The following is a 44,822-nucleotide window of genomic DNA, read 5'->3' as shown; positions in this document are numbered from 1 at the left end:
AATGGTACTAGTGGTTGCTTAGAGTCCCGGGACATTTCACCCTGATAACTCAGGTCATTGATTCTTGAGGGTTAAAGTAAAATAATTGTTAACTATTTTAGCTTATAAATGACTACAAATTAAGTGAAGTTTTACAATACTACCGATCGAATTCCTACTGATACTTGGAATCATCAGACGGGGTGCGATACGCATAAGGGTACGCTACGCGAACGCTAATCCTCTATGGGGAATCAGATATCACTTAGCTATGGCAACTAGTCCCAGTGGGCAAGTCTCTCCAAGCGTTCAGGTACTTAATGAAGAGTGCCTTAAAAACTGTTTCTCTCTTTCCCCATGTTCCGGCGTGCCCCGCCGTACATTGTTTCTAGCCTTACGGCTAACGCATTGCTGCACTTTACTGGTATCGGCACTCGAAGAGAGTCCATGAGTTTTTAAAGAAGTTGTTCGCGCCTCACGTACTAGCATCGCTTAACGTCGTAGGGTTTATGGCAGTACCGACGTATTCCTGCCTGTGCTAGACTACATTTACAGTGTAGCACAAATAATGCCACGATGCCAAGAGAGAAAACTTTGAGAGTGAGACTTTCTGAAGAAGAATTTGAGAAGCTAAAGGCTTATGCAGATAGCACAAACCGAATGGTATCTGAGGTTATTCGAGACTATATCAAGCGTCTACCAAAGCCGTCCTAAAGGGACGGGGCTTGTATCCCATTTTTTTGGTCAAAAAAACATGAATAATAACTTAAAACACTTAGGCATTATTTCCCTGTTATTACTGAGTACCCACAATCCCCTGTCGGCACAAGTAATTCCCGATGCTACATTACCCAATAATACTGTTGTGATTCCCAATGGGAATACTATCCGCATTGAGGGTGGTACGACTAGCGGTAGCAATCTTTTCCACAGTTTCCAAGAATTTTCCCTGCCTACTGGAGGCGAAGCATTTTTTAATAACTCCGTCGATATTCAAAATATTTTTAGTCGCGTCACTGGGAAAAATATCTCTAATATAGATGGCTTAATTCGTGCTAATGGCAGAGCTAACTTATTTTTGATTAATCCCAATGGGATTATTTTCGGCCCAAATGCTCAATTAAATATCGGTGGTTCATTTATTGCCAGTACAGCAAATAGCATTAAGTTTAACGATGGTAATATTTTTAGCGCTGTCGATCCAAATGCGAAACCTTTGCTAACTGTGAATGTGCCGATCGGTTTGCAATTTGGGCCAAATATACCTGGACAAATTGCAGTACAAGGCTCTAATTTAGCTGTCCAAACTGGGCAAACTTTGGCGCTAGTAGGAGGAGATATCACAATTTCTGGTAGCACCAATCCCCTGGCAACTGGTCTGACTGCTGGCGGAATTCCCATTGTATTAAATCAAGGAAATTTTGTCCCTACTACACCCGGGGGAAGAATTGAATTAGGAAGTGTCACTCAAGGCGATGTTAGCTTCACAACTAGCGATAAAGGTTTGGCTTTTAATTATCTAAACGCCCAAAATTTTGGCGATATTCAACTATTAGGTAATGCCAGAGTTGATACCAGCGGAACGGGGGGAGGTGAAATCCAAATTCAAGCCAGAAATTTACGCCTGGGCGAAGGTTCCCGTCTCTCTTCTTTTACTTTGGGTGATTTACCGGGAGGAACGATCGCAGTAAATACTTCTGAGTCAGTAGAAATTGTTGGTACGGGCGGTTATGAACAAAATGTCTTCAAGTTTTCTACCGGAACTGTTGCTAACAGTGACCTAATCAATGGCTTTTTTACTTTAACTTTTGCGTCAGGAAAGGCTGGAGATATCATAATTAATACTCCTAACTTTCTGGCTCGCAATGGCGCTTACGTAGCTGCTTCTACATTTGGAGGTGAGGGTGGTAACATTACCATAAATACATCAGATTTATTACAGCTAAGTGCCGCCTTTATTGCTACAGGAGCAGGAGTAAACGCGGTGGGAAATTCAGGAGAAATAACGATAAATACCAGGAGATTTATAGCCCAAGATAATGGTCTGATCACAACTTCTAGTTTTGGCGTAGGAAAAGGCGGAAATTTAACTTTAAATGCTGCTGATTCGCTGGCAATAAGTAGCGGAAATCCCATTCCTATTTCACCAACTGCTTACGCTTTTGGCGGCATTTTTACCAGCGGTTTAGGTTTGGGAGATGCGGGAGAATTGCGGATTAATACCAGACAATTAACTCTTCTGAGTGGTGCAGCTTTAGCAGCTAGTTCCTTTGGTCAAGGACAAGGAGGAGATATCATTATTAAAGCATCTGAATTTGTTAAATTACAAGGAAATTCTCCCGATGGTCAACGGTTAAGTGCGATTACTTCGGTGACAGAACCAGGATCTCTAGGTAGAGGGGGAAATTTAACCATACAAACCGATCGCTTAATCTTAAGAGATGGGGGAAGAGTGAGTATTCGATCGCGAGGCACGGGAAATGCTGGTAACTTAATTGTCGAAGCTAACTCGGTTTTAATGAATAATAACAGCGGTTTAGAGGGAACTTCCGTATCGGGTGAAGGAGGAAATTTCACCGTGCGATCGCGCATCTTACAAATGCGTAACAATAGTTTTATTTCTGCTACCGCTGGTACAGAAGGCGGCCCCGGAAATGGCGGTAATATTAATATCAATACCAATACTTTAGTTGCTTTGGGAAATAGCGACATTACTGCTAATTCCGTCGCTAGTCAAGGCGGCAAAGTTACTATTAATGCTCAAGGTATTTTTGGCATTCAATATCGTTTAGCAACTACTCCCAATAGCGATATTACTGCTACAGGCGGTACACCAGATTTAAGCGGTACTGTGCAAATTAATTCGCCAGAAGTTGATACTAGTACTGGTTTAGTTCAATTACCAGAAAACTTTACCGATCTTAGTAATCAAATTGTCGCAGGTTGTGCCTCTTCTAGAAACAACAGCTTCGTAATTACCGGAAGAGGCGGTTTACCCGAAGATCCTCATCAAACTCTCAGAAGTGCCACAGTTTGGCGTGATTTACGCGCTTTTGCACAGGATATGGGCACAGGAGATGGGGAGATGGGGAGATGGGGAGATGGGGAGAATCATTCTATAACTGGTTCCATCCCCCTACCTCCCCACCCCCCCACCTCTATTATTGAGGCTACTGGTTGGGTGAAGAATGCTGATGGTAAAGTAGAATTGATTACTCAATCTACTACGGAAAATATTTCGTACAAACTTCCACAATGCAGTGGGTTTTAAAGTAATGATTAGAATTCGAGCGCTATTAAAATCTATTCATAAAAGTGTTTGGCTGGGTTTATTAACTCTGTTTTTAATTACAATGGTTTTCCCGGCAACAGCACAGATTAACGATAATTTTCCTTTAGGAAAACGGGAAGTTAAACGGGAAATTATTGCTCTTAATCAGCAAAATAATCTTAATTCGAGTTTGTTGGAACAAGGGCGAATGCTGTTTGCTAATGGCAGATTTGCAGAAGCGGTGAGTGTTTGGCAACAGGCGGTGAAAGGGTTGCAAGGAGAGAGCGATCGCACTCAACTTGCTTTAACTTTAAATTACCTAGCTAATGCTTATCAAGAATTAGGACAATGGCAACAAGCTAAAAATGCTATTACCCAAAGTTTAACTCTCTTACAAGCTCAATCTAGCCCAAATATTCTGGCTCAAGCTTTAAATACTCAAGGCAATATCCAATTCGCAACCGGACAAACAGAAGCCGCTTTAAGTAGTTGGCAACAAGCCGAAAAAGCCTATTCCCAAGCTGGAGATGAAACCGGATTTATCGGTAGCAAAATTAATCAAGCACAAGCTTTACAAACTTTGGGACTTTACCGACGAGCTAAACTAAATTTAGAAGAATTAAATACCAAATTGCAAAGTTTACCTAATCCTGCTTTAAAAGCAATGGGATTGCGTAGTTTAGGTGTAGCTTTGCAAGTTGTAGGAGATTTAACCAGATCTCAAGAAGTGTTAAATCAAAGTTTGGCAATTTCTCAGCAGCTAAATTCTGACTCGGAAACTAGTGCTACTTTATTGAGTTTGGCAAATACCCTCAGAGCTTTAAAAAAACCTCAAGAAGCTTTGGTGAATTATCAAAAAGCTGCCGAAACAGCGAGTAATCCTTTGACAAAAATGGAAGCGAAACTCAACGAATTAAGCCTTTTAGTTGAAACTAAAAACCTCGAATCAGCTAAAAAATTATTGCCGGAAATAGAACTTCAAATAGAAAAGATTCCGCTAAATCGAGAAAGTATTTACGCTCAGGTGAATTTTGCCAATACTTTAATTAAAATGGGGTATAATCCGCCAGCCATTGCCCAAGTCTTAGCAACAGCGATTAAAAACTCGCGCCAACTTCAAGATTTACGATCCGAATCTTTTGCCCTTGGACAATTAGGAAAACTATATCAACAAACACAACAAACACAAGAAGCCCAAAATTTAACTAAGCAAGCTTTAACTATTGCTCAACAGTTAAATGCTGCTGATATTGTGGCTCGGTTACAATCCCAAATGGGCGAAATTTTGCAGCAAAGAGGTGATGTTGCAGGTGCGATTTCTGCTTATACTGAATCGGTTAATATCCTAAAATCTCTGCGGACTGATTTAGTCGCGATTAATCCCGATATTCAATTCTCTTTTCAAGAAACTGTTGAACCTGTCTATCGTCAGTTAGTTAGTTTACTCCTTAAATCTAATCCCGATCAAAACAAGCTGAAACAAGCTCGTGAAGTAATTGAATCCTTACAAATCGCAGAGTTAGATAACTTTTTCCGGGAAGCTTGTTTAGATGCTAAACCGCAGCAAATCGATCGATTAGATCCCCAAGCGGCGGTAATTTATCCAATTATTTTACCCGATCGTTTAGAAGTAATTTTTTCCCAACCGGGAAAAGCTTTACGGCAATACACAACTAATTTGCCGCAAGCTGAAGTAGAAAAAACGCTGGTGCAGTTATTAGAATCTCTCAATCCCTTCTTTTCTAGTGACGAAAGGTTGCGCGTTTCGCAACAAGTTTATGATTGGTTAATTAAACCTGCTTCAGCAGAATTAGCCGCTAATGGAGTGAAAACTTTAGTATTTGTGCAAGATGGCTTATTACGCAATTTACCAATGTCAGCCCTTTATGATGGCAAAAGTTATTTATTGGAAAAATACAATATTGCTGTAGCTCCTGGTTTATCTTTGGTGGCACCTCAATCACTTACGAATAAGAAAATCAAAGTTTTAACAGGTGGAATCACCGAATCTCGCCAAGGCTTTTCTGCACTTCCGGGAGTAGAAGTTGAAGTAAATAAAATTGCCCAAAAAGTTCCGAGTAAAGTATTTTTAAACCAACAATTTACCGAAGAAAATTTACAATCTGAAATTGCAGGAACAGCTTTTCCCATAGTTCATTTAGCTACTCATGGTCAGTTTAGCTCTAATCCAGAAGAGACTTTTATTTTAACTTGGGATGAGAAAGTTAAAGTTAAAGAATTCGAGACTTTATTGCGGTATCGGGAACAAGGTAATGTTAGTCCGATCGAATTGCTGGTTTTAAGTGCTTGTCAAACTGCGGCTGGTGATAAACGGGCTGCATTAGGTTTAGCAGGTGTAGCAGTGCGATCGGGTGCGCGTAGTACTTTGGCAACTCTTTGGTCAGTAAAAGATGAATCTACTGCGGAATTAATGACCGAATTCTATCAATTATTGTCTCAGGGTAATAGTAAAGCGGAAGCGCTGCGTACATCACAGTTAAAGCTACTTAACCAATCTCAGTATAATCACCCATTTTACTGGGCTCCTTTCATTATTGTTGGTAACTGGTTATAAACATTAAGATGACTTTAAATACTTGATAAAGTTACTCTTTGTTCCTTTACATAAAGGGGTAAATGCGCTTTGATATAAATGGGTGAGTATCTACTAAACATATATTTAATGTTGAGGTAATATGAACAGAAAACCTTTGGCTTTATTTGCGATCGCACTCTCTTTACAAATCATAATTCCTAGCCTTGTTTCCAGCGTCAAGGCTCAACCCACTTCCGCAAATGGGTCACAATCTATACAAAGCCGTTTAGCAGCGGATGTAACATTTGAGCCACCAGGAAGCGATAAACCAGATGACACTGCTGGCGGCGCATCTCGTGGCAGTGGATGTCCGCAAGAAGTAATAATTACAGGTGGATGTGTAGTTCCATTAATGCCTGGTAATAGAGATGGGTTAACAGTAACAGGTCGTCCCACATTCTTTATTTACGTGCCGCAAAATTCGGCAAAAGAAGTATTTTTTAGCCTGGAAGATCAGAACAACAAAAATATTTACCAGACTAGAATTGCCCTGACTGGTAAATCAGGAATTCTTCAGTTTACACTTCCAGAAAATGCGCCATCTTTGGAAGTTGGCAAGAATTATCGCTGGGCTTTTGTGGTGGTTGGGGAACAAGGACTCAGACCGGATAGCCCCGGTATTCAAGGGAGAATTAAGCGCATTGAACCAGACGCAGCATTACTAAGTCAGCTACAAAATGTCACGCCGATCGAACGTGCAGCTTTGTATGGCAAAAAGGGGATATGGCACGAAACTTTAGCTAGTTTAGCCCAAGCGAGAAAATTACAACCAACAGATGCTAATTTGGTTAGTCAGTGGGAACAACTGTTAAAATCAGTAGGGCTAGAAGCGATCGCCTCCCAGCCATTGTTAAACTAGCCTTTATTGTTCCCGGGTGCAGAAAAATCAATGTGGCTAAAACTTAAAAAGCGAATTGCCAAAAGGGGCGGTTTACTAATTACTGCCCCCAGTATAGCTGGATTAGTGATAGCCGCCAATTCTCTAGGGGTCTTTCAACTGTTAGAATGGGCTACTTTCGATCAATTTTTTGCCATTCGCCCCCCGGCACCAGTTGATCCGCGTATTGTGGTTATTACTATTGATGAATCAGATATTAATAAAGCCGGACAATGGCCGATTTCTGATGCAGTTTTAGCGAAATTAATTACCAAAGTCAAAGCGCAAAAACCAGAAGCTATAGGTTTAGATATTTATCGCGATTTGCCAGTACCACCTGGACATTTAACGTTAGTAAAATTATTTCAATCTACACCTAACTTAATCGGAGTAGAAAAAGTAGTCGGAAATGCTGTGCCTGCCTCGCCAACTTTAAGTAAATTAAAACAGGTAGGAATGGCGGATTTAGTATTAGATGCTGATGGAAAAGTGCGCCGAGCCTTGCTATCTGTAAGAAGCGGTGGGGAAGTACATCTCAGCTTGGGAACTAAGTTGGCTTTGATGTATTTAGAAAAAAAAGGAGTTAAACTCCAATTAATAGATAAAAATAAAAAGTATTTACAATTAGGTGAAGCTGTAGTTGTTCCTTTTACCGGAAATGAAGGGCCTTATGCCGGGGCTAATGCGGGTGGTTATCAAATTATTCTTAACTATCGAGGCTCAACAGATAGCTTTAATACTGTCTCCATGACAGAAGTTTTAAATAACCAAATTTCGCCGGATAAATTTCGCGATCGCCTAGTTTTAATTGGTAATATTGGCACTAGCTTTAATGACTTATTCTTCACTCCTTACAGCAGTAGTTTATTTACTAGTCCCCAACGAATGCCAGGGGTATTAGTTCACGCTAATATAACCAGCCAAATTATCAGCGCCGCTTGGGGCGAGGCTCCTTTTTTCCGGGTTTCATCCCCACAAATAGAAGCTTTGTGGGTTTTATTCTGGTCTTTAATTGGTGGCGGAACTACTAGGAGGTTATTAAGAGTAAGTAAGCAGAAAAAACCAGCTATTTTGCCACAATGGTTAATTAATGTTAGTAGTATTGTATTGTGGGGAACAATTTTAATTATTGGCAGTTATTTAGCTTTCTTAAGTGGCTGGATATTGCCTGTTATTTCTCCCATAGCAGCCTTGATACTTTCCGCAATTTCTAGCATGATTTCCCGCTATTTAGAATTGCAACATTTGGTAAATTTGGATGGCCTGACCGGGGTAGCAAATCGTCGTTGCTTTGATGAATTTTTGCACCAAAAATGGGGCTTAATGGCGGAAAAAATGAACTTTATTTCGCTGATACTTTGTGATGTTGATTATTTTAAAAAATACAATGATACATACGGGCATCAAGCAGGTGATGAATCTTTGCGACAAGTGGCTAAAGCGATCGCCAAAGTAATTCGTTCTACTGATTTGGTGGCGCGTTATGGCGGAGAAGAATTTGCTGTAATTATGCCAAATACTAATCCTGAAGTCGCTTTAAAAGTCGCGAAGAGAATTACAGCAAATGTCAAAAGTTTACAAATTGTACATGAAAATTCTCTGATTAGCGATCGCGTCACTCTCAGTTGTGGTGTAGCGAGTATGGTTCCCAATCTCACCAATTCTATCAGTGAATTAATTAATATAGCTGACCAAGCCCTTTATGAAGCAAAACGACAAGGACGCGATCGGATTATTGTCGCTATAATAATGCAAGAGAAAAAAACATTAACTTAGGGTGATTCCAATGCGGCTCGGTTAAGGATTTTTTTCCTGCCCGGGGGGTGCTTCATTAGAATTTTGTTAACAGCGACAATTGCATTCACTTTTTAATGCGAAAAATCTATGAAGTCAAAACTTAACAAAATAATTCGCCAATGGCGCAGCTTACTAATTCTTGCCCCCACTGTTGCTGGATTAGTAATAATAGGGAATTACTTAGGTTTATTCCAACTTTTAGAATGGGCGACTTTAGATCAGTTTTTTCGCTTACGTCCCCGGGAATCTGTGGATTCTCGAATTGTTATTGTTACGGTTAATGAATCAGATATTACGTATACTAATCAATGGCCGATTTCCGATGCAGTTTTAACTAAATTAATTAATAAATTGAAAGCCCAACAGCCAAAAGCTATTGGTTTAGATATATATCGGGATTTGCCAGTACCGCCCGGTAATGCGGAATTAGTCAAATTGTTTGCAGAAACACCTAACTTAATTGGGGTAGAAAAAGTAGTTGGAAATACTGTAGCACCACCGCCAACTTTAAGCAAATTAGGACAAGTAGGAATTTCAGATTTAGTATTAGATTCTGACGGCAAAGTGCGGCGAGGTTTGCTATCTGTAAGAACTGACCAAGGAAAAACAAAATTAAGTTTGGGAACAAAATTAGCCTTAATGTATCTGGAAAGTCGCGGCATAAAACTCCAGATGATCGATGCGAAAAATAAAATTTTAGGATTAGGAAAAGCTAAATTTGTGCCTTTTACTGGGAATGAAGGTGGATATATTAGGGCTAACTCTGGTGGTTATCAAATTTTATTGAACTATCGAGGCAGTTTAAATAATTTCCAAACTATATCATTAGAGGATGTTTTGTCAGACCGTATTCCACCAGATATGATGCGCGAGCGCATTGTTTTAATCGGTGTTACTGGTTCTAGCTTCAACGATTTATTCTTTACTCCTTACAGTGCTAATCCCTTCGGTAGCCCCAAATTAACACCAGGAGTAGTTATTCATGCTAACTTAACTAGCCAAATTTTAAGTGCCGCATTAGATGGCAGACCTTTTATTAAATATTGGTCGGAACCAAGCGAAATTTTCTGGGTTTTAGTTTGGTCTTTTATCGGCGCTACAGGAAGTAGGAAATTACTGTTAGCGCAACAATTCATTAATAAATTTACTTGGAAATGGGTAACTTTTACTATCTTTATTCTAGTAGCCGGAGGTAGTCTGGTTGGGGGCAGTTATTTAGCTTTTTTAGCTAGTTGGTGGCTACCTGTAATTTCCCCATTAACTGCATTAATTACTTCGGCAATAGCGATCGCCGGATACCACGCCCTAGAATTACAACGGCAAAAAACCGACTTAGAAATTTTATTAGAAACGGCTACTGCACACTACGATACAGTTACCGCCGAATTAGAATATAAAGCCGAAGAAACAGCAAGGGAAGGTGAGAGAAAATTAGCTCAATTTTTAGAAGCAGTACCAATAGGAGTTGCAGTTGTTGATGGCAATGGCAAAATTTATTACCTGAATGATGCTGCACAACAACTACTTGGTAAAGGAGTGATTCCTGATAGTACAATAGAGGAATTTACAGAACTTTACCAACTGTACCTGGCTGGAACTAGTCAATTATACCCTTATGAAAAATTACCTATTGTCCGTGCTCTAAAAGGTGAATCTTTCTCGGTGGATGATCTGGAAATTCATCTAGAAAATAAGATTATTCCCCTAGAAAGTTGGGCAACTCCTATTTATAATAAATCCGAGCAAATTACTTATGCGCTGCTAGTTTTTCGGGATATCACTGAACGGAAAAAAGCTGAAGCAGAACGGATAAAATTAACCGAACAGTTACTTGCACTTAACTTATCTTACTCGCGTTTCGTTCCCCATCAATTTCTCGAATTATTAAACAAAGAAAGTATTATTGATGTGCAATTAGGCGACCAAGTGCAAAAAGAAATGTCCGTATTATTTTCTGATATTCGGGATTTTACCACTTTATCGGAAAGTATGACTCCGGCTGAGAATTTCAAATTTATTAATGATTATCTCAGCCGCATGGAACCTGAAATTATTGACAATCAAGGGTTTATTGATAAATACATTGGTGATGCAATTATGGCACTATTTAGCGGCGAAGCAGATAATGCCGTTAAAGCAGGAATTGCCATGCTAAACGCCCTTAATGAGTTTAATCAAGAGCGCCAAAGTATGGGTAATTTGCCGATTAAAATTGGCATTGGAATCAATACAGGGACAATGATGCTAGGTGTTGTTGGTGGGCGATCGCGCATGGACACTACAGTAGTTAGTGATGCTGTTAACTTGGCCTCTCGACTTGAAGGGTTGACTAAAAATTATGAAGTACCTTTATTGATTTCTCACAACACTTTTTTGGCTTTAAATGATGCTAATGCTTATGACATCCGACTGATTGATAAAGTAAAAGTTAAAGGCAAATCAGAAATGGTCACTGTTTATGAAGTATTTGATGCCGATCCACTCGAAATTAAACAAGCAAAACTGTTAACTAAAACTGGATTTGAACAAGCAGTCTTACTTTATAATTTAGGCAGATTTGAACAGGCCGCAGCAATTTTTGCGAAATGTCTTTCTGTTAATCCTCACGATAAAGTTGCTCACATTTATTTGCAACGCTGTCTGGAACAGAGGCAGCGGAGCAGGGGGGCAGGGGTGCAAGGGTGCAGGGGTGTAGAGGTGTCCAGGTGCATGGGGGTAGAGGGGTTCCAAGGGCCGAGGAGACAAGGGGAAGTTGATTAACTCAAAACTCTCTCTATCAAATCTTTCCTAGACCGCAGTTCCCAGTCCTTTATATAATGCCCAGAGTAGTTCTTTTGTGGTGAATGGTTTAGATAAAAAGCCTTGAAAACCTAACTTTTGGACTTGAGAAACTACTTCTGTAGAATTTAGTCCACTCATGGCTAATACGTATACATTTGGATTCAGTCGGCGTAAGAGGGGAATAATAGTTGTACCGTCCATTGTCGGCATCATAATATCCATTAATACGCCAGCAATTTCGTCTTTATATTCAGCATAAAGAGCGATCGCTTCAATCCCATCACTCGCTGTCAAAACTCGATAATTATAAGTTTCTAATGTAGTTTTAGTAATTTCCGTAATCGCCGCTTCATCATCAACAACTAAAATTAATTCTTGTTCACCAGTCAATAATTCTAAATCATCATCTGTTTCCTGCGTAGGTGATTCGATCGCAGGCAAAAACACCTTAAACACACTGCCTTTATTCACCTCACTTTGCACATCAATAAATCCGCCGTGACTTTTAACAATTCCCAGCACTGCCGAAAGTCCTAATCCCGTACCTTTACCAACTTCTTTTGTAGTAAAAAATGGATCGAAAACTCGATGAATAATTTCTGGGGGAATGCCCATTCCCGTGTCGGCAACAGTCACCACCACATAAGCCCCTACTTTAGCATCTATGTGCATTCTGGCATACTGTTCATCCACCATGAAATTTTGAGCAATGATCTGCAAATTACCACCTTCAGGCATAGCATCACGGGCATTAACGCAGAGATTCATAAACACTTGATGCAGTTGCGTGGTATCACCAGAAATTGTCCAGAGATTAGCGGGAATGTTGCTGTGAATATCAATAGATTTTGGCAAAGTTTGGTGAATTATTTGCTCAATTTCAAATAATAAATGATGAATTTGTAAATTAACTCGTTTCCCCTCTACCCCACGAGCAAAAGAGAGTATTTGTTTAATTAAATCTGCTCCTCGTTGGGCGCTAGATTCTAAAGTTTTCAGTAATTGTTGAGTGTTATTATTTAAGTTGGGCAGTTTCAGCGGTAATAGTTGCACCACTGCCAAAATGGGAGTCAAAATATTATTTAAGTCGTGAGCAATACCACTAGCAAGTGTTCCCAAACTTTCCAAACGTTGGGCGCGTAAAAATTGCGCTTCTAGCTGTTTCTTTTCGGTAATATCCATGTGGATACCAATCATCCGCACAGGTTTTCCTATTTGGTCACAAAATAAGCTACTCTTAACAGCAATCCAGCGAATTTCTCCGGGAACACAACAGCTAGAAGTTAGCGGACAAGAGGCTTCATCTAATAGGTAATATTCTTCTTCCCTTCTGGTATCGGAAGGACAGACAATGCGAAATTCTGTATCTAATCCTTGCCCGTTTTTGACTGCTTGCCAGAGTTCTTGTTCAACTTTGGGGCGATCGTCTGGATGTATACTTTGCATCCAACCTTCATATTGTCCGTCAAAACTGCCCGGTGCTAAACCATAAAGAGCTTCTAATTCTGCTGTCCAAACAATATCATTAGTTGGAATCAGCCATTCAAAAGAAGCAATTTTTCCGGCTTGTTGGGCTAGTTCTAATCGTGATTGAATTCTTTGTCGCCATTCAATTTCTTGGCGCAATAATTCGTTAGCCATTTCTAAGGCAGCGGTGCGTTCTTGTACTCGCTTTTCGAGAATTTCATTGGCTTCTCTTAGGGCTTCGGCGGCTTGTTTCCGTTCGATCGCATAGCGCAAAGAACGCACCAAAATCTCTTGATTGATCTGCCGTTTCATCAAGTAATCTTGCGCCCCATGACGCACTGATTCGATCGCCAATTCGTCATCATTAGTATTAGTTAAAACGACAATTGGCAAGCTAGGGGCGTGCTGAATTAGTGAATCTAAAGAAGCTAACCCCTCACTATCTGGTAAAGTTAAATCGAGCAGCACTACATCAAAACTTTCGGTTTCTAAGGAAGCAATTGCTTCCCCCAAACGTTTCACATGGGCTAAGTTAAACCGACTCAGAATTGCTCCTTTCAATACTTCTTTTAATAGCCTTGCTTCCGCCAGGTTATCCTCAACCAACAAAATATTCACACAAGATTTTTCTACTTTCCTTCCGAAGGTAGTGTTGCAGTTTCCAACCAAAATTCCTCAATCCCCCGAACAATTTTAAATAATTCACTGAGATTTCGCGATTTGGAGATATAGCAATTAACGTGCAAATCGTAACTTTTAGAAATATCCTCCTCATTGCGCGAAGTAGATAAAACGATTACGGGAATGTGCTTCAGTGCAGGATCGGATTTAATTTCTGCTAACACTTCCCGTCCATCTTTTTTCGGCAAATTTAGATCCAACAGGATGAGATCGGGAAGAGTTGCTTGTGCAAATTCCCCATCCTGTCGGAGATAAGCCATTGCTTCCATGCCATCCCTAGCTACAATCACTTCACACTGAGCAGCAGTGCTCTTTAATGCTTCTTGGATCAGCCGGATATCACCACGATTATCTTCGATCAAAAAGATTCTTTTGTAACCTGTTTCCGTTGGCATGATTGCGCTCACGAAGGATTGCTTTAGCAGAGTCACGTCCTCCTACTGGAATTGTAAAGCAGAAGGTTGCACCTTTGCCTAGTTCGGATTCGACCCAGATCCGTCCCCGATGGCATTCTACTATTTTTTTACAAATTGCTAATCCCATGCCGGAGCCGGGATATTCATCGCGGGTGTGCAGACGTTGGAAAATGACAAAAATGCGATCGCTAAATTGCGGATCGATGCCAATTCCATTATCTTTAACTCTAAACAACCAATCATCTTCTTGCCGTTGCACCCCAATATGAATTTGTGGCGGTTCGTCTTTCTTTTGGAACTTAATTGCATTGCCAATTAAGTTTTGGAATAATTGCATTAATTGAGTTCCATCTGCCACAATCGTTGGCATTTGATCGAAAGTAATTGTAGCATTAGTTTCGCCAATTCTGCCGCGCAAATTACTTAATGCTCGATCCAGTGCTGATTCTAAATCAGTTAATTCCCATTCAATGCCTTTTAGATCTACCTTGGAGTAAGCTAACACATCATCAATTAAAGTTTGCATTAAGCTGACACCTTCCACAGCAAAGTCGATGAATTCTTTGCCATCTTGATCTAATTCTTCGTTATACCGCATTTCCAACAACTGCACATAATTTGCCACTTGATTTAGTGGTTCTTGCAAGTCGTGAGAAGCGACATAAGCAAATTTCTTTAATTCGGCGTTGGAACGTTCCAAATCTTGCGCGAGTAAGGCTAATTCTTCCGCTTGTCTGAGTACGATATTGACGATCGCTTTTCGTAATTCCAGTGCTGCTTTCACTTCCACTTGTTTCCAAGGCAAAGATTTCAACCGCACCGTTTCTTTCCACAATTCAAAAGACTTTCTCGGACATAACCTGAGATTATTTTCTGTTTCTTTAACTTCGTAAGCGTGATTTGGATCTCCTCCCCAATTCACGGTTTGCAAAACTTCAGGACGGAACCATAATACAAAACTCCGCTTAGAAATTGGAATCGCTAACAACCCGCTAGCAATATCTTTGAATCGTTCCGCATCAGAATAAATCAAAGGCAAAGAATCAGTATAAAAAACTTCTTCTTCAACCGTTTTTCCTAACCATTGCACCAAGTAATTTAACTCGGTTTCCGGTGGAGTGCGTCCAATGGTTGTCCAATGTCCATTAAAACAAATTGCCGCACCTTTAGCATCTGCTAAATCTAGCAAGTTTGTTTGATGATTGACTAAACCAGAAATGAAGTTATCTGACTGCGACATATATTCAATCAACATTGATTGAACTTGCGACAATTTCATCCGGTAATTGTAATCTGCTTCTTCTTCACGGGTGGAAATTTCGGCAAAAATCACTCTTCCCAAAAATTCGCAAGCTTTCCGCAATTCGTAAGGAATATATTTCGGGGTGCGATGGTGACAAGCAATCAATCCCCAAAGTTTCTGATCTTTCATTAAGGAGATTGTCAGGGATGCGCCAACTCCCATATTGTGCAAATATTCCAAGTGACAGGAATAAGGACTGCGGAGAATGGAAAGAGTCAGATCGATCGGTTGATTTGTAATTGGGTTATTGCTGGGATAAAGTTGTACTGGTTCAGCATGAGAATTAGGAATTACCCGAATCCAATTAGAGAGAAACATTTTTCTCGCTGGTTGGGGAATATCCGATTCTGGATAGTGTAAACCCAGATATGGCTCCATTTCCCGCTGTTTTACTTCAGCAACAACTTCGCCATGTCCGTCTTCATCAAATTTGTACAACATCACGCGATCGCATCCCGTGACATTCCGCACTTCCCGCACAATAATCTGACAGAAATCTTGCAAGTTTGTCGTAGCTTCCAACTGTCCAATTGAAGCCTTGGCGAGATGGTAAAAACTCAAAAATGGGATATTTTCCTGAGTTAATGCTGGTTCTAATTCTAAAACCAAAAATCCATCCGCACTGCGATGAAATATCGCATCAAAAACTAAGTAATCATCCCCTTTCCTTCTCACCCAAACCTTTGTCGGATTGATTACATCAAGGTTTTCTTGAGCTAATCCTTCCTTAAACTGTTCCAGTTGGAAAGTATCTAAAATATCTTCCAAACTCTTACCCAAAACCTGTTCTGCTGGCATTCCAAATGCCGCCGAACAGTTAGTGCTAACTTGCAAAATTGTTAAGTCTGGTTCTTGCAAAACCAACAAGACTCCGTGCGGTTGAATTTGAGTCAATGTATGGATTTGCGGCTGTTTTAAACTTGTTAAATTAATCTCTTGCGTCTCTAAATTCATAGCTGCCATAATTATCCTCCACAAACCAGAGTAGAAAATTTATTTTCCGTCTTATGCTTCAGCCGATCTTACAAATAATTACTCCCGTTGTGTGAAACTTATTCGCGATTTACTGGTTTTTGGTTAACAATAAATAATTTGCGAATTCCCCTATTCTCCCGATCTGAGAATTTCTCACTCTCCAATTTCTACCTCTAGTCGCAGCATACCGCAGAAAATTACTCAGCGGGTAAATGCAATTCTTAAATAAAGTAGAAGTTTTCTCAATATATAGTTATTTAATTTTTAGCTGCACAATTAATGCAAAAGTTTATTTCTCCTCAGCAATTAGCAATCTTTGTTCAAGAAAAAACTTAATTTTGTAAGTGTCTACTCTAATGGTAGAGTAACAATTCTTAACCAAAATTCTTCTATGCGCTTAACTGTTTGAGTTAAATGATGTAAATCATCAGATTTGATCACATAACAATTGCCTTGGAGTGCATAAATCCCAAAAATATCCTGATCACTCTGAGACATAGTTAATACAACAATAGGAATGCGGTGCAGTTGAGGATCGGCTTTAATTTCTGTTAGAATTTCCTTGCCATCTTTTCCCGGCAAATGCAAATCTAGTAGAATTAGGTCGGGACGAGAAGCATCGGCATATTCGCCACGATGATGGAGAAAATCCATTGCTTTTGTGCCATTTGCGATCGTCACAATGCGGTAGTGTGTTGAACTTTCCGTCAGTGCATTGGTGATTAGACTGGCATGATCCGGGTTATCCTCCACAATTAGAATTAACCGCTCTGTCGGAGATTTTTCCATATAAAACGCCACAATTAACTATCAGTGTTACCCAGATCCCCGACTTCTTCAAGAAGTCGGGGATCTCGCTAGATCCCCGACTTCTTCAAGAAGTCGGGGATCTAGAATCAGGTTATCGATCGCCATATAATTTTATCTGTCTACTTCGATAAAAACTCGCCCTGTTAGAATCTTTTAAAAATGAGTGACGATCGACAATTTGCCCCAGCGACTCAGCGCAACCGAGAGCCAATTTTAGAAGTGTTGCAGCGGATTTTACCCAGCACTGGTACAATTTTAGAAATAGCAAGTGGTACTGGTGAACACTCCGTCTTTTTTGCGCCACAGCTTCCCGGACGGAAATGGTTGCCTACAGATATTAATTATCTATCACTTGTGAGTATTTCTGCTTGGCTGAAGCATTCGCCATCAGATAACATTTATCCACCAATTTTATTAGATGTTTGTGCTAATATTTGGTCGATCGAACAAGAAAAGCAATATCTTGACGAAATTACTGCCATAGTTAGTATTAACATGATTCACATTGCACCTTGGGCAGCTTGTTTAGGATTAATGGCAGGTGCAGGACGCATTCTTCCCGAAAATGGCATCCTTTATTTATATGGCCCTTTTAAACAAAATGGGCAACATACCGCACCGAGTAATGCTGCATTTGATGAATGGTTAAAAAGTCAAAATCCTGAATGGGGAGTGCGAGATTTAGAAGAAGTAATTGCAGTTGCAAAAATGCAAAATTTGCACTGGTGCGAAACTGTTTCTATGCCAGCAAATAATCTTTCGGTTATCTTTCAAAAAATTTAGTTTGGAGAGTCGGAAATTCTGTAGGGGCGAAGCATTTGGGCGATAAATTCTGCAATCCACCAATGATAATTAAATCCAAATGCTTCGCCCTCCCCCTACAGACAACCTGTATCTAAAATCTTGCACCAAGGCAGGGCGTTCGCGTAGCGTGCCGTAGGCATTAGCATTCGGATAGTTATCTCTTGGTTTAATTCCATAAATTGTCGCCCGTTCTGCGAAGCAGTTCCCGAAGGGTATGCTTCGCCCCTACACTAATTAATCTGCTCAAATATTTTTTAATTCGATCGCCCCTTCCCCCCCAAAAACAACCACCAAACTGTTACCGCTACCCAGTGCATAAAAGTAATTGTCCACAGAGAACCGATAAAGTAATAATTAATGGTACAAGCTAAACCCAAGAGAGTTATTAACAACAAAAACACGGGATTAGCAAAAGTCGATCGCCCAAACCATTTCGCCAAAATCAAATGAAATCCCACATAAATCCCTAACCCTAAAAATCCCCAACTCCACCAGATTAAAGGCGAAAACCAATCTTTCGGATAAGGCAATAATAGAACACGAAACAGATATTCTTGCACTAAAGCGGGAACAAATAGCAGTTTGATTGTTGTTGCTAATTGATGATACCAGGGAGTAGCTAAAGGTTGCCAGTCAAGAAAGTTTTTGGTAAAACCAATGGGAATTGCGATCGCACCAAAAATCACTAACATACCTAAAGTCTTCAACCAATCTATTTCCGAAGGAATTGTTACCCCGCCAAAAGTGCGAGTTACCAAATAAGAAAATATTGGAATATTAGTAAATGGCAGTTTCCAAGCACCTAATATTAAAGTTGGTTCCAATGGTGCAAGATTCGGATCTTTCCCGCCAATTTGATTAGTGCGTAAAAACCATAATTCAGCGTCATTATTTAAAAATAACATGGAAAATTCATCGAATGCTTGCCGAGGGAGAGCAGTTCGCCAACTAATTAATCCCGTGAGTAAATTTCTCGGTTTAAAATCATTAATACTAATAAACTCTTTGTCAGAACGCACCCCAGTCAACACATCAGCATTCCATTGCCAATCCCAACGTACTACACCCATTGGTGTTAGTTGTTTTGCTAAATCTTTGGCTAATTTTACCAAATCCTGAAACCTTTTTGTGGTTGGATTATTAGGATTATCTTTCATCCATTGCACAATTTGGGGATTTTTTTCGATCTTTTGTTGAAAGCGATATAAAGTGAGAAATATTGCTTGCGCCGAATCTTGCACGCAAGAAGTTGCAGAAGTAATGCTAGAATCTCCTGTACCATCACCAATGCGATAACGTGCAGCAACTAAACTTAATTCGCCCATTAGTTCATTAAACAAAGAAAGTTTTGTGCCGCCAAAATCGTATTCTTTGGTTAAGGTATCTAGCTTAATTAACACATCAGAAACTGGGCGAACTCCCATAAATCCTCGGCGCATATTGCCCATATAATTCGCCCAAGTTTGAAAACCGGATAATGTACCATCGCCGCCATTACCATAAACTTGAAAGTAGTCAATATTAAAAATTGGTTCATTGGTAAAAACGTCGCGCACAACTTCAGCTACACCAAAAGAAAAGTGTCCGGTGTATGTGCCAAAAGCGAATTTTTCGGCGTTGCGATATGTGCCACCTTTTCCGCCATAAAGGTGCATTACTAAAGTGCGATCGCCAATTTTCCAATCTTTATATGTGCCGTCAGTTTTACCTGTTAAAAGTATACTTTCAACTGTGCCTTTCTTTTTTTCTACATCTTGCCAATTCTGGAAATTAATAAATTTTAAACCTGGATTAAATCCGCTAATTGTTTCTTGAGGTTTGACTTGAATTAGCGATCGCGGTTGCATTGCTTGTACGGTAAAAACTCCCTTGCGATCGTCCGCGCCGTAAATATACCACCCCGCTTTTCCCTCTGGCGAATTAACCAGATCGCGAGTAGTCATATTAAAGATTCCTTGATTATCTGGCGGTTGTTGGGGAATGCGAACAATTTCTATTGCACCATCGAATTTACCAGTTTCAATATTATAGTGTTGCACCCGCATTAAATCGCTAGCACAAGGCGGTTTCCCCGGACAAAGTTGGGGTAAATCTTGGGGTTTTTGGGGCACTAATTCCAAAAATTTGACTAATCCATAATATCTGCCAGTTTCTTGAATTGGTTCTTGATTAATTCGCAAAGTTGTAATTGAATTGTTACCCAGATCCCCTTTTAGATCCCCGACTTCTTCAAGAAGTCGGGGATCTAATTTTAGATCCCCGACTTCTTCAAGAAGTCGGGGATCTGAAACTACAACTTTTCCCGGCAAAATTACTGTGACATCATCTATAGAATGTGCTCCTGCTAATGATTGTAAGGGACCGACGCGATCGCGATTATTTAGTCGCATCGGATGAATTACTCCATTTTCGTAAGACTGTTGCACAGAAGCAGGAAAACGAGTATTACGAGAAGCTTTATTTACATAAGCTTGCACTAGCGGTTCTTGACTCCATGCCAACCGCACAGTTTTACCAATTAAATTTTTCTCATTAGCGGGGGCTACTTCAACCTCAAACCATGCCCAATCTGTTTCTTGGTTTGTTTTGGCAAATTCTTGATATCGCTCTTTAGAGGGCAGAATTAGCCGTCCTACCCAATCACTTACAGGTCGAAAATTAGCGGGTACTTCGGCGGTAATTGGATAATAACTCGGTTGATTAAATGGGGCTTTAATTGTGTAGGAATATTGGGAGGGAGGCAAGTTTGCTGTTACTGCTGTCAGCAATGGTGCCTGTAGTAAAATTGTCAGAATTGCGGTGAATATTATTAGGATAATTCGCATTTTCCCAATTCTCAACCATTGCGGCATTGCCATCTCCTCCACTTTTTGCATTTCTAAGTTTTACACCGATTCTGATAACTCGGAAACCGATTCCGCTGCTGGTGCGAGTACTTTCTTCAGCAATAACTTTACTACCATGATGTTAAGCAAAAGAATCACTAAATGTTTCCCTGAAAAATGATGCCAGCAATTAAGGATTTCCGTTGGTAGTGGTAAGGAAACCATGACCAACATTAATATATTTGCCCATTTCTTACCGTACCAAAAGCCGATCGTCCCCACACCCATAACTATGGCATAAATCCCCGCAACTCGCGCAATCTTCCGCAATCCATCAGCAGGTATATTCATCACAGTTTTGAGAAACCAATCACTTAATGTAAACTCTCCATCAACCAGATAATCTTGAGCAACTATGGCTATTTGATCGTAATTTTTCCAACTAAAAAATGACAGAATGCTAATCGTTGCCAGAATTAATACGATCAGACTTTTATAAGCAACGATTAACTTTGTACTTAAAGAGCGTTGATTTTGAACTGTCATGCAAGCAACTTGGGATTTTTAATTTTTGATTATAGCTTAAAACTCTAACCTGTAAATAGAGCTAAAAATAAAATTTTTCTGATCTTCAGGACTTAACTGTGCAACTTTTATTTTGGGTTAGCTTTGCTCAAACTGGCTTCAATTCATTAGACCAGGAATATGATATTATTTTTGGCAGTTGTATATAGTTACCTGAATTGGTCAGACAATTATCAGATTAATAAATCGAGGCAAAGATGGGACAAAAAATCATTTACGGAACCGTCAACGATGATGGCACAAAACAAGGCGGTGAAGGGTTTACTGTAGAATTAGTAGAAGCTGGATTGTATGCGATTACTTTTGCAGAAGCTTTTGCTACTTCTCCTTGTGTAGTTGCTACCCTGAAAGATTGGGGCGCTGATAATCAAATTGTGGTTCAAAATATCAACCCAGATAAATTTCAAGTTACCATTTGGGATTTAGAAGTTAAACAACCAGCTGATGCAACTGCGGCACAATTAAAGGTTAGCAAGGAAAAGTCAGCTTTTAATTTCATTGCGATCGGGGAAGGTTAATTGAAGGAATAAGTGTGGAATTGGCGATCGCTCATCTTTGTTTCAGTGTTTTGATTAGGTGTGCGATCGCTTCCTATCAGCAAATTTAATCTAATCATTATCATCTGCAATTAAGTAATCATTATTCAGGATTTCTAGAACAACAAAAGGCGATTCAACTGGAAACACATCAATTGCTAATCCCGTTTCAGCAGCAGCTAACTCCCTAGCATCGATCCCCGCAAGATCCCCGACTTCTTGAAGAAGTCGGGGATCTGTGTAGATATTATTATTCGGCAAACATTTCAGCCAATGTATCAAGAACTGCTCTTTGCTCATCAGCGTTAATTTTACCAAGCAGTTTTACTAATCGAGCTTTGTCTACTGTACGGATTTGATCGAGAACAATTTGCCCATCTTTTCCCTGAAATTGACAAGCTATTCTTGTGGGATATGCTTGACCTTTCGTAGTCATTGGTGCAACAATTACAGTAGAAATATTGCGGTTCATCTCATCTGGCGAAATCACTACACAAGGTCGAGTTTTCTGAATTTCGCTACCAACTGTAGGATCGAGATTTACTAGGAAAACATCAAAACGGTTGACTACCATTCCCATTCAACTTGATCCCAATTTGTAGTACTGACATCATCTAATAAAATATCATCCTTCTGTTCCGCCATTGCTGCAAAAGCTTCATCCCATCCTACCCGTATTTTTGGTGCAGCACGCACAATTAAGCGATCGCCTTCCACCTCAATTTCTACTTCTCGATCGCTATCAATACAGCTTTGTTCTAACAGAGGTTTGGGAATTCTAATACCTTGAGAATTCCCAATTTTAATAATTCGAGTTCTAATTGCTGTACCCATAGTTAGGTTTTTTTATAGTTTTGGTAATTACATTGTATTTACTAAGAGAGCGATCGTCAAGTAATTTAGTGATAATTGACATAGAGCTTTTAATTTGTTGGCGATCGCTTTTTTAAGCTGTCTCACCTTTTGTTTGTGGCATTGTCTCAATTAACACTCGAAGCATTCTATTAACTGACTCCGGTGTAGTGAAAACTTCCGCTACATCTTCATCTAAAACCACAACAGTTAACTTCTTTTTTCCACTACGAGAAGCAAAGCGATTAGGTTTTGCTTTCTGATAGTCAAAGTCGTATTCAGGTAAAACTTCATTATCAGAATTTGGTGATTCCTCAAAAGGCGTTTTGTTCATAATTTCTCGCTTATTGTATCAATAAAGCTTTCAATTTGGTGATCGCTTTTAAGCAACTCCATACCCAGTATAAGGACGCTTATAAGGTGGATGTAATCCCAGCACAATATCCTCTTTTGCTACTCCCATTTCCACTAATTCTTGTGCTAAATCATCTTCCGTCATATTCTGTTGAATCCAGATTTTCCCATCTCGAATATCAAAATGAATCACGCTATGATAAACCCGATGTAACCCTTTCCAACCTACTCGCATCCATTGGTAATGATCGTGGATTGTATCGAAAATTAACTCATTTTCAATTTCATTATTTTGAGGGTTGCTACTACCATACTTGGTGAGAATTGTTTTAATACAATTGCGATAATGCTCTAACTTATCCATTGCCAAATCTCCTCTAAAATTGAGTCAAATACAATTAGGCTAGCTAAAAGGGCGCTGAGGTGCAGAAAAAATTAGAGCAAGTCATCTGATCTTTTTTGAAAAAGCCCACAGATATCGCTCTAAATCGTGTTCATGTGTATTCATTAAAGCAGTAAGATCGCAATTTTTAACTCTTGAATGAAGAGAGTCAATGGGGTGAATTCCGCATGGACTGTATTTGTATGCTCCTCCCCATCTAAACCAATAGTTTAAGACTTTATCATTACAATTATAGAAATTAATCAGCTTACCGCTAATACTAAAAACAAGATCATCCCATTTTATAGTTCTTGCAGCACCACCGAGAAGGATAACATTATTTACCTCTTTTGAGTAAGTATTTGGTGGAACTTCAAGTCCATAGTGAATTATCCGAGCACCAAGAGAGTGAGCAATTAGAGATATTTTTTGTTCAGGAATGGATCTTAGTAAGTCAGTTAAATAATGTTTTGCTATGGTTTTAGACCTTCCTCTAATTATTTCCCAATGGATAGGTGTAGGGGGATATTCATCGGTTCCACTGTCCCACCATAACTGGTAGATAGAGCCCTTCCATCCTGCTTTTCTAATCGAGGTACACCAAATATCTTGATTTTGAATGTATTTCGTTCGCCATCCATTTAAGAAGACTAAAGCTTCATCACGCCCTTGAGAGGGTTCCACAAAACTAGTGTAAGGTTTATCCATAATGTACTCTTGGCTTTTGATATCTACCTATGGATAGAATGCCCAAAAACACGGGCAAGTTTACTATATAGGGCTTGCTGAATAAGTCTGTTGGTGGGGGTAGGGACACGGCATCATTAATATTTGCAATTTCTACCGTTATCTCTTTCATGCCGTGTCCCTACAATTTCCGCAGAAATTGGCAAGGATTTTGTGCCAAAAGGTCTGAAAAACTTGCACTTGTTTATGCAAAAAAGGCGCAAAACCATTGTTTATCTTACTTTTTACTTTTATTCAGCAAGCCCTAGCTAGGTTTTTTTAGTGATAAAACAGTTTTAATCGACGGCTATGAGGCTTCCATAACTATTCATACCAGCAATCTGATGAGTACTCTGATGCCAAACTCCTATAATGAACAATAGCAGCGATAACACCATAGAGAAACTCATAAGCTCCTTGAAGCATCTCAGATAAGTGGCTGATACTTATATTTTCTAAGTTAGCTAGGAATTTCTTTCCATCTTTGCTTTCAGGGTATCGGAATGACATTGATATTGGATCATGGATACTAAATTCTTTAACTATATGCTCAGTAAGACTTTCTCCTGGTGTTTTTTCGTCCTCCGGAAAAACCTTTTCAATAACTTCCTTTACTTGCCCCCATAATATTTGCAAATCATGTGTTGGGCGAAAGTCTTTCCCTTCATTTAATAACAACCATCCTTCACGAATAATTTCTTTAAAACGAAGTTCCAAATGCTGCCGATACAGAAAGACAATTGGATAAACAAGAGTATCTTGCCCTGTACCGTTTTCAATAACGTGGTTTACAAGAATATCTGCGCCATTGTAATACCCCTCAGCCAACACATCAAAGCCATGAAAGCAGTTGATACGGGCATTATTTATCCAATCAATATCTGAAATAAAAAGCCCTTTATAAGATTGGTTATTTTTAACCATTTCAATCTCCTTATCTATAAACCCACCCGAACAAGAGAGTTCGGGTGGGGAAATTACTGTACTATTATTGTAGCAGCTAAAAATTAACTCGATTTAACCGTCAACAATTCTTGCGGTAAACGCTTAAAAGCCAAACGTTCATTTTCCACATCGACAAAGATGGTATCGCCATCAGTAAATTCACCGCGCAAAATTGCTTTGGCAATTTGAGTTTCTAACTCTCTTTGAATTGCTCTCTTTAACGGACGTGCGCCATAAACAGGATCGTATCCTACATCCGCTAAGAAATCTAACGCAGAATCGGAGAGTTTGAGAGACATTTTACGATCGCTCAACCGTCGCCCCAACCTTAACACTTGCAACTGCACAATCTTCCGCAATTCTTGTTTGTTCAAACCGTGGAAGATGATCATTTCATCAATACGGTTGAGGAACTCTGGACGGAAATTATTTCGCATTGCTTCCATCACTCTTCCCCGCATTTCATCATAACGGGAATCATCACCAGCAATATCTAAAATGTACTGCGAACCGATATTACTCGTCATAATAATTACAGTATTCTTGAAGTCTACTGTATGACCTTGAGCATCAGTAACTCGTCCATCATCCAAAATTTGCAACATTACGTTGAAAACATCTGGGTGAGCTTTTTCGATTTCATCAAACAAGATTACCGCGTATGGACGACGACGAATTGCTTCCGTTAACTGTCCACCTTCGTCATATCCAACATACCCTGGAGGCGCACCAATTAAACGGGAAACGGCGTGTTTTTCCATGTATTCAGACATATCAATTCGTACTAAAGCTTCCTCAGTATCGAACAAATATGCTGCTAATGCTTTCGCTAATTCGGTTTTACCAACACCTGTTGGACCGAGGAAAATAAAGCTTGCAGTAGGACGATTTGGATCTGCTAAACCTGCGCGAGAACGGAGAATTGCATCAGCAACAGCTGTTACTGCTTCATCTTGTCCAACTACTCGTTTGTGCAATTCATCTTCCAAATGCAGCAGTTTTTCCATTTCAGATTCCACTAGTTTACTGATAGGAATTCCTGTCCATTTAGAAATAATTTCCGCGATGTCTGCTTCGGTTACTTCTTCCCGCAACAGTGATTTTCCACTCTTTTGAGTTTGTGCAAGTCTGGTTTCTGCTGCTGACAATTTGTTTTGCAGTTCGATTAGTTTTCCGTATTTCAACTCAGCGGCGCGGTTTAAATCGTAATTCCGTTCTGCTTGTTGAACTTCTAAGTTAACTTTATCGATCGCTTCCTTAATCCCCTGAATCTCAACAATAACATCTTTTTCAGATTGCCATTGAGCATTTAATGTGCTTTGTTCTTCTTTGAGATCTGCCAGTTCTTTTTCTAATCTTTCCAACCTTTCTCTCGAAGCTGCATTGCTTTCTTTTTGCAATGACAATCTTTCCATTTCTAGTTGTAAGATTTTGCGATCGACTTCATCAAGTTCTTCCGGTTTAGATGTAATTTCCATCTTCAACCTAGCAGCAGCTTCATCTACTAAGTCGATCGCTTTATCGGGTAAAAAGCGATCGCTAATATAGCGAGTAGAAAGTGTCGCCGCAGCAACTAAAGCACTATCAGAAATCTTAACCCCGTGATGAACTTCGTAACGTTCTTTCAAACCTCGGAGAATAGAAATAGTATCTTCAACTGTCGGTTGATCGACATAAACTTGTTGGAAACGTCGTTCTAATGCCGCATCTTTTTCGATATATTTACGATATTCATCCAAAGTAGTTGCACCGATACAACGCAACTCACCTCTCGCCAACATTGGTTTCAGCAAGTTACCTGCATCCATTGCACCTTGAGTCGCACCAGCACCAACAACGGTGTGAATTTCGTCAATAAACAGAATAATATTACCTTGAGAATCGGTAACTTCTTTTAATACTGCTTTCAGACGTTCTTCAAATTCACCCCGATATTTAGCACCAGCAATTAATGCTCCCATATCTAGACCAATTAATTTCCGATCTTGCAAAGATTGGGGAACATCTCCGCTGACAATTCTTTGTGCTAAACCTTCCACAATAGCGGTTTTTCCTACCCCAGGTTCACCAATTAAAACGGGGTTGTTTTTAGTGCGACGGGAAAGGATTTGAATTGTCCGGCGAATTTCATCATCGCGTCCAATTACAGGGTCTAGTTTACCAATTTTTGCCAGGTCTGTGAGGTCACGACCGTATTTTTCTAATGATTGATATTTTCCTTCTGGGTTTTGATCCGTCACTTTTTGACTGCCTCGGACTTGTGCGATCGTATTTTTCAGTTTAGCTTCGTCTAGTTTAAATTCTTGGAATAACGCTTTGCCAAAACGATCGTCTTGAGCAAAAGCTAAGAGCAAATGTTCGATCGAAATGAATTCATCTTGAAACTGTTTCCGATAGTTATCTGCCCTATCTAACAAAGTATCAACACTGCGACTCCAATAAACAGAACTACTACCAGAAACCTTCGGTTGACGACGAATGAAATCATCAGTGTAATCGCGAACTCGTTGGACGTTTATCCCAGCTTTATTCAAAATACTGGAAACTAAACCTTCTTGTTCCAGCAGCGATTTCATTAAATGTTCACTTTCAATATATTGCTGCTGAGTTGTTTTTACAATATCTGGGGTGCGAGCTAACGCTTCCCAAGCTTTTTCTGTAAATTGATTAGGATTATTTGGTTGCATTCTTCCCTATTCCCCTATTTAGCTATACTCACTTTTTCTTCTACAGTTATTGTAGAGTTGTAGGGTGCGTCAGACCAGAAATCTGATAGACTGCATCAGGGTTTGAGGGTCTGACGCACCCTACTAATTACTTTTTCTTCTACAGGTATTGTAGAAAAGTTGACGCAATTGGCAGGATCGGTGTTTACACCTTTTTTTATCGGTATTGCCGTAGAAAAATTATACCTCTGGGTCGATGCCTAACTCTCGCAATTTTGCTGCTAGACGTTCTGCGCGTTGCCGTTCTCTTTCTGCACGTTCCGCACCTGTTAACAACAGTTTTCCATCTAAATCCCACCAGCGCAACCAAGGCAATTCCATATTTTGATATTGTCCTTGCCAAATACCCAACTCAACTCCCAAAGGTGCAATTGGATAATGTCCCCGTTCATTTGTGCTGAGTAATTCAAAGCGATTTTCGATGAAATGATACACTTCAACACTTGCTTTTCTTACTTCGTAAATTCCATAAAATGCCGGACGAATTGTTTGTTCGTAAACCCAAAATTTGCCAGTTATCGGTGTTTTATCTCGTTCCTCTATACCATCCCCAGAAACAAATTCTAAAACAATCAAAGGCGGGAGAAATTCTTGCCACATTACATAAGAACGGCGCGTTTCACCATTAAGCATTGGCGGTACATTTGGCACATAAAACCAATCTGGTGCTTCTGCACCTCGTTCTGGTGGTTCAGTCATTCGCCAATATATACCAGAATCTTGTCCGATACAGTATTGTCCATCAGGATGAATTGCTTGCAAAATTGGTTCAATTGAATCAGTTAAGAGTATACTTTGGGGGTGTTCTTGGAAATTTTTCACGAAAGTACCATTTGATTCTGGTAGTTGGGTATGATCGAGCCATTTAGTAATTATTTCTGATGTAAAAGCTGAAGTCATTTGATTTTAGAATTTGGATTTTATTAATTAGAAATTATATCAACTTATTCCGAAAATTTCCCTTGATTTCTGGTACAGCTTTTGTTCCCCATGCCCTGTTCCCCGTTCCCTGTTCCCTAAAACCAGAAAATTTCCCCAAAAAAACATTAAACTGCTGTTCGCAACTATCCTAGTAAGCATTACCATTATTTCAAGCCGCTAAATTCTTATCAGGTATGAGCTATTGCCTCAACCCTTTCTGTAAAAAGCCTCAAAACCGCGATGAAGCAAAGACTTGTCCCACTTGTGGATCGGAGTTGTTTCTGAGAAAGCGCTACAGAGCCGTTCGCCCAATTGGTGAAGGGGCTTTTAGTAGGAGCTTTTTGGCTGAAGATACAGATAGGTTAAACTCTCCGTGCGTCATCAAACAATTTTTGCCGTTACCGCAAATTCAAAACAATAACTCGGCGATTGCCAAAACTACCCAAATGTTTGAACAGGAGGCGCGACAATTACTACATTTGGGGGAACAACATCCCCAAGTTCCCACGCTCTATGCTTATTTTGAAGAGGATAAACGCCTGTATTTGGTTAATCAATATGTGGAAGGGCAGGATTTATCCCAACAATTGCAAGAACAGGGTGCTTACAATGAACAACAAATTCGAGAATTGTTGCATGATGTTTTACCTGTGTTGCAATTTGTGCATAATCGTCAGGCAATTCATCGAGATATTAAACTGACAAATATTGTTCGGAGAAAGAGCGATCGCAAACACATCTTAATCGACTTTGGCATTTCCCGACAGTTAACTGATAACAAATTCACCCCGATTCGTTTCAATCTCGCTACCGAAGGATATGCACCTTTAGAACAATTACGTGGTGGCAGAATCTATCCCGCTAGCGACCTTTATAGTTTAGGTCTTGTCTGCATTCAACTATTAACTCAAGCTGCTCTTGATGAACTTTATAATCCTATAGAAGGTGGTTGGGTATGGCGAGATTATTTACGGCGTTTGGGTGCAGATATTAGCGATCAGCTTTATCAAGTGTTAGATAGACTGCTCAAAGATTCCCTAAGAAAACGCTATCAATCGGCAACAGAAGTTTTTAAAGACCTATACAATGAAGGTTGGAGGAAAATTGTTCTGCCGCCCAATTCTGCACCAAGAATTCCGACTCGTAATTGGCGATGTGTGAGTAATTTAACTGAGCATTCAGATACTGTTACTTGTCTCACTTTTAGCCCTAATGCACTGATGTTGGTTAGTGGTAGCGCTGATAAAACTATTAAACTTTGGAAATCAGGTAATGGCAGACTAATTTCTACAATTAACGCTCACTCTGATACAGTTGCTTGTTTAGCAATTAGTCCAGATGGCAAGATCTTAGCTTCTGGTAGTGCTGACTGCACTATTAAACTATGGCAATTGGGTAATGGTAATTTAATTCGCACTCTCTCGGGTCATTCTGTAACTATTTTCACTCTAGCTTTTACTCCTGATGGAGAAGTTTTGGTTAGTGGTAGTGGTGATGGAAATATTAAATTGTGGCAGGTGAGTACTGGTAAATTACTCAATACTTTAACTGGACATTCTGACTTTGTGGAATCCCTCGTCATTACTCCAGATGGAAAAACTCTCGCTAGTGCAAGTTGGGATAATACAATTAAAATTTGGGATCTCAACAGCGGTAGATTAGTAAATACTCTTAGTGGTCATTCTGGCTCAATTTGGGCGATCGCACTCAGTCCCGATGGCGAACTTTTAGCCAGCATCAGTGGCGATAACACCATTAAACTCTGGCAGTTAAACAACGGAAATTTACTCAACACTCTGACCAGTAGTTCCGGTTCCGTTTGGTCGATCGCCTACAGTCCCAACGGCGAAATGATCGCTTGTGATAGCGGCGATAATAGCATCAAAATTTGGCAAGTCGAGCAAGGTAAATTACTCCGCACTCTCAGCGGTCATTCCGCTCAAGTCCGTACCCTCGCCTTTAGTCCCGATGGCAAAATTTTAGCCTCCGGTAGTGACGATCGCACTATTAAGCTGTGGCGACATGAGTAATGTTGGGGACTGGGGACTGGGGACTGGAGACTGGGGACAAGGAAACAAGGGAAAGTTTTTAACTCAAAACTCACAACTCAAAACTCAAAACTTTCCCTCCTCCCCAATCCCCTTCAAGATTTAATAATAATTTACGAAAATTCTGGATAGTTGCCAGAAAGGGTTTGTAGGGGCGATCGATCGCTATTTACCTCCTGAGAAATTTAGGAACGTAGGGTGCGTTAGCGCAGCGTAACGCACCATTAACAGGCTTTTCGGGATCTGCTTTCCTTAACCACATCAGGTTTTGTTTTTGCCTTTTGTACCTAAATACAATATTTAAAATCATAAAACTATTAATAAAGCAGTTTTAGCAATTGAGGAAGTTTTAAAGAGATTTATTCTGTAAATTCACATTTTATTAACAAAATACTCTTAATTAAATAGCTATTCCTTCTCAAAGCCGCTTTCTTTTCCGCGAAACTTGGTCAATAATGCAGTCAAAGAGCTTAAAAAAACTCGCCCTCAAACAGCGGATAACATTCCCAGACTTTGACAAAGCACCATTAAGGAGAAAAAGAGCGTGAAACTTGCAGTTTACGGAAAAGGCGGAATCGGCAAATCAACAACAAGTTGTAATATATCCGTTGCCCTTGCCAAACGAGGCAAAAAAGTCCTGCAAATTGGTTGCGATCCCAAACACGACAGCACTTTTACCTTGACAGGCTTTTTAATTCCCACAATCATTGATACACTGCAAGCCAAAGACTACCACTACGAAGACGTTTGGCCTGAAGATGTAATTTACAAAGGCTACGGAGGCGTTGACTGCGTAGAAGCAGGTGGGCCACCTGCTGGTGCTGGATGTGGCGGTTACGTTGTCGGGGAAACAGTTAAGCTACTCAAGGAACTGAACGCCTTTGACGAATACGATGTCATTTTATTTGACGTTCTCGGTGACGTGGTGTGTGGTGGTTTTGCTGCCCCCCTCAACTATGCTGATTACTGCATGATCGTTACAGACAATGGTTTTGATGCCTTGTTTGCGGCTAATCGGATTGCTGCATCTGTAAGGGAAAAAGCTCGGACTCATCCATTGCGCCTTGCGGGATTAATCGGCAATCGTACTTCTAAGCGGGACTTAATTGAAAAGTATGTCGAATCAGTGCCAATGCCAGTGTTGGAAGTGCTGCCTTTAATTGAAGATATTCGGGTTTCTCGCGTCAAGGGCAAAACTCTGTTTGAAATGGCAGAAAAAGACCCTTCATTAAATTATGTGTGTGATTATTACCTGAATATTGCGGATCAAATTTTGGCTTGTCCTGAAGGAGTAGTGCCAAATGACGCTCCTGACAGGGATTTATTTGCTCTGTTATCAGATTTTTACCTGAATCCGACAAAACCACAGATCAAGACGGAGGAAGAAGAACTAGACTTAATGATGGTTTAGAAAAGTCTAGTTGTCAGGATGAGGGAGAAGATCAGTGGCTTTTTTTGATGACTTCACATCAGCTTTAAAACAAAAATGGCTGCAATACTACCAGCTAAATCATTCTTGGCTGGCTCTACAAATGGAAGTAGAAAATGTTAAAACACCAGATGGGGGTCGGCGACCTTCTTCTTACCTCATCCTGGGGGTTCTGAATGCACTGGAGCCAAAACTGGCGCAGTTGATGTTACCGTTTTCCAAGCTCAACTCCGATCCAGATTCTCTGATTGAGGTTTTGGAGTTGAATTTTGACCCGGATGTAGCTTTGGGCAAACGTCCACCCATGAAGGCTGCACCGACAGCGCCATCGGCTGCAAAACCTGCTGCAACCCAAGAGGCAGCCGAATCGGAATTAGATGATTTGTCCGATTTCTCAGAACCAGATTCTTCTGGTTCTAATGCAGCAGTACTCGGGATCGCCGCAGTTGGTGGAGCAGCAGCAATAGGTGCTGGGGTATTCGCTGCTACCGCATTGACTCAGGAAGATGAAAGCGGACTCGAATCGATGGATCTCGATGATTTGGGAGATGAATCGAATCTTGCTGTTGAGGAAGCAAGTGCGGATGCGTTGGATGATATTGCGATCGATGATGATTTTACTGCTGATGAGTCTTTGGTAGAACTGAGCGATGATGAAGGCGATGAAGGCTTTGCTGATATATCGCTAGATGCCTTTGGCGACACCTCTGATACCGAAGAACTCACCGATACTTCAGATTCGGAGTTTAGCGGACTAACAAATGTCTGGGGTAGTGAAACTGAAGAGTTAAGTGAGGAGTCTCTGGCTGACTTTGGCGATCTCTCCCTCGATGATTTTGGCTCTAATACAGAGAAAAAGTCGGACGATGAGGAAGATGCCTTTGGTAGTTTAGATTTCGATCCTTTTGCTGATCCAAATCAAAACGGCCTAGATGATGATGAGTGGAAATAGTTAAGCTGGGGTAATTTCCCAGTCTGGCTCAAGTTTCGCTCCCCAAAAAGGCAGAAGGCTCCAAGGCAGAAGGGCAGAGGATCAGAGGAGCTCCAGGGGCTCCAGGGGCAAGAAAAGTTCAAAACTCAAAACTTTCTCCTCAACTCTCTGACTCAAAACTCTCTGACTCAAAACTCTCTGACTCCCCTTGTCCCCTTGTCCACACCCATTTCTACTTGGCATAACTTGAAGGAAAGAGGTTATTATGACTGTGGCTCAACCTGAAGGGCTTAATTTTGATTGCGAAACTGGGAATTACCACACTTTTTGTCCGATTAGCTGTGTGGCTTGGTTATACCAGAAAATCGAAGATAGTTTCTTTTTGGTAATTGGAACTAAAACTTGCGGCTATTTTCTGCAAAATGCGATGGGGGTGATGATTTTTGCTGAGCCTCGCTATGCAATGGCAGAGTTGGAAGAGGGTGATATTTCGGCTCAGTTGAATGATTATGAGGAGTTGAAGCGGTTGTGTTCGCAAATTAAGCGCGATCGCAATCCTAGCGTAATTGTTTGGATCGGCACTTGCACGACCGAAATTATCAAAATGGATTTGGAAGGTTTGGCTCCGAAGTTGGAAGCTGAACTGGGTATCCCGATCGTGGTTGCACGCGCTAACGGTTTGGATTACGCTTTTACTCAAGGGGAAGATACAGTATTAGCAGCAATGGCGGCTCGTTGTCCTGATAAAGCTCCGGTGGTGGAAGCGGAGAAGAGTGAGCGAAATGCGATCGCTAAACTCCTAAATTTCGGTAAAAAGAAAGAAGAAGTACAAGCCGAAGAATCAGAATATGTGGATCATCCGCCTTTAGTTTTGTTCGGTTCTTTGCCCGATCCAGTTGTTACTCAATTAACTTTAGAATTGAAGAAACAAGGTATTAAAGTTTCTGGTTGGTTGCCTGCAAAACGGTTTACGGAATTGCCAACTTTGGAAGAAGGTTATTATGTGGCTGGTGTGAATCCTTTCTTAAGTCGCACTGCTACTACTTTAATGCGTCGTCGGAAGTGTAAGCTAATTGGTGCGCCGTTCCCGATCGGTCCTGATGGTTCTCGCGCTTGGATTGAAAAGATTTGCTCGGTGTTTGGTATTGAGCCAAAAGGTTTGGCAGAAAGAGAACAACAAATTTGGGAAAATTTAGAAGATTATATCCAATTAATTCGCGGCAAATCTGTCTTTTTCATGGGCGATAATTTGCTGGAAATTTCTTTAGCTCGTTTCTTAATTCGCTGCGGCATGACTTGTCCTGAAATCGGCATTCCTTACATGGATAAGCGTTATCAAGCTGCTGAGTTGGCAATGTTAGAAAAAACTTGTCAGGAAATGGGTGTTCCTGTACCCAGAATTGTGGAAAAGCCGGATAATTATAATCAAATTCAACGAATTTATGAGTTGAATCCAGATTTAGTAATTACTGGTATGGCTCATGCTAATCCTTTGGAAGCAAGGGGAATTAATACTAAGTGGTCAGTTGAGTTTACTTTCGCTCAAATTCACGGTTTTACTAATGCACGGGATATTTTGGAGTTAGTAACTCGTCCTTTGCGCCGGAATAATAATTTGAAGGATTTGGGTTGGGATAAGTTGGTGAAAGAAGAGGCGAAGGTTTAGGTTTTTTCTTCCTAATTGACTTTGGTATGAAGTTGGGGCGATCTTTGGCGATCGCTCTTTTTTTATTGAACTTGATAATATGGCTACAACACCGATCGACTTATATCGACAAGAGATGCAGCTAAGTTTTAAAGATGTACAGTTTATTATTGAAGCACTGGATTATCGGATCGAGGCTTATCGAGAAGTCCTGAAAAATCAGGAAGACTTAGATGAGGATGAAGTTTCAGATATTAGTAATGATTGTGGTTTTTTAGAAGCGTTGCGGAAAGATTTGGCAAAAGCTTTGAGTCAGGGGGAATTACCTAAAGTGGGTAATATTAAGTAGAAGTTGCGATCGATCTTTTTTTAGTTTGGCGATCGGTCTTTCTCAGTTCATATATTACATCATTATTCTTTGGTTTCTTTAGCGATCGCAAACTTCTTTCTTCTCTCCAGTCGTTCTAACCGCTGTTGACACAATTCTATTTCCATCATCGCGTTTAATTGCGCCAACTTCAAATCTAAAATTTCCAGCTGGTGGTTAGTTTTCTGCAATCTTTCCACAGTGCGCTTTGCTTTTTCTGGATCTAGGAATTTTTTGGGTTGATTCATAGTAAGTCAATGTCTCTTTTAGATTCTTGAATAGTTGCAGCTACAGCATCAGCGTTAGCTTGTGCTTGCTCTATGGTCTGATACAGTAAATTTAGCACAGCAGGAGAAGCAGTGGGCTGAGATTCGGAAATGTTTAAAAATAACTTACACAGACGGTTGTATGGATTTCTTAACCTTTCTCTGGCATCTTGTAATTGTTCCAGTATGGGAATACTTAATCTCTGTCTCCCCGAACTGTTCGACAATTAATGATTCTGTTGCTGCTGCTTCATCAATTAATTCTGCCAATTGTCCCAGCAGATTTAAAATGGTGGCTTTTGTTTCACTTGGTAGTTTTGCCATTATGTGCAATTCAAATTATCATAATTTTACATATTAGTGTAATTTGGTTTTTATTGATACTATATAGTGAGAAATTGAGGTGCGATCGCAAAGCGTGCGCGTTAGCGCGTATCGCTCTTTTTTTGAACCACAGAGACGCAGAGGACGCAGAGAAGATTTTTTAACCGCAAAGGACGCAAAGGACGCTAAGAAAAGAGGGGGAGGGTAGCGATCGCACTTTTGCTTTAGTATAAAACTAGCAAATTCGCGATCGCTATGAAGCTGGAGTTTTTACCCTAAACAAGCTGCCAAATCTTCATCGGGTGTTGTAATTGCTTTCAAATTGTATTTTTCAGAAAGCAAATTGAACACATTAGGAGAAATAAAAGCAGGCAAAGTTGGGCCGAGTCTAATATCTTTAATTCCCAGATACAATAGAGTTAACAAAACTGCTACTGCTTTCTGTTCGTACCAAGACAAAATCAAAGATAAAGGTAATTCATTCACATTCATATTCAGCGCATTTGCTAATCCCAATGCGATTTGAATTGCTGAATAAGCATCATTGCATTGTCCGACATCCATTAAGCGAGGAAGACCGCTAATTTCTCCTAACTGTTTATCGAAAAAGCGGAATTTACCACAGGCGAGAGTCAGGACAACGCAATCACTAGGAACTTTTTCCACTAATTCAGTATAGTAATTGCGATCGGGTTTCGCACCATCACAACCACCAACTAAGAATAAGTGGCGAATTTTTCCTTCTTTAACAGCTGCTAAAACTTGATCTGCTACACCTAATACAGTATTCCGCGCAAATCCTACATTTACTTCCCTTGGCGGTTCATCTTCTAGAAATCCAGGTAATGCCAAAGCTTTTTCAATTACTGGTGTAAAATCAGGCGCACCATGCTCAATATTAGGAAGATATTTTAACCCTGGATAGCCAACTGGCCCGACACTAAACAGTTTATCTTCATAATTTTCATGGGTGGGCATTAAACAGTTAGTTGTTATCACAATTGCGCCAGGAAATCTGGGGAAATCTTTAGTTTGATTTTGCCATGCCGTGCCATAATGACCGTAAAGATGGGGGTAAGTTTCTTTCAGGCGAGGATACCCGTGTGCTGGAAGTAATTCGCCATGAGTGTAAACAGTAATTCCCTTATTTTCTGTTTGCTTGAGCAAAGCTGCTAATTGTTTAATATCATGTCCTGATACTAAAATTGCTTTCCCTTTTCTCGCATTTAGGGGAACGGAAGTAGGAACAGGATGACCGTAGGTTTTAGTATGTCCAGCATCGAGTAATTCCATCACTCGGTAGTTTTGTTCTCCCACTTTCAGCGCCAGATTTACCCAATCTTCTAAAGTGAGTTCCTGATTATCAATTGCAACTAATGTTTCATGAACAAATCGATAAACTTGCTCATCTTCTTCTCCCAATTCCAGCGCGTGGAAGGCGTAGGATGCTAAACCTTTTAAACCGTAGATCGTAGTTAGTTTGAGTGAGAAGATATCAACATCGCCACCAGATTCAGTGAGAAATTTCAGGGATGTTTGCTCACCTTGTTCAATTAAACTGCCATCAAAATCCGGTTGAAAATTAGAAATTTCTGACCAAGCAGAGGGAACATTACTTATTGCTTGAATTTGGGTTTTCAGGTTTTCCCGATATGCCAGTGCTTGCTTAATATACTCAACAAATCGCTTTTCATGAAAGTTCACATTCGTCATCGTGGAAAAGACTGTTTCGCAGGTAAAAACATCGACGTTATGAGTATTAATACCAAGTGATTTCGCTTGCAAAACTACAGGAGCCAGTCCCCGTAAACAGTAAACTAGTAAATCTTGAATGGCGTTTAGGGGGCTTTTGCCGCAAGCGCCCCATTGATGGCATCCTTGTCCACTTGCAGTTTGTTCGCATTGTTCGCAAAACATTTATTGTCTCTCCTATAGGGCTCTATATATGTTTAATTTGTAGCAGATTTAACAAAAAATATCGGAGCTTAAGTTAAATTTAAGATTCTATAAATTGCTGAGTTCCCTTTAGTTAATTTTTATTGAACTGTTTCAAGCACAGAGAAGGTAGAGAAGATTTTTTAACCGCAAAGGACGCAAAGAGCGCGAAGAGAAGAAAGAGAGGGAAGAGGTCGATCGCAACTTTAGAGATAAGTTAATAACTGGTAAGCCGTTTTAATATACTCAGTACTTTGTATAATTCATTTTCACGTTTGCGAAGTACAAATTCATCGGATAAGGCGTACTGAGGTGTTTGTGTTTTTACTAATTTGGCAAATAGGAAATGGCTACCATTTGTCAACATTCCAAAGATAGGTTTTTCAGGGTTTGGAGTTCCTAGCATATAGGCTAATAGTTGAGCGATACCTGCTTCTAGGGAAATACCAGCCCGTTTGGATTCGATCGCTAATAACCAGAACTGATCTTGTAAAATTAGTGCATCAATTCTCCCTTCAATTATCAAGCCGTCTTCATCTTCTAAGGAAATTGTGACGGATTTTTCTGGCTTGACATCAAAGGGAAATAAATAAAAGCCAGCAATAAAAAGTAGGGGGTGCAATACTGCCATTCGGACAGAGTTTTCTAAGAAGGGAGGTTTTTTGAGTAAGTTTAGATAACCGCTTTTTAACCGATCTAATGATTCTTTTTCCCATTCACTAATTTCTGGCAGGTTTTCTTGCCATTCGGGAAAGAATTGATTATCTATTATTTCTTTTAGGTTAAATCTTAATTCGAGTTCATCAATTTGAATTATTGAGGCTTGTATTGTTTGAGTCATAATATTTAACCACTCCAGATGGAGAGTATACAGAGAGAAGAGAGAGGTTATTTTTGGGGAGGACGGCGCGATCGCACCCATTTTTTTGCTCTCCTTTTGGCATACCAACCAATAAGAAAGGTTAATAATATTGTAAATGATAAGTTTAACACAGGCAACCAATAAGGGGTTATTTGATCGGGTTTTTTGATGACAATTGGTTTGGTTATTTCGGTGATTGCGGGGGAAATTATTGTAGCTGCGATCGCAGATGTTCCTAATCCTACGCCCCAGGTTTCTACTGTTTCTTGAAATTGGCGATCGCGCTTTTCTATTATATCATCTAATTGCGCTTGTCTTATTTCAACTATTCCTCTAATTGTATCTATTTGTTTTTCTCTTAATCTTAAACCAGGATTGAGGGATGCGAGGTCTTGTTTTACTTGGGCTTGATATTTATATCTTACTAAATCGTTGAAGGTTTTCAGGATGTCCAGATTAGTCGGATTAGCAGAGGTGATTTTAGTGGCTTTTTTCTCAATATTTAGTAACCGTTTTTTATAGTTGTAAGTATTGGTTTTTAGGGCTTCCATCTGCACTTCTAAGTAAGCTATTCCTTGGGCATATTCTTGCAAGATTTGGTAATTTTTGTCTAAAGCTTGGATTAATTCAGTTAATTCGGATTCTAGGAGGTTGAGTTCGGAGGAATTTGCTTTACTTGGGGCGATCGCTTGCACTTCGCGGGCAAATTTTTCGGCTAAACTTGGTTTCAATTGCCTCATTTTCCCATAAGTCCAAACTATCTTATGTTTGTAACAGAATAACTGTCGCCAATCTTCAGAAAAGTTGGCTATGTTTTCCATTGCAGTTAGGTTGGGATAAATTATAATTAGAACATGATTGTTTTCGGTTTCTAAGTTTTGCCAGTTCTGGGGTGTTTGCCAGATTTCCCAAATTTTCGCGTCGCCGAATTGTCCGCTTTCTCGATCGCGCCATTCGCCAAAATTCAAGGATTTATAAGCTGATTTGGCTACATCTTCCAGATTTTTTGCTGGAGAATAACCGACTATCATCCAAGTTTTTCCCAGGAGTTCGCCGGAAATAGGACTTTTTTGCTTTTCGGCATTTAATTTATTTTGTAGTTCGGGAAAAGGTGATTCTGGGGGAGGTTGATCTTTCTCGGAGACGGAATAAACCAGGAGTAGACTATCAGTATCGCCCAAGGTGCAGCGGGAGGAAAAACCATTGGGCAATTCAGAATTTTTGGGGGTATCGGAATCTTCCTGAGAAGCTGAGGAGTTTTTCAGGTAATAAGTAAATAGAAATAGATGGGGATAAATTAAGTTATTCATTAAACGAATATATACACCCAAGCATATTGGTAAATGTTTTCAGCATTTGCGGAGGAAGATTCGCATGATGTTGGGGGAGGTGGGGTGATTTCAGCAGATAATTGTAATTGGTTTTCAATATTTTTAGTTGCGTTCACTGAGTCTTGAGATTGAAAGATATGCTGGATTAGTTTTAATGAGTCAGTTGGCAGGATAAAATTTTCTAATTCCCGGTTTTCCTCTTCCGGTTCGCTATTTGTTGATTTTATAATACATTTGTTGCGCGGTTGGGCTTGATAAGCTAATTGCAAAGCTTTTAAAGCGGGTTCATATAAGTTTTTTAGGAACTCGTTTTGGTAAATTAGCTTTCGCAGATTTCCGACAGATGCTTCTTCATCAGTTGCTAATTCTTCTCCTAATTGGTAAAGTTGTTTTTGCAGGGATTCATCTAGGGGTGATTCTAGTTGAGAAAGGACGATTAAAAAAGCACGAATAGTTTTGCTATCTTGTTCTCGCATAGATTTATTGGGTGTTTCGCAATGATTGGGTTGTTGTTAACAAGAAACATTTTTGTAGGGACACGGCATCAGAAATATCTTGGCAATCCACAAATTTCAATTATGCCGTGTCCCTACACCAAAACAATTAAGATGATTGCCAGATAGGATAAATCCAGCCCAGTGGTAGGGATGGGCGTAAGGGCGATGATTCATTCCCTTTGTTTCGGCTTCTTGTTGTGCTTTAGTAATGGCACCTTGCAAACTTTCCCAACAACCACTATATTGTTCTACTTTAGCAGATTCTTGCTGATACCATTGGATTAAATCGGCGAATGTGAGTGTAGAAAGCCAGGTTTGGGTTTGTTGAAGTGCTAAAGCTGGAGGGATGTTTTCTTTATATAATTGGTGAAATTTAATCATCATCAATGCTGTTTCGATTTCGCCAACTTGCCAAAGTGTGCTGATAACATGAGTAACGCCTTTTGCCAAAAATCCACTGACTAATCCAACGTATTCATCGATGATACCTTGTTTGCTGGTAATGCCTGTTTCGCAAGCGGAAAGACAAGCGAGTTGATAGCCTCTTAAGTTTAGTTGGAAGATGTCTTGCAAAGTTAGCATTTCTTGGTTGGCTAGTTCTAAAGCTGAATTTAAAGGCTGTTGCAAATTGTGTTCGCCATGTCCGGTAAAATGGAAGATGTCGGCAGAATTGGATAAGGCGGTGATAACTGTATTTTTGGTAGCTTTTCTGCTTTTAATCCAGGTGGGATTGTCGTAAAGTTGGGCAATAATTTGCGATTCGGTTTCGGCAAATTCTAAACGACTGGGACTTTCGATGCTGAGGAGTTTTTTGGGAATAGATGGTGTATCAGTTTGCAAATCCATACCAACTTTTAGACTGGGGAGATAAGTAATTGTAAAACCTTTTTCGCGGAACAGGTAATGCAGGGGTAACAGGTGCAAGTCACGATGGGGAATCAATATTAAGTGAGTAATTTCATCGCCGATCTTTTTTAATATGGGTTCAATATCGAGTATGTTTCTCAACTCATCCAACCTATCCGCCATTTTATTTCGCCAAGTTTCTGTTTCTTCCTTCGCGCCCTTCGCGTCTTTGCGGTTCAATTGATATTCTTCTTTCCATTCTTTCAACCAATCTTCAAACTTTTGTAATTGCTGAATGGTAGCTGCGGGATTATCGGGGGTATTTTCTACTGAGTGAATCTGGATTTGAGATCCCCCCTTACCCCCCTTACCAAGGGGGGGATAAGAGTTGTTTAGTTCGTCTTGGGAAGGGGAATCAAAAACGTTAGGTGCGGGATTATTGGGGGTATTTTCTGCTGAGTGAATCTGGATTTGAGATCCCCCCTTACCCCCCTTACCAAGGGGGGGATAAGAGTTATTTAGTTCCTGTTGGGAAGAGGCATCAATTTCTCTGAGCCCCCCTTGAGAAGAGGCATCGATTTCTCTTAGCCCCCCTTGGTAAGGGGGGTTGGGGGGATCTAGATCTAATTTGATAATAAAAGTAGTAATGGCAGCTGGGCTGTAGTGCCAGTAAATTGCTGCGATACCGGGAGAGAGAATTTGTTCAATTTCGGGATATTGTAGCGGCGTTTCTTCCCTGATTCCCACATAACGGGATTCGCGCAACCAACGCAAGCAGAGATTTTTCCGTTTTTCGGCTAACAAAAGTGCTTCTTGTAGTTGCGATGACTGGGCTAAGAGGACTACTCGCAATTGACTGAATGTGGCGAATTTGTTGGCTAACTGGATTTTCCTGTCTTGTGAATCAGTTTCCAGTAGCAAGTTTTCCAGCATGGTATCGCCAATATCCAAACATAGCTGAAAATCATCTTGGCGGTTGAGGGCGTTACAGACTTTGGCTAAGTCTTGCAATATTTCCATATATCGTAACTGGAAGCGGGGGCTAACTTGTTCGCCCAGAACTTCTCCTAAGATGGAAGTTTGGGAACCGGAAAGTGTTTTTAGGGCGGTGATATAACTGTTTCTTGATTCGTGCCAGTAGGGGTAGGGATTTGGTTGTTGTTTTCCGTAACCATAGTAGGCATCGCCTTTACACAGATGTAAGACAGCGCAACCTTCCTGATAGTCGTGTGTCTCTGGTTGGAGAGATTGCAACCCCTCATCCCAGTTTCGCAATGCTGCTTGATAGGCGTGTAAGTTATAGATTGTCCAACCTCGATTTGCCCAAGCCGCCCAGAATTGATTTTGTCTTATTTCTAAAGCCCGGTTAAAGGCTTGGATCGCTTGTTGGTACTGCCCTAAGTCATTCAGCGCAAGGCCCAAACCATTCCAGGCATAGTGGTAGTTAGGGGAAATGTCGAGCGCCCTTTGATAAGCTTCGATCGCTTGTTGGTACTGCCCTAAGTCACTCAGCGCAATGCCCAAATTATTCCAGGCATAGTGGTAGTTAGGGGAAATGTCGATCGCCCTTTGAGAAGCTTCGATCGCTTGTTGGTACTGCCCTAAGTTTCTCAGCGCAATGCCCAAACCATTCCAGTCATAATGGTAGTTAGGGGAAATGTCGATCGCCCTTTGAAAAGCTTCGATCGCTTGTTGGTACTGCCCTAAGTCATTCAGCGCATTGCCCAAATTACTCCAGGCATTGTGGAAGTTAGGGGAAATGTCGATCGCCCTTTGAAAGCAACTAAGTGCCGCCTGAATATTACCAGATTCAGCTTCATCAACGCCTCGGTTAAACCACTCTACAACTTCCCGATCTACGGAAACATCATCAGAAACCGAAATTGTTGTATCGACACTTTGATTATCAACAGTTGGGATAACAGATGTGTTTAGAAACCCGGTTTCTTGGAGAAACCGGGTTTCTGAATTTCCCAACAATTCCCTGCCAATTTCTCTGGCAACTTTTCCCAATTCCCCACCAAGAACCTCACCCAATCGCACCATTTGCTGCGCTAATTTCCGATGGGTTTCGGGTGATTCTAACAAGTTACTGCCAAAGCGACGCAACCACGCCACCAACTCTGCTTCATCAATGTGGTTGCCAATCAAAAAACCTTTAATATTCCCTCGACTCTCGCCTTTTGCCACCATATCCAGCAGTTGCAAAAACAAACTTTCCTGTTCTGCATCGCTGCGGAGTTGCCGCTTTTTGGGGGGTGAAGGTTGGGGTGGTTTTGTAAATAGCTGCTGCCACAATTTTTTCAGCCAGCGCCAGATTTTCCCGAACATCTGCTGCACTCAAGGGTTGCGAATATTTTCGATTGTAGCGATTTATGCTTGAGGTTGTTGGGGATGGGGGGTTGTCAACGTAATTAATGTAGGGGCGAAGCATTTGGGCGATAAGTTCTGCAACTTATTAAAAATATTTGTATCCAAATGCTTCGCCCTGCCTCGACGCAAGATTGTAGATACAGCTTATCTGTGGGGGAGGGCGAAGCATTCGGATTGTTATATTTTGGTTGTGTTTCATGAATTGTCGCCCGAATGCTTCGCCCCTACAGGTAAATCGTAAATTAAATATTGATTTTCCAGTCCGTTTTAACGGACTTTCGCTATTAGCCAAGGAATTGATTCCTTGGTGGGTTTGTGGGGAATGTTTGGTGCGATCGCTCTCCCAATATTACAAAATAGGATTGATGAGATAGTGCGATCGATCTATGAATTCCATCACCTTAAAAATTGCTAACCTCACAGCCAAAGACTTCATAAAATTGTGCGAATATAACCGTGATTTGGTGCGATCGCTTTCCTATTTCTTCGCTACAATTAATAAATCAATTTCTCCCTGCATATTATGGTACAGTTTAATCCAGAAATCCGCTTACCAACTGGTGCTGAACTACCCAATTCTGATGATACGCCTGTGGATAACGAAAATCAAAATTTTCTGCCAAATTTACTGTTGTTTTTGCTTAAATTCTATTGGAACAAGCGCAATGATTGGTTCTTTGGCGTAGATATGGCAATCTATCACACGACGGGAATTAGTCATCTCGTACCAGTTGTTCCTGATGGTTTTTTGAGTTTAGGGGTAGAACGTTTCAAAGGCGATACTTTGCGCCTCAGCTATGTAGTTTGGGAAGAAAATAATATTCCCCCAATTTTCGCCTTGGAAATTGTCTCGCAAACTTATGGCGGCGAATATGATAAAAAAATGGATATTTATGCCAAATTAGGCGTATTATATTATGTAGTTTACAACCCTTACTATTGGCGACGAGATCAACATCAACCTTTTGAAGTTTATCGCTTAGTTAATGGCGAGTACGAACAGCAAATTGGTGAACCTTTTTGGATGCCAGAAGTCGGTTTAGGTATTGGTAGAGGTCGGTATTCTGACGGGGAATCTCAACTTGAAGTATTATATTGGTTTGATGAGAGAGGCGATCGCTATTTGACAGCAGAAGAAAGGTCAAGACAAGCTGAAGAATTATTAGCTAGATATCGGGAAAGATTTGGCGAATTGCCAGAATAAAAAAGTACGTTGTTGCGCTTCAGCGCTCACCTAAATAGCGCTAAAGCGCAACAACATACCAGAATAAAAAAGTACGTTGTTGCGCTTCAGCGCTCACCTAAATAGCGCTAAAGCGCAACAACATACCAGAATAAAAAAGTACGTTGTTGCGCTTC

36 protein-coding genes are annotated in these 44,822 nt (G+C 40.3%); 14 read left to right on the top strand and 22 right to left on the bottom strand.

Annotated features, from left to right (window positions below; all coding sequences use genetic code 11):
* The first annotated feature begins 733 nt into the window (after window positions 1–733).
* The 5 genes from ACE1CC_RS13375 to ACE1CC_RS13355 all read left to right on the top strand — a co-directional run bounded on the left by ACE1CC_RS13375 (window position 734) and on the right by ACE1CC_RS13355 (window position 11,280).
* A complete protein-coding gene (locus ACE1CC_RS13375; RefSeq protein WP_413270932.1) occupies window positions 734–3,250 on the top strand; it encodes a two-partner secretion domain-containing protein in 2,517 nt (838 codons plus the stop codon).
* A gap of 4 nt (window positions 3,251–3,254) precedes the next feature.
* A complete protein-coding gene (locus tag ACE1CC_RS13370) occupies window positions 3,255–5,825 on the top strand; it encodes a CHAT domain-containing protein (RefSeq protein WP_413270931.1) in 2,571 nt (856 codons plus the stop codon).
* Window positions 5,826–5,946: 121 nt separating this feature from the next.
* The gene (locus ACE1CC_RS13365; RefSeq protein WP_413270930.1) at window positions 5,947–6,705 is read left to right on the top strand and encodes a DUF928 domain-containing protein; all 759 of its coding nucleotides are present in this window, start codon (window positions 5,947–5,949) and stop codon (window positions 6,703–6,705) included.
* A 30-nt stretch (window positions 6,706–6,735) separates the two neighbouring features.
* Window positions 6,736–8,499, top strand: a complete 1,764-nt coding sequence (locus ACE1CC_RS13360; protein WP_413270929.1) for a CHASE2 domain-containing protein — start codon at window positions 6,736–6,738, stop codon at window positions 8,497–8,499.
* 108 nt (window positions 8,500–8,607) lie between these two features.
* A complete protein-coding gene (locus tag ACE1CC_RS13355) occupies window positions 8,608–11,280 on the top strand; it encodes a CHASE2 domain-containing protein (RefSeq protein WP_413270928.1) in 2,673 nt (890 codons plus the stop codon).
* A 27-nt stretch (window positions 11,281–11,307) separates the two neighbouring features.
* Here the strand turns inward: ACE1CC_RS13355 and ACE1CC_RS13350 are convergent, their stop codons facing one another.
* The 4 genes from ACE1CC_RS13350 to ACE1CC_RS13335 all read right to left on the bottom strand — a co-directional run bounded on the left by ACE1CC_RS13350 (window position 11,308) and on the right by ACE1CC_RS13335 (window position 16,932).
* On the bottom strand, window positions 11,308–13,386 hold the full coding sequence (locus tag ACE1CC_RS13350; RefSeq protein WP_413270927.1) for a hybrid sensor histidine kinase/response regulator: 2,079 nt from the start codon (window positions 13,384–13,386) through the stop codon (window positions 11,308–11,310).
* An 11-nt stretch (window positions 13,387–13,397) separates the two neighbouring features.
* A complete protein-coding gene (locus tag ACE1CC_RS13345) occupies window positions 13,398–13,844 on the bottom strand; it encodes a response regulator (protein ID WP_413270926.1) in 447 nt (148 codons plus the stop codon).
* Window positions 13,798–16,131 (bottom strand): ATP-binding protein, encoded by a 2,334-nt coding sequence (locus ACE1CC_RS13340; protein WP_413270925.1) that lies wholly within the window; start codon window positions 16,129–16,131, stop codon window positions 13,798–13,800. Before ACE1CC_RS13340 ends, ACE1CC_RS13345 begins: the two co-directional genes overlap by 47 nt.
* 360 nt (window positions 16,132–16,491) lie before the next feature.
* A complete protein-coding gene (locus tag ACE1CC_RS13335) occupies window positions 16,492–16,932 on the bottom strand; it encodes a response regulator (protein ID WP_413270924.1) in 441 nt (146 codons plus the stop codon).
* Window positions 16,933–17,112: 180 nt separating this feature from the next.
* Here ACE1CC_RS13335 and ACE1CC_RS13330 point away from each other — a divergent pair, with 180 nt between their 5' ends.
* Window positions 17,113–17,736, top strand: a complete 624-nt coding sequence (locus ACE1CC_RS13330) for a DUF938 domain-containing protein (protein ID WP_413270923.1) — start codon at window positions 17,113–17,115, stop codon at window positions 17,734–17,736.
* Between the two features lie 275 nt (window positions 17,737–18,011).
* Here ACE1CC_RS13330 and ACE1CC_RS13325 read toward each other — a convergent pair whose 3' ends face one another.
* Together ACE1CC_RS13325 and ACE1CC_RS13320 are read right to left on the bottom strand one after the other, a co-directional pair.
* Complete coding sequence (locus ACE1CC_RS13325; protein ID WP_413270922.1) at window positions 18,012–20,633, bottom strand: hypothetical protein; 2,622 nt, start codon at window positions 20,631–20,633, stop codon at window positions 18,012–18,014.
* Window positions 20,634–20,642: 9 nt separating this feature from the next.
* Window positions 20,643–21,128 carry a DUF2127 domain-containing protein gene (locus ACE1CC_RS13320; protein WP_413270921.1) on the bottom strand — a complete coding sequence of 162 codons (486 nt, stop codon included), beginning with the start codon at window positions 21,126–21,128 and terminating at the stop codon, window positions 20,643–20,645.
* Between the two features lie 236 nt (window positions 21,129–21,364).
* Here ACE1CC_RS13320 and ACE1CC_RS13315 point away from each other — a divergent pair, with 236 nt between their 5' ends.
* Complete coding sequence (locus ACE1CC_RS13315; RefSeq protein WP_413270920.1) at window positions 21,365–21,685, top strand: hypothetical protein; 321 nt, start codon at window positions 21,365–21,367, stop codon at window positions 21,683–21,685.
* A 90-nt stretch (window positions 21,686–21,775) separates the two neighbouring features.
* On the opposite strand, the gene ACE1CC_RS13310 is transcribed toward ACE1CC_RS13315, so the two are convergent.
* The 9 genes from ACE1CC_RS13310 to ACE1CC_RS13270 form a co-directional block, all read right to left on the bottom strand.
* Entirely contained in the window at window positions 21,776–21,964 is a 189-nt protein-coding gene (locus tag ACE1CC_RS13310; RefSeq protein ID WP_413270919.1) for a hypothetical protein, read from the bottom strand.
* Window positions 21,954–22,283, bottom strand: coding sequence for a type II toxin-antitoxin system PemK/MazF family toxin (locus ACE1CC_RS13305; protein ID WP_459563838.1), 330 nt, complete (start codon window positions 22,281–22,283; stop codon window positions 21,954–21,956). The genes ACE1CC_RS13310 and ACE1CC_RS13305 overlap by 11 nt, the downstream gene beginning before the upstream one ends.
* Window positions 22,271–22,537 (bottom strand): AbrB/MazE/SpoVT family DNA-binding domain-containing protein, encoded by a 267-nt coding sequence (locus ACE1CC_RS13300; RefSeq protein ID WP_413270918.1) that lies wholly within the window; start codon window positions 22,535–22,537, stop codon window positions 22,271–22,273. Before ACE1CC_RS13300 ends, ACE1CC_RS13305 begins: the two co-directional genes overlap by 13 nt.
* A gap of 112 nt (window positions 22,538–22,649) precedes the next feature.
* Window positions 22,650–22,889: a hypothetical protein gene (locus ACE1CC_RS13295; protein WP_413270917.1), complete on the bottom strand. Its 240-nt coding sequence runs from the start codon at window positions 22,887–22,889 to the stop codon at window positions 22,650–22,652.
* Window positions 22,890–22,937: 48 nt separating this feature from the next.
* The gene (locus ACE1CC_RS13290; protein ID WP_413270916.1) at window positions 22,938–23,273 is read right to left on the bottom strand and encodes a XisI protein; all 336 of its coding nucleotides are present in this window, start codon (window positions 23,271–23,273) and stop codon (window positions 22,938–22,940) included.
* Between the two features lie 81 nt (window positions 23,274–23,354).
* Entirely contained in the window at window positions 23,355–23,999 is a 645-nt protein-coding gene (locus ACE1CC_RS13285; protein ID WP_413270915.1) for a DUF726 domain-containing protein, read from the bottom strand.
* 342 nt (window positions 24,000–24,341) lie between these two features.
* The gene (locus ACE1CC_RS13280; RefSeq protein WP_413270914.1) at window positions 24,342–24,941 is read right to left on the bottom strand and encodes a hypothetical protein; all 600 of its coding nucleotides are present in this window, start codon (window positions 24,939–24,941) and stop codon (window positions 24,342–24,344) included.
* 83 nt (window positions 24,942–25,024) lie between these two features.
* Window positions 25,025–27,649, bottom strand: a complete 2,625-nt coding sequence (gene clpB / locus ACE1CC_RS13275) for an ATP-dependent chaperone ClpB (RefSeq protein WP_413270913.1) — start codon at window positions 27,647–27,649, stop codon at window positions 25,025–25,027.
* A gap of 219 nt (window positions 27,650–27,868) precedes the next feature.
* A complete protein-coding gene (locus ACE1CC_RS13270; RefSeq protein WP_413270912.1) occupies window positions 27,869–28,588 on the bottom strand; it encodes a Uma2 family endonuclease in 720 nt (239 codons plus the stop codon).
* A 215-nt stretch (window positions 28,589–28,803) separates the two neighbouring features.
* Between ACE1CC_RS13270 and ACE1CC_RS13265 the strand changes: the two genes are divergently transcribed.
* The 5 genes from ACE1CC_RS13265 (at window position 28,804) to ACE1CC_RS13245 (ending at window position 35,011) form a co-directional block, all read left to right on the top strand.
* Entirely contained in the window at window positions 28,804–30,639 is a 1,836-nt protein-coding gene (locus ACE1CC_RS13265; protein WP_413270911.1) for a WD40 domain-containing protein, read from the top strand.
* A 562-nt stretch (window positions 30,640–31,201) separates the two neighbouring features.
* Complete coding sequence (gene bchL, locus ACE1CC_RS13260) at window positions 31,202–32,068, top strand: ferredoxin:protochlorophyllide reductase (ATP-dependent) iron-sulfur ATP-binding protein (RefSeq protein WP_413270910.1); 867 nt, start codon at window positions 31,202–31,204, stop codon at window positions 32,066–32,068.
* Between the two features lie 34 nt (window positions 32,069–32,102).
* Complete coding sequence (locus tag ACE1CC_RS13255) at window positions 32,103–33,038, top strand: DUF5331 domain-containing protein (RefSeq protein ID WP_413270909.1); 936 nt, start codon at window positions 32,103–32,105, stop codon at window positions 33,036–33,038.
* A 244-nt stretch (window positions 33,039–33,282) separates the two neighbouring features.
* Window positions 33,283–34,683: a ferredoxin:protochlorophyllide reductase (ATP-dependent) subunit N gene (locus tag ACE1CC_RS13250; RefSeq protein ID WP_413270908.1), complete on the top strand. Its 1,401-nt coding sequence runs from the start codon at window positions 33,283–33,285 to the stop codon at window positions 34,681–34,683.
* Between the two features lie 79 nt (window positions 34,684–34,762).
* The gene (locus ACE1CC_RS13245; RefSeq protein WP_413270907.1) at window positions 34,763–35,011 is read left to right on the top strand and encodes a hypothetical protein; all 249 of its coding nucleotides are present in this window, start codon (window positions 34,763–34,765) and stop codon (window positions 35,009–35,011) included.
* Between the two features lie 62 nt (window positions 35,012–35,073).
* Here ACE1CC_RS13245 and ACE1CC_RS13240 read toward each other — a convergent pair whose 3' ends face one another.
* The 7 genes from ACE1CC_RS13240 to ACE1CC_RS13210 all read right to left on the bottom strand — a co-directional run bounded on the left by ACE1CC_RS13240 (window position 35,074) and on the right by ACE1CC_RS13210 (window position 43,421).
* Window positions 35,074–35,277, bottom strand: coding sequence for a hypothetical protein (locus ACE1CC_RS13240; RefSeq protein WP_413270906.1), 204 nt, complete (start codon window positions 35,275–35,277; stop codon window positions 35,074–35,076).
* Window positions 35,274–35,522 carry a hypothetical protein gene (locus ACE1CC_RS13235; RefSeq protein WP_413270905.1) on the bottom strand — a complete coding sequence of 83 codons (249 nt, stop codon included), beginning with the start codon at window positions 35,520–35,522 and terminating at the stop codon, window positions 35,274–35,276. Before ACE1CC_RS13235 ends, ACE1CC_RS13240 begins: the two co-directional genes overlap by 4 nt.
* A 367-nt stretch (window positions 35,523–35,889) precedes the next feature.
* Window positions 35,890–37,536: a hydroxylamine reductase gene (gene hcp / locus ACE1CC_RS13230; RefSeq protein ID WP_413270904.1), complete on the bottom strand. Its 1,647-nt coding sequence runs from the start codon at window positions 37,534–37,536 to the stop codon at window positions 35,890–35,892.
* A gap of 235 nt (window positions 37,537–37,771) precedes the next feature.
* A complete protein-coding gene (locus tag ACE1CC_RS13225) occupies window positions 37,772–38,395 on the bottom strand; it encodes a restriction endonuclease subunit R (RefSeq protein ID WP_413270903.1) in 624 nt (207 codons plus the stop codon).
* Between the two features lie 47 nt (window positions 38,396–38,442).
* Window positions 38,443–39,726, bottom strand: coding sequence for a hypothetical protein (locus ACE1CC_RS13220; RefSeq protein ID WP_413270902.1), 1,284 nt, complete (start codon window positions 39,724–39,726; stop codon window positions 38,443–38,445).
* Window positions 39,726–40,223 carry a hypothetical protein gene (locus tag ACE1CC_RS13215; RefSeq protein ID WP_413270901.1) on the bottom strand — a complete coding sequence of 166 codons (498 nt, stop codon included), beginning with the start codon at window positions 40,221–40,223 and terminating at the stop codon, window positions 39,726–39,728. The genes ACE1CC_RS13220 and ACE1CC_RS13215 overlap by 1 nt, the downstream gene beginning before the upstream one ends.
* Before the next feature lie 96 nt (window positions 40,224–40,319).
* Window positions 40,320–43,421: a CHAT domain-containing protein gene (locus ACE1CC_RS13210; RefSeq protein ID WP_413270900.1), complete on the bottom strand. Its 3,102-nt coding sequence runs from the start codon at window positions 43,419–43,421 to the stop codon at window positions 40,320–40,322.
* A gap of 239 nt (window positions 43,422–43,660) precedes the next feature.
* Here ACE1CC_RS13210 and ACE1CC_RS13205 point away from each other — a divergent pair, with 239 nt between their 5' ends.
* Entirely contained in the window at window positions 43,661–43,837 is a 177-nt protein-coding gene (locus ACE1CC_RS13205) for a hypothetical protein (protein ID WP_413270899.1), read from the top strand.
* Window positions 43,838–43,986: 149 nt separating this feature from the next.
* Entirely contained in the window at window positions 43,987–44,667 is a 681-nt protein-coding gene (locus ACE1CC_RS13200) for a Uma2 family endonuclease (RefSeq protein WP_413270898.1), read from the top strand.
* The last annotated feature ends 155 nt before the right edge of the window (window positions 44,668–44,822 follow it).

The sequence above is a fragment of the Floridaenema aerugineum BLCC-F46 genome, from assembly GCF_041929345.1.
Classification (GTDB): domain Bacteria; phylum Cyanobacteriota; class Cyanobacteriia; order Cyanobacteriales; family Aerosakkonemataceae; genus Floridanema; species Floridanema aerugineum.
The sequence above is the reverse complement of the archived record's forward strand: the minus strand, read 5'-3'. Positions and strand labels throughout refer to the sequence as shown.

Coding starts and splice junctions, on each gene's coding strand:
- ACE1CC_RS13375 (WP_413270932.1), top strand. CDS start 734: ATGAATAATAACTTAAAACACTTAGGCATTATTTCCCTGTTATTACTG.
- ACE1CC_RS13370 (WP_413270931.1), top strand. CDS start 3,255: ATGATTAGAATTCGAGCGCTATTAAAATCTATTCATAAAAGTGTTTGG.
- ACE1CC_RS13365 (WP_413270930.1), top strand. CDS start 5,947: ATGAACAGAAAACCTTTGGCTTTATTTGCGATCGCACTCTCTTTACAA.
- ACE1CC_RS13360 (WP_413270929.1), top strand. CDS start 6,736: ATGTGGCTAAAACTTAAAAAGCGAATTGCCAAAAGGGGCGGTTTACTA.
- ACE1CC_RS13355 (WP_413270928.1), top strand. CDS start 8,608: ATGAAGTCAAAACTTAACAAAATAATTCGCCAATGGCGCAGCTTACTA.
- ACE1CC_RS13345 (WP_413270926.1), bottom strand. CDS start 13,844: ATGCCAACGGAAACAGGTTACAAAAGAATCTTTTTGATCGAAGATAAT.
- ACE1CC_RS13340 (WP_413270925.1), bottom strand. CDS start 16,131: ATGGCAGCTATGAATTTAGAGACGCAAGAGATTAATTTAACAAGTTTA.
- ACE1CC_RS13335 (WP_413270924.1), bottom strand. CDS start 16,932: ATGGAAAAATCTCCGACAGAGCGGTTAATTCTAATTGTGGAGGATAAC.
- ACE1CC_RS13330 (WP_413270923.1), top strand. CDS start 17,113: ATGAGTGACGATCGACAATTTGCCCCAGCGACTCAGCGCAACCGAGAG.
- ACE1CC_RS13325 (WP_413270922.1), bottom strand. CDS start 20,633: ATGCAAAAAGTGGAGGAGATGGCAATGCCGCAATGGTTGAGAATTGGG.
- ACE1CC_RS13320 (WP_413270921.1), bottom strand. CDS start 21,128: ATGACAGTTCAAAATCAACGCTCTTTAAGTACAAAGTTAATCGTTGCT.
- ACE1CC_RS13315 (WP_413270920.1), top strand. CDS start 21,365: ATGGGACAAAAAATCATTTACGGAACCGTCAACGATGATGGCACAAAA.
- ACE1CC_RS13305 (WP_459563838.1), bottom strand. CDS start 22,283: ATGGGAATGGTAGTCAACCGTTTTGATGTTTTCCTAGTAAATCTCGAT.
- ACE1CC_RS13300 (WP_413270918.1), bottom strand. CDS start 22,537: ATGGGTACAGCAATTAGAACTCGAATTATTAAAATTGGGAATTCTCAA.
- ACE1CC_RS13295 (WP_413270917.1), bottom strand. CDS start 22,889: ATGAACAAAACGCCTTTTGAGGAATCACCAAATTCTGATAATGAAGTT.
- ACE1CC_RS13290 (WP_413270916.1), bottom strand. CDS start 23,273: ATGGATAAGTTAGAGCATTATCGCAATTGTATTAAAACAATTCTCACC.
- ACE1CC_RS13285 (WP_413270915.1), bottom strand. CDS start 23,999: ATGGATAAACCTTACACTAGTTTTGTGGAACCCTCTCAAGGGCGTGAT.
- ACE1CC_RS13280 (WP_413270914.1), bottom strand. CDS start 24,941: ATGGTTAAAAATAACCAATCTTATAAAGGGCTTTTTATTTCAGATATT.
- clpB (WP_413270913.1), bottom strand. CDS start 27,649: ATGCAACCAAATAATCCTAATCAATTTACAGAAAAAGCTTGGGAAGCG.
- ACE1CC_RS13270 (WP_413270912.1), bottom strand. CDS start 28,588: ATGACTTCAGCTTTTACATCAGAAATAATTACTAAATGGCTCGATCAT.
- ACE1CC_RS13265 (WP_413270911.1), top strand. CDS start 28,804: ATGAGCTATTGCCTCAACCCTTTCTGTAAAAAGCCTCAAAACCGCGAT.
- ACE1CC_RS13250 (WP_413270908.1), top strand. CDS start 33,283: ATGACTGTGGCTCAACCTGAAGGGCTTAATTTTGATTGCGAAACTGGG.
- ACE1CC_RS13245 (WP_413270907.1), top strand. CDS start 34,763: ATGGCTACAACACCGATCGACTTATATCGACAAGAGATGCAGCTAAGT.
- ACE1CC_RS13240 (WP_413270906.1), bottom strand. CDS start 35,277: ATGAATCAACCCAAAAAATTCCTAGATCCAGAAAAAGCAAAGCGCACT.
- hcp (WP_413270904.1), bottom strand. CDS start 37,536: ATGTTTTGCGAACAATGCGAACAAACTGCAAGTGGACAAGGATGCCAT.
- ACE1CC_RS13225 (WP_413270903.1), bottom strand. CDS start 38,395: ATGACTCAAACAATACAAGCCTCAATAATTCAAATTGATGAACTCGAA.
- ACE1CC_RS13220 (WP_413270902.1), bottom strand. CDS start 39,726: ATGAATAACTTAATTTATCCCCATCTATTTCTATTTACTTATTACCTG.
- ACE1CC_RS13215 (WP_413270901.1), bottom strand. CDS start 40,223: ATGCGAGAACAAGATAGCAAAACTATTCGTGCTTTTTTAATCGTCCTT.
- ACE1CC_RS13210 (WP_413270900.1), bottom strand. CDS start 43,421: ATGTTCGGGAAAATCTGGCGCTGGCTGAAAAAATTGTGGCAGCAGCTA.
- ACE1CC_RS13205 (WP_413270899.1), top strand. CDS start 43,661: ATGAATTGTCGCCCGAATGCTTCGCCCCTACAGGTAAATCGTAAATTA.
- ACE1CC_RS13200 (WP_413270898.1), top strand. CDS start 43,987: ATGGTACAGTTTAATCCAGAAATCCGCTTACCAACTGGTGCTGAACTA.